The organism is Paraburkholderia phenazinium, from assembly GCF_900141745.1.
Classification (GTDB): domain Bacteria; phylum Pseudomonadota; class Gammaproteobacteria; order Burkholderiales; family Burkholderiaceae; genus Paraburkholderia; species Paraburkholderia phenazinium_B.
This window is the reverse complement of the sequence record NZ_FSRM01000002.1, coordinates 3,614,477-3,672,147: the sequence shown is the minus strand read 5'-3', so window position 1 is coordinate 3,672,147 and position 57,671 is coordinate 3,614,477. Positions and strand designations below refer to the sequence as shown.

The 57,671-nt window shown below is 61.5% G+C and carries 50 protein-coding genes and 2 pseudogenes (1 of these 52 cut by a window edge); 37 read left to right on the top strand and 15 right to left on the bottom strand.

Annotated elements, in window-relative coordinates; all coding sequences use genetic code 11:
• Positions 1 to 706, bottom strand: partial view of a patatin-like phospholipase family protein gene (locus tag BUS06_RS36330; protein ID WP_083611753.1) — the 5' portion only. 1,631 nt of this gene lie to the left of the window's left edge; the window shows 706 of its 2,337 coding nt (coding positions 1–706); it begins with the start codon at positions 704 to 706; its stop codon lies beyond the left edge, outside the window.
• A gap of 462 nt (positions 707 to 1,168) precedes the next feature.
• Here BUS06_RS36330 and BUS06_RS36325 point away from each other — a divergent pair, with 462 nt between their 5' ends.
• From BUS06_RS36325 to BUS06_RS36300, 6 genes are all read left to right on the top strand, one after another.
• Positions 1,169 to 2,113 carry a LysR substrate-binding domain-containing protein gene (locus tag BUS06_RS36325; protein ID WP_074269060.1) on the top strand — a complete coding sequence of 315 codons (945 nt, stop codon included), beginning with the start codon at positions 1,169 to 1,171 and terminating at the stop codon, positions 2,111 to 2,113.
• Between the two features lie 192 nt (positions 2,114 to 2,305).
• On the top strand, positions 2,306 to 2,848 hold the full coding sequence (locus BUS06_RS36320; protein ID WP_074269059.1) for a sigma-70 family RNA polymerase sigma factor: 543 nt from the start codon (positions 2,306 to 2,308) through the stop codon (positions 2,846 to 2,848).
• Positions 2,848 to 3,675, top strand: a complete 828-nt coding sequence (locus BUS06_RS36315; RefSeq protein WP_074269058.1) for an anti-sigma factor family protein — start codon at positions 2,848 to 2,850, stop codon at positions 3,673 to 3,675. Before BUS06_RS36320 ends, BUS06_RS36315 begins: the two co-directional genes overlap by 1 nt.
• A 133-nt stretch (positions 3,676 to 3,808) precedes the next feature.
• Positions 3,809 to 4,753 carry a metallophosphoesterase family protein gene (locus BUS06_RS36310; protein ID WP_074269057.1) on the top strand — a complete coding sequence of 315 codons (945 nt, stop codon included), beginning with the start codon at positions 3,809 to 3,811 and terminating at the stop codon, positions 4,751 to 4,753.
• 35 nt (positions 4,754 to 4,788) lie between these two features.
• The gene (locus tag BUS06_RS36305) at positions 4,789 to 5,133 is read left to right on the top strand and encodes a cupredoxin domain-containing protein (protein ID WP_074269056.1); all 345 of its coding nucleotides are present in this window, start codon (positions 4,789 to 4,791) and stop codon (positions 5,131 to 5,133) included.
• 249 nt (positions 5,134 to 5,382) lie between these two features.
• A complete protein-coding gene (locus tag BUS06_RS36300) occupies positions 5,383 to 6,285 on the top strand; it encodes a LysR family transcriptional regulator (protein ID WP_074269055.1) in 903 nt (300 codons plus the stop codon).
• A 9-nt stretch (positions 6,286 to 6,294) separates the two neighbouring features.
• Here the strand turns inward: BUS06_RS36300 and BUS06_RS36295 are convergent, their stop codons facing one another.
• Genes BUS06_RS36295 through BUS06_RS36285 form a run of 3 tightly spaced genes read right to left on the bottom strand, consistent with a single transcriptional unit; the run spans position 6,295 to position 9,525 of the window.
• Positions 6,295 to 7,170, bottom strand: coding sequence for an MBL fold metallo-hydrolase (locus BUS06_RS36295; RefSeq protein WP_074269054.1), 876 nt, complete (start codon positions 7,168 to 7,170; stop codon positions 6,295 to 6,297).
• Positions 7,163 to 8,485, bottom strand: coding sequence for an MFS transporter (locus BUS06_RS36290; protein WP_074269053.1), 1,323 nt, complete (start codon positions 8,483 to 8,485; stop codon positions 7,163 to 7,165). Before BUS06_RS36290 ends, BUS06_RS36295 begins: the two co-directional genes overlap by 8 nt.
• A 14-nt stretch (positions 8,486 to 8,499) precedes the next feature.
• Positions 8,500 to 9,525, bottom strand: coding sequence for a succinylglutamate desuccinylase/aspartoacylase family protein (locus BUS06_RS36285; RefSeq protein ID WP_074269052.1), 1,026 nt, complete (start codon positions 9,523 to 9,525; stop codon positions 8,500 to 8,502).
• Positions 9,526 to 9,849: 324 nt separating this feature from the next.
• Between BUS06_RS36285 and BUS06_RS36280 the strand changes: the two genes are divergently transcribed.
• From BUS06_RS36280 to BUS06_RS36250, 7 genes are all read left to right on the top strand, one after another.
• On the top strand, positions 9,850 to 10,737 hold the full coding sequence (locus BUS06_RS36280; protein ID WP_429286185.1) for a nitrilase family protein: 888 nt from the start codon (positions 9,850 to 9,852) through the stop codon (positions 10,735 to 10,737).
• 79 nt (positions 10,738 to 10,816) lie between these two features.
• A complete protein-coding gene (locus BUS06_RS36275) occupies positions 10,817 to 11,986 on the top strand; it encodes a substrate-binding protein (RefSeq protein WP_074269050.1) in 1,170 nt (389 codons plus the stop codon).
• A 29-nt stretch (positions 11,987 to 12,015) separates the two neighbouring features.
• Positions 12,016 to 12,849, top strand: a complete 834-nt coding sequence (locus BUS06_RS36270) for a branched-chain amino acid ABC transporter permease (protein WP_074269049.1) — start codon at positions 12,016 to 12,018, stop codon at positions 12,847 to 12,849.
• A complete protein-coding gene (locus tag BUS06_RS36265; RefSeq protein WP_074269048.1) occupies positions 12,842 to 14,704 on the top strand; it encodes an ABC transporter permease subunit in 1,863 nt (620 codons plus the stop codon). The genes BUS06_RS36270 and BUS06_RS36265 overlap by 8 nt, the downstream gene beginning before the upstream one ends.
• Positions 14,701 to 15,408, top strand: a complete 708-nt coding sequence (locus BUS06_RS36260) for a branched-chain amino acid ABC transporter ATP-binding protein (protein ID WP_074269047.1) — start codon at positions 14,701 to 14,703, stop codon at positions 15,406 to 15,408. Before BUS06_RS36265 ends, BUS06_RS36260 begins: the two co-directional genes overlap by 4 nt.
• Positions 15,409 to 15,491: 83 nt before the next feature.
• On the top strand, positions 15,492 to 16,667 hold the full coding sequence (locus BUS06_RS36255) for a transporter substrate-binding domain-containing protein (protein WP_074269046.1): 1,176 nt from the start codon (positions 15,492 to 15,494) through the stop codon (positions 16,665 to 16,667).
• Positions 16,664 to 17,284, top strand: a complete 621-nt coding sequence (locus BUS06_RS36250) for an ANTAR domain-containing response regulator (protein ID WP_074269045.1) — start codon at positions 16,664 to 16,666, stop codon at positions 17,282 to 17,284. Before BUS06_RS36255 ends, BUS06_RS36250 begins: the two co-directional genes overlap by 4 nt.
• Before the next feature lie 33 nt (positions 17,285 to 17,317).
• Here BUS06_RS36250 and BUS06_RS36245 read toward each other — a convergent pair whose 3' ends face one another.
• The 3 genes from BUS06_RS36245 to BUS06_RS36235 form a co-directional block, all read right to left on the bottom strand.
• Positions 17,318 to 18,877: a PqiB family protein gene (locus BUS06_RS36245; protein ID WP_074269044.1), complete on the bottom strand. Its 1,560-nt coding sequence runs from the start codon at positions 18,875 to 18,877 to the stop codon at positions 17,318 to 17,320.
• Positions 18,877 to 19,071, bottom strand: a complete 195-nt coding sequence (locus BUS06_RS36240; RefSeq protein WP_074269043.1) for a hypothetical protein — start codon at positions 19,069 to 19,071, stop codon at positions 18,877 to 18,879. Before BUS06_RS36240 ends, BUS06_RS36245 begins: the two co-directional genes overlap by 1 nt.
• Positions 19,072 to 19,200: 129 nt before the next feature.
• The gene (locus BUS06_RS36235; RefSeq protein ID WP_074269042.1) at positions 19,201 to 19,863 is read right to left on the bottom strand and encodes a DUF3313 domain-containing protein; all 663 of its coding nucleotides are present in this window, start codon (positions 19,861 to 19,863) and stop codon (positions 19,201 to 19,203) included.
• 290 nt (positions 19,864 to 20,153) lie between these two features.
• Between BUS06_RS36235 and BUS06_RS36230 the strand changes: the two genes are divergently transcribed.
• From BUS06_RS36230 to BUS06_RS36220, 3 genes are all read left to right on the top strand, one after another.
• Positions 20,154 to 20,750: a TetR/AcrR family transcriptional regulator gene (locus BUS06_RS36230; protein ID WP_074269041.1), complete on the top strand. Its 597-nt coding sequence runs from the start codon at positions 20,154 to 20,156 to the stop codon at positions 20,748 to 20,750.
• Positions 20,751 to 20,849: 99 nt separating this feature from the next.
• Positions 20,850 to 21,884 carry a M14 family zinc carboxypeptidase gene (locus BUS06_RS36225; RefSeq protein WP_074269040.1) on the top strand — a complete coding sequence of 345 codons (1,035 nt, stop codon included), beginning with the start codon at positions 20,850 to 20,852 and terminating at the stop codon, positions 21,882 to 21,884.
• On the top strand, positions 21,881 to 22,657 hold the full coding sequence (locus BUS06_RS36220; protein ID WP_074269039.1) for an alpha/beta fold hydrolase: 777 nt from the start codon (positions 21,881 to 21,883) through the stop codon (positions 22,655 to 22,657). The genes BUS06_RS36225 and BUS06_RS36220 overlap by 4 nt, the downstream gene beginning before the upstream one ends.
• A gap of 75 nt (positions 22,658 to 22,732) precedes the next feature.
• On the opposite strand, the gene BUS06_RS36215 is transcribed toward BUS06_RS36220, so the two are convergent.
• The gene (locus BUS06_RS36215) at positions 22,733 to 23,782 is read right to left on the bottom strand and encodes an NADP-dependent oxidoreductase (protein WP_074269038.1); all 1,050 of its coding nucleotides are present in this window, start codon (positions 23,780 to 23,782) and stop codon (positions 22,733 to 22,735) included.
• 260 nt (positions 23,783 to 24,042) lie between these two features.
• On the opposite strand from BUS06_RS36215, the gene BUS06_RS36210 reads away from it, so the two are divergent.
• From BUS06_RS36210 to BUS06_RS36190, 5 genes are all read left to right on the top strand, one after another.
• Positions 24,043 to 25,035, top strand: coding sequence for an alpha/beta fold hydrolase (locus tag BUS06_RS36210; protein ID WP_143787712.1), 993 nt, complete (start codon positions 24,043 to 24,045; stop codon positions 25,033 to 25,035).
• Positions 25,036 to 25,310: 275 nt separating this feature from the next.
• Positions 25,311 to 25,856 (top strand): DUF3455 domain-containing protein, encoded by a 546-nt coding sequence (locus BUS06_RS36205; RefSeq protein WP_083611751.1) that lies wholly within the window; start codon positions 25,311 to 25,313, stop codon positions 25,854 to 25,856.
• 146 nt (positions 25,857 to 26,002) lie between these two features.
• Positions 26,003 to 30,838 carry an NAD-glutamate dehydrogenase gene (locus tag BUS06_RS36200; protein ID WP_074269037.1) on the top strand — a complete coding sequence of 1,612 codons (4,836 nt, stop codon included), beginning with the start codon at positions 26,003 to 26,005 and terminating at the stop codon, positions 30,836 to 30,838.
• A gap of 116 nt (positions 30,839 to 30,954) precedes the next feature.
• The gene (gene selD, locus BUS06_RS36195; RefSeq protein WP_074269036.1) at positions 30,955 to 32,019 is read left to right on the top strand and encodes a selenide, water dikinase SelD; all 1,065 of its coding nucleotides are present in this window, start codon (positions 30,955 to 30,957) and stop codon (positions 32,017 to 32,019) included.
• A gap of 7 nt (positions 32,020 to 32,026) precedes the next feature.
• On the top strand, positions 32,027 to 32,941 hold the full coding sequence (locus BUS06_RS36190) for a cation diffusion facilitator family transporter (protein WP_074269035.1): 915 nt from the start codon (positions 32,027 to 32,029) through the stop codon (positions 32,939 to 32,941).
• Positions 32,942 to 33,039: 98 nt separating this feature from the next.
• Here the strand turns inward: BUS06_RS36190 and BUS06_RS36185 are convergent, their stop codons facing one another.
• Both BUS06_RS36185 and BUS06_RS36180 read right to left on the bottom strand, forming a co-directional pair.
• Positions 33,040 to 34,020: an aldo/keto reductase gene (locus BUS06_RS36185; RefSeq protein WP_074269034.1), complete on the bottom strand. Its 981-nt coding sequence runs from the start codon at positions 34,018 to 34,020 to the stop codon at positions 33,040 to 33,042.
• A 428-nt stretch (positions 34,021 to 34,448) separates the two neighbouring features.
• Positions 34,449 to 35,453 (bottom strand): LysR family transcriptional regulator, encoded by a 1,005-nt coding sequence (locus tag BUS06_RS36180; RefSeq protein WP_074269033.1) that lies wholly within the window; start codon positions 35,451 to 35,453, stop codon positions 34,449 to 34,451.
• A gap of 194 nt (positions 35,454 to 35,647) precedes the next feature.
• On the opposite strand from BUS06_RS36180, the gene BUS06_RS36175 reads away from it, so the two are divergent.
• The 9 genes and pseudogenes from BUS06_RS36175 to BUS06_RS36135 all read left to right on the top strand — a co-directional run bounded on the left by BUS06_RS36175 (position 35,648) and on the right by BUS06_RS36135 (position 48,377).
• Entirely contained in the window at positions 35,648 to 36,523 is an 876-nt protein-coding gene (locus BUS06_RS36175; RefSeq protein WP_074269512.1) for an alpha/beta hydrolase, read from the top strand.
• Between the two features lie 34 nt (positions 36,524 to 36,557).
• Positions 36,558 to 37,778 (top strand): efflux RND transporter periplasmic adaptor subunit, encoded by a 1,221-nt coding sequence (locus BUS06_RS36170; protein WP_074269032.1) that lies wholly within the window; start codon positions 36,558 to 36,560, stop codon positions 37,776 to 37,778.
• 64 nt (positions 37,779 to 37,842) lie between these two features.
• Positions 37,843 to 41,028 carry an efflux RND transporter permease subunit gene (locus BUS06_RS36165; protein ID WP_074269031.1) on the top strand — a complete coding sequence of 1,062 codons (3,186 nt, stop codon included), beginning with the start codon at positions 37,843 to 37,845 and terminating at the stop codon, positions 41,026 to 41,028.
• A gap of 14 nt (positions 41,029 to 41,042) precedes the next feature.
• Positions 41,043 to 42,647: an efflux transporter outer membrane subunit gene (locus BUS06_RS36160; RefSeq protein ID WP_074269030.1), complete on the top strand. Its 1,605-nt coding sequence runs from the start codon at positions 41,043 to 41,045 to the stop codon at positions 42,645 to 42,647.
• Between the two features lie 472 nt (positions 42,648 to 43,119).
• Positions 43,120 to 43,836 (top strand): annotated as a pseudogene (locus BUS06_RS36155) (MetQ/NlpA family ABC transporter substrate-binding protein); the annotation flags it as partial.
• Positions 43,837 to 43,889: 53 nt separating this feature from the next.
• The gene (locus BUS06_RS36150; RefSeq protein WP_074269028.1) at positions 43,890 to 45,101 is read left to right on the top strand and encodes a methionine ABC transporter ATP-binding protein; all 1,212 of its coding nucleotides are present in this window, start codon (positions 43,890 to 43,892) and stop codon (positions 45,099 to 45,101) included.
• Positions 45,094 to 45,750, top strand: coding sequence for a methionine ABC transporter permease (locus BUS06_RS36145; protein WP_074269027.1), 657 nt, complete (start codon positions 45,094 to 45,096; stop codon positions 45,748 to 45,750). Before BUS06_RS36150 ends, BUS06_RS36145 begins: the two co-directional genes overlap by 8 nt.
• 34 nt (positions 45,751 to 45,784) lie before the next feature.
• A complete protein-coding gene (locus BUS06_RS36140) occupies positions 45,785 to 46,987 on the top strand; it encodes an acyl-CoA dehydrogenase family protein (protein WP_074269026.1) in 1,203 nt (400 codons plus the stop codon).
• Between the two features lie 61 nt (positions 46,988 to 47,048).
• Positions 47,049 to 48,377, top strand: coding sequence for an Nramp family divalent metal transporter (locus BUS06_RS36135; protein WP_074269025.1), 1,329 nt, complete (start codon positions 47,049 to 47,051; stop codon positions 48,375 to 48,377).
• Positions 48,378 to 48,612: 235 nt separating this feature from the next.
• Here the strand turns inward: BUS06_RS36135 and flhC are convergent, their stop codons facing one another.
• From flhC to BUS06_RS36115, 4 genes are all read right to left on the bottom strand, one after another.
• Positions 48,613 to 49,203: a flagellar transcriptional regulator FlhC gene (gene flhC, locus BUS06_RS36130; protein ID WP_074269024.1), complete on the bottom strand. Its 591-nt coding sequence runs from the start codon at positions 49,201 to 49,203 to the stop codon at positions 48,613 to 48,615.
• 14 nt (positions 49,204 to 49,217) lie between these two features.
• Complete coding sequence (flhD, locus tag BUS06_RS36125) at positions 49,218 to 49,538, bottom strand: flagellar transcriptional regulator FlhD (protein ID WP_074269023.1); 321 nt, start codon at positions 49,536 to 49,538, stop codon at positions 49,218 to 49,220.
• A gap of 744 nt (positions 49,539 to 50,282) precedes the next feature.
• A complete protein-coding gene (locus tag BUS06_RS36120; RefSeq protein WP_074269022.1) occupies positions 50,283 to 50,810 on the bottom strand; it encodes a GNAT family N-acetyltransferase in 528 nt (175 codons plus the stop codon).
• Positions 50,811 to 50,881: 71 nt separating this feature from the next.
• Entirely contained in the window at positions 50,882 to 51,775 is an 894-nt protein-coding gene (locus BUS06_RS36115) for a helix-turn-helix domain-containing protein (RefSeq protein WP_074269021.1), read from the bottom strand.
• A gap of 167 nt (positions 51,776 to 51,942) precedes the next feature.
• Here BUS06_RS36115 and BUS06_RS36110 point away from each other — a divergent pair.
• The 7 genes and pseudogenes from BUS06_RS36110 (at position 51,943) to solA (ending at position 56,223) form a co-directional block, all read left to right on the top strand.
• Positions 51,943 to 52,124: pseudogene (locus BUS06_RS36110) on the top strand (type II toxin-antitoxin system HicA family toxin).
• 56 nt (positions 52,125 to 52,180) lie between these two features.
• Entirely contained in the window at positions 52,181 to 52,582 is a 402-nt protein-coding gene (locus BUS06_RS36105; RefSeq protein WP_074269019.1) for a type II toxin-antitoxin system HicB family antitoxin, read from the top strand.
• 203 nt (positions 52,583 to 52,785) lie between these two features.
• Entirely contained in the window at positions 52,786 to 53,154 is a 369-nt protein-coding gene (locus tag BUS06_RS36100; RefSeq protein ID WP_074269018.1) for a nuclear transport factor 2 family protein, read from the top strand.
• Between the two features lie 63 nt (positions 53,155 to 53,217).
• A complete protein-coding gene (locus tag BUS06_RS36095; protein WP_143787711.1) occupies positions 53,218 to 53,499 on the top strand; it encodes a hypothetical protein in 282 nt (93 codons plus the stop codon).
• A gap of 154 nt (positions 53,500 to 53,653) precedes the next feature.
• Complete coding sequence (locus BUS06_RS36090) at positions 53,654 to 53,965, top strand: hypothetical protein (RefSeq protein ID WP_167379460.1); 312 nt, start codon at positions 53,654 to 53,656, stop codon at positions 53,963 to 53,965.
• Between the two features lie 126 nt (positions 53,966 to 54,091).
• The gene (locus tag BUS06_RS36085; RefSeq protein WP_074269016.1) at positions 54,092 to 54,961 is read left to right on the top strand and encodes a cytochrome c oxidase assembly protein; all 870 of its coding nucleotides are present in this window, start codon (positions 54,092 to 54,094) and stop codon (positions 54,959 to 54,961) included.
• 89 nt (positions 54,962 to 55,050) lie between these two features.
• Positions 55,051 to 56,223, top strand: a complete 1,173-nt coding sequence (gene solA / locus BUS06_RS36080; protein ID WP_254369060.1) for an N-methyl-L-tryptophan oxidase — start codon at positions 55,051 to 55,053, stop codon at positions 56,221 to 56,223.
• On the opposite strand, the gene BUS06_RS36075 is transcribed toward solA, so the two are convergent.
• Positions 56,206 to 57,660, bottom strand: a complete 1,455-nt coding sequence (locus tag BUS06_RS36075; RefSeq protein ID WP_074269015.1) for a phospholipase D-like domain-containing protein — start codon at positions 57,658 to 57,660, stop codon at positions 56,206 to 56,208. The two genes, solA and BUS06_RS36075, sit on opposite strands and share 18 nt — an antisense overlap.
• Positions 57,661 to 57,671 lie beyond the last annotated feature (11 nt).

Sequence of the window (57,671 nt, the reverse complement as noted above, 5' to 3'; positions counted from 1 at the left end):
CCGTCGGCGCGAACAGGCCCGGCAGGGCGATGCTGGCGCGGATGGCTTGCGGCAGCGAGCCCTTCTCGAGCACGACCTTCTCGCCTGTTTGCAGATCCGTGGCGATGGCGCGGAACGGAATCGGCAACTGGTTGAATGAGTTATTGGCCGACACCGCCGAGGTCCAGTCCTGCAGCAACGCCTGCAAACGATTGCCTTGCACGAGGCCGGGCGCCAGCCTGAAGCCGTTAGCGTTGAAGCCTAAAGCGGGGCTGCCTGCGTAGAGCTCCTCGTCTTCGCGTTGCGACTGGGGCAGGTCGGCGCGCTCGACCACATCGAAAGCGATGTCGGCCAGGTTCACCTGGCCGAGGCGGTTTTGCATTTCCTGCGCGGTCATCCCGCTCGCGTACAGGCCGCCGACCACCGAGCCCATGCTGGTGGCGGCGATACAGTCGACCGGAATGCGATTCTCTTCCAGTACCTTTAGCACCCCCAGGTGGGCGTAGCCGCGCGCGCCGCCGCCGGACAGCACAAGGCCGACGGCGGGGCGGCCGGTTGGGCCGCCGTCAGGCGTGCAGGCGGTGTCCGCCGCGCGGGCGGACTTCACGAAGGAGGTAAGGGCGAGCGCCAGCAGTGTGGCGGCGCAAAGCAGTCGGGTGGGGGCATGGCAGAGCCTTGTATATGCCTTCGTTAGTGGTTTTTTTGGGCTCGCCAACGCTGGGATCATGCGCTTCACAACTGTAGGAAAAACCGAGAGATTACATGGTTTTACAGTCGAGTACTGAGGTTCCTGCGGGGGGGCGGCGCGCCGGGCGCGCGTTTTTCGTTGTTTCCGCCGTCGAAGCGCTGAATCCAGGGAGCAGCGATTGTCTCCGCTTACTGCGCGGCGGACATCGCCAGTTCGCCTGAATAGCGGGAAGTGAAGAAGAATAGTTGGCTATACGAAGCAGTATTTGAAGCCATAAATTTGTTTGACATTGTTTTAACGATTGTTGTCTTGCAATGCTTTTTAACATTGGTCATTATTCTGACCATAACTAACGCTGTTGACGTTTTAGCTTACCCGGTCTCCTTGCGGCTTGCACGGCGAAAAGTTGCCGGTGCGAACCATTTAGGTAGGAATACAGATTAAATAGAACGATCGTACGATGAAGCTTGTAGCAGGGCAACAACTCGGGGATGGTGAAATATGGAAAGGCTCGATGACCTCCTCCTGTTTGCTGAGGTGGTTCAGAAAGCAGGGTTCGCGGCCGCTGCGCGCAGTCTCGGCATGCAGCGTTCCAAGGTGAGCCGCCGCGTGGCAGAACTGGAGCAACGCATGGGTGTGCGTCTGCTCCAGCGCAATACGCGTTGCATATCTCTGACCACCGCCGGCGAACAGATCTATGGTCACGCGCGCAAGCTTGCCGATGAGGCGCGGGCAGCCTTTAGCGTCGCTGCGGAAATGAATGGCGAACCGCGCGGCGTACTGCGCATCACTGCTCCGGCCACGTTTTCGGCAGCGGCCTTGATGCCGGTGATCGCCGAATTTTGCCGCCTGTACCCACAAGTCGACCTGCTGATCGACACGCGCAACTGGGTGCCCGATCTGGTAGCAGAAGGTTTCGACCTCGGGTTTTGTGCGCAGACTGGGCCGCTTGCCGACTCGAGCCTGGTAGCCCGGACCATTGGCGACGTTCCAATGATCATGGCCATCAGCCCGGCCCTGCTAGAGCAGTCCGGGCAACTATCGCATCCCGACCAGTTAGCCGGATTCAGACTGTTCGCGCGTGCAGCACAGGCTGGCGTGAAAACGCTCCGGTTCCTTCATCCGAAGCATGGCGGGCACGCCATCGAATACACGCCGCACGTGATGACGGGAAGCGTCGCGGTCTTGCAGGCTGGAGTCGTCGCAGGGATTGGGGCGGCCTGTATGCCGCGCCATTTGTGTGAAGATGCGCTGCGTGCGAACCGGCTGGTCGACGCGTTCAAGGTTCAGGCCGGGTGGCAACCGGAACCCGCAACCATGTATGCGATGCTGCCTGCGCGCCGTGGCGCGACCGTATCGACACGTCTGTTTCTGGAGTTTGCCCTTCCCAAACTCGCACTGGCTTTGCGCAACGAACTGGATTCCGTGACCCAAGTCGTGGCGTAACCGGTACACCGCTCCCCCACCGCGCCACCTGGTTTTGCCCCTCTCAAGGCAGCTACAATGCCCTCTGAAATCAGTCGTCCGCTTGCCATGCCGCAGTAAAACGGGTCTGGCCGACTCTCCGGGAATAAAAGCGACGTACCGGCAGTCTGCTAGTTATCGGTTACGGATAGGGGTTACCGCAGGGATTTCACAATGGCCGATCCAATCATCGCCAAGCGGTTCGAGGCGCTGCTATTGCCTCATATGAATTCGGCCTTCAACGTTGCGCGTTGGCTGACCCGTAACGATCAGGACGCCCAGGACGTGGTCCAGGAGGCGTATCTGCGGGCTTTCCGCTATTTCGGCGGATTCCGCGGCGATGACGCGCGTGCCTGGTTATTGAGCATCGTACGTAACACCTTTTACACGTGGCACCAGCAGAACCGGGATCATGCAGCGGACACCACGGAATTCGAGGAAGAGATGCACAGCCTCGAAGAAAGCAGCGGGGCCGGACGGGACGACAGTCCCGAAGCGGCGCTGATTCGCAGCCAGAGCCAGAAGCGGGTGCACCAGGCGCTGCGCAGCTTGCGTCTGGAATTCCGGGAGGTAGTCGTGCTGCGGGAGCTTGAGGAATTGTCATACAAGGAAATCGCCGCCATCGTGGGTATCCCGATGGGAACCGTGATGTCTCGCCTCGGGCGCGGCCGACAGCAGCTTGCGGCGCTGCTCGCACCGACAGATCAGGAGGCGTGATGGATCACGAACAGGCGTTTGAATTACTGCCGGGCTATATCGACGAGGAACTGAGTTTGTCCGAGGCGCTCGAGTTCGAGCGTCATCTGGCCAGTTGCGAGTTGTGCACGCAGGCCTATGAGCAGCAGCGTCAGGTCAGCGCGCGGCTACGGGAATCGGACATGCGAATGGACGCACCACCGGAACTGGTGCGCCGCATCCAGGCTTCGCTGCCGGTGCGCCGCTCCGTATGGCAACGGCTGGGCGAACGCTTCGGCGGGCGTGGTGTTTTCGGCGGTGCATTCGGCGTTGCGGGAGGCGGCAATGGTGGCGTCAGGACGCTTGGCTGGGCGCCGCTCGGTGCGATGGTGGTGAGTCTGGTCGCATTGACGTGGAGTGCCGGGCTGTACTACACCATGCCGTCCGGCGATACGCGTCTGACCGAAGAACTGGTGGACAGCCATGTCCGCTCGCTGCAGTTCGATCATCTTTATGATGTGATCTCGACCGATCGGCACACCGTCAAACCGTGGTTCGACGGCAAGATCGACTTTGCGCCACCGGTGGTGGACCTCGCGCAGCAGGGGTATCCGCTGGTGGGCGGCCGGCTCGATTATCTGAACGGACGCTCGGTCGCTGTGATGGTCTATCGCTACAAGTTGCACCCGATCAATCTGTATGTCTGGCCGGGTAACGATGCGGGCGCGACACCGCATATCTACGAGCGGCAGGGCTATCACCTCGCGCACTGGAGTGCCGCGGGAATGAACTACTGGGCCGTTACCGATGCGGGCGACGCCGAACTCAACGGTTTCATTACCGATCTGCGCGCACATTCCGCTTCCTGACGAGGCCGCTAAAAAAATAGTGGCGAGTCGTGGAATAAGACGTACCCCGCTGCAGTCTCCTCATTGAATCCAGTCAGGACGACCGTCGGATGATCCGGCGGTTCGTCTCCTGAACTTTAATCGTGAGGTGACCATGTCATTAGATCTTCCATCCGATCCGTCGCGCCGTGGCGCGTTGAAGTGCCTGGCCTTCGGGGGCGTGGGTACGCTGTTTGTACTGGCTGGCGGTATCCTGACGCCCGTTGAGCTCGCGCTTGCCGCCAGTACCAAGGATTCCTCAGCGGTTTCCGGCGTGCCGCTATTCCTGCAGATCAGCGACACGCATATCGGCTTCAACAAGGAAGCCAATCCGGACGTAGCGGGCACGCTCAAGCAGACCATCGAGTTCGTCAATGCCATGCCGGTCAAGCCGGCGCTGACGATCCACACGGGCGACATCACGCATCTTTCGAAGCCGGAGCAGTTCGACCTCGCGGCCCAGTTGATGTCAGGTCTGAATATCACCGAGTTGCATACGGTGCCCGGCGAGCATGACGTGACGGACGGACCGGGCACCGAATACTTCAAGCGCTTTGGCCAGGCCTCCGACAACAAAGGCTATTACAGCTTTGACCATAACGGCGTGCATTTCATCGCTCTCGTCAACGTGATGCACTTCAAGCCGAACGGTCTCGGAGGACTCGGGGACGACCAGCTTGCCTGGCTCGAAAACGACCTGAAGGGGCGTTCTTCCAGCACGCCGATCGTCGTGTTCGCGCATATGCCGCTGTGGACGATCTATGAGCCGTGGGGCTGGGGAACCGGCGATGCCGGGCAGGCCATGAGTTATCTGAAGCGATTCGGCTCGGTCACAGTGCTGAATGGTCATATCCACCAGATCGTGTCGAAGGTGGAGGGGAACATTACTTTCCATACCGCGCGCTCGACAGCTTACCCGCAACCTACCGCGGGTGAGGGGCCCGGACCCATGCCTTTGACCGTGGCGAGTGATCAGCTTCCGCACATGCTGGGCGTGACGAGCATCAAGATCACGCATCATCCGCTCAAGGCTAGCCTCGACGACGCCACGCTTGTCTAAACCCATCGACCGATACTGATATCAAGGACGAAATCATGATAAGGAATACTATTCAAGTATCACTGGCTGTGTTGCTCGGGGCGATCCTGCTACTGGCTGTGTCCGCCGGATTTTCTGCCACTCAAGCGGAGGAGTCGAATGCCGTGGTGATCAAGAACTTCATGTTCTCGCCGATGGCGCTCACCATCAAGACCGGCACGACGGTAACCTGGAAAAATCTCGACGGCGAACCGCACACCGTGGTCAACGATGCCGGGCTGTTCCGCTCCGCCGCGCTCGATCAGAACGACACCTACCAGTTCAAGTTCGATAAGCCCGGGGTGTATCAGATCTTTTGCGGCATACACCCCAACATGAAGGCGACCATTACTGTTCAGTAAGCACGGGCCAGCGGTGCTGTGACGCGCCGCGGCTCGGCTTCAAACCTTCCACATCGGATATTTCCTTAGAATCCCTCTTTACCCTTCAGCACTGGTCAAAAAGCGTCGATAACACAGAGATGCGGCGGAACCGGGAGCGATGGTGAAAACATCGCGCGGTCCGCCGCGGTTTCGATCGCCAACGTCGTTGCGGTAAGGGATGCTGGCGCTCAAGCCAATAGTCCAGCCGGGCAAAGCAGGGAAAGCACAGTGGAATTACGACACCTGAAGTACTTTATGGCGGTCGCTGAAAACCAGAGTTTCCGTATGGCCGCCGAGCGTATTAACATCACGCAGCCGGCGATTACCCGTCAGATTCACGACCTGGAGGAACTGCTGGGCGCGCGACTGTTCGACCGGACGCCGCAGGGTGTCAGGCTCACGGCGGCGGGCGAGCTATTTTTACCCGAAGTTCGCAAGTCGCTCGGCATCCTCGAATCGGCGGCGCGTGCAGTCAAACTCGTTGCTTCGGGATTGCGAGGCACTTTGCGGCTTGGGGTCGTCGAGAATGCGAGCTGGGACGGTTTCGTGCCGGACGCGTTTAATCGCTTTCAGCGCGAAGCACCGGAGGTGAGCCTCCATGTAGCACCGCTCAATACGCCGGAGCAGGTAGACGAGATCCTCGCCGGTACGCTCGACGGCGGCTTCATCTACTCCTATGGGGAGCTTCCTCGTGAACTGCGGCTGGTGCAGCTCGCCGTCAATGACGTGGTGGCCGCGGTTCCCCGAAGCTGGAATCTTCCGGATAACCAGGCAATCTCGGCACGAGACCTGAACGGTCGACCGATGATCTGCTTTCCCCGACAAACCTATCCCTCGTATTACGACAGACTGCTCGGTGCCTGCGACGATCTTGATCTAACGTTGAACGTGGTGCAGGAAGTACCGACCGAAGCCGCGATTCTTTCGCTGGTGTCAGCAGGCATCGGCGCGGCAATTGTCAATTCAGCGAATCTGGGGCGTCCGCCGGCGCGCACGCAGTTTCTGCGCTTCACCGATCTATCAATCCGGATGCCACTGGCGTTCGCCTATATCGACACGAACCCGAACGCTGCATTGCAGCGCCTGCTACGCGTGTTTGACGCGACTCTGCAGGCTGGCGAAAGCGATTAGGTCCGTTGACTATAAAAAACGCCATGTAAAGCCGCTGCCGGCGTGCGTCACCTCACCTGCCGATGTGCCGGAAAAATGCGGGGTGAACACCGTAGCGCCCGTGTCGGCTGCCCGCTCCAACACCCACTCGCGCGATGCGTTCGCGCGTGACTTGTCGGCGCAGAACATCGAACTCCAGGCGGGTCGGTAGACCTGGATTGCGTGATGCCATACGTCGCCGCTAAAGAGCGCGTGCGCACCTGCCGATTCAAGCTCGATCGACATATGTCCCGCGCTGTGCCCTGGAGTCGAACAAAAGCGGATGCCGGGCAGATATTCTCCACCCTCCGGGCCAATCTCCTCTGCGAGTCCCGCCTCGATTACCGGCAATACGCTGTCATCGAAAACCATCCGCCGGCTTGCGCCAGCTGCCGTGTCGAAGTGTTGGCGCTCTGCGCTCGAGAACACGTAGCGCGCGTTCGGAAAGGTCGGTACCCAGCGGCCATCATTGAGCCGAGTGTTCCAGCCGACGTGGTCCACATGCAGGTGGGTAAGAAGTACGAAATCGACTTCATCGGGTGTGACGCCAGCGCGCGCCAGCCGCTCGAGGTAAGGCGTATTCAGTTGATGAAAGAGGGCGCTAAACGGACGGTTTTTGTGATTGCCGCTGGCGGTGTCGATCAGAATGACTTTGCCGCCTAACCGAACTACCCATGTATTGACGCTCAGAATGAAGTGTTCCGCCGTAGCGTCAATGTGCCCGTCTTTGAGCCACGTACCATGCTCCTCGATCACCGCAGGGTCGAAATCGGCGAATAGCGTTTGGGCCTTGAAAGGAAAGCTTTGCTCGAGGACGCGGGTAATCGTCGCATCGCCAACGCGGTAGATCTTCGATGGTTCATCCATGCCGTGCCTCCGTGCGGGATTCAATAGGGTTGCAGAGCATCGCAAACGCACCGGCGAGCGCGATGACGACAATCGTCAGCATTCCCGCCTGCATGCCGCCAGTCAATGTTTTAACGTAACCGATGATGATCGGGCTGGCGAAGCCGCCAAGCGCGCCGCAGATGTTGATGAAGGCAATGCCTCCCGCCGCCGCTGCGCTGCCCAGGTAGCCCGCTGGCAGTGCCCAAAGTACCGTATATGAAGCCCAAAGCATGGCAGTGGAGAGTGTGATGGCAGGTAACGCTATTCCGAGTTGATGCGGATACAAACCCGCGACGGCAAGGGCGACGGCTCCCACGATGCTGGCAATGGCGCTATGGCGGCGGCGCTCGTTACGACGATCGGAACTGCGGCACAGCCATCCCATCGCCGCAATCGCGGCGACGTAGGGAATGGACGACCACAGGCCGATCTCCGTCGTGCTGGCAACACCGGCGGTCTTCAGAATGGTCGGTAACCAGAAGCTCACCGTATAGATTCCGGCGATCACGCAAAAGTTGCTGAACGCGAGTGCGAGTACCTTGGGATCGGCTACAACGCTTCGCAGCGAGAGATGCCGTGCTTCGCTCGCCGCACGCCTGATGCGTTGCGCAGCGAGATCGGCGTCGAGCAGTGCTTTCTCCTGATCGGACAACCAGCGTGCCTGCTGCGGGCGATCATCGAGAAAGAAAAACGCCACCACACCCAGTATGCAACAAGGCAGACCTTCGACGATGAACATCCATTGCCAGCCTGCGAGGCCACCGGCACCTGCCAGCGACGTCATGGCCCAACTCGACAAGGGGCCGCCAATCACACCGCCAATCGGACCGGCCCACATCACGACGGCCATCGCACGTGCGGTACGCGTTGGCGCGTACCAGTACGTCAGATACAGCACCATCCCAGGCGCGAAACCGGCCTCGAAGACACCAAGCAGGAAGCGTAGCGCGTAAAACGCGTGGACGTCGCGCACCAACAGCATCGACGCGGAGGTCAGCCCCCACAGCACCATGATGCGCGATAACGTCTTGCGTGCGCCGATCTTCGGCAGAAGCAGATTGCTCGGAATTTCGAATAGCACGTAGCCGATGAAGAAGATGCCCGCAGCGACCCCGTAAGCGGCATCGGAAAACGCGAGCTGATTCTGCATCTGCAACTTCGCAAAGCCGATATTGATGCGATCGAGATATGCGAGCATGTAGCACAGCGTCAGAAACGGCAGCAGACGCCATGTGATCTTGCGATAGAGTGCATCGCGCCCGTCGGCGATAGTGGCTACAGGGATTGCGGACATGGCCGTCTCCGTGGTCAATGCGTGTGGCCGCCGGAAACGTCGTCGCTTGCTACGAGCGCGACGCAGTCGCCAGGTTCGACGCTCGCAAACGAACGGACAATGACGACTAGTCCCGCGGTGTCGAACCTCAGTTCGACGGGGGCCGCCCACGGTGCGTGCGGATCGAAGATGCGCCCGGCCAGGTCGCCGGCCTTTACCTGGTCGCCGAGCTTGAATGCCGGTTCGAAAATGCCGCGCGTGTCCGCAAAAACGTAATGCTTTTTGCCGTCGACGCGCAGCCAACGGGTGTCGTAACGCGGCGGGGGCAGCGAGTTGTCCGGGCAGATGCCGAGCGTCGCCAGCACGCGCTGCACACCCTCTTCGACGATCGCAAGGCCGGACGGATTCAACGTAGCATAACCACCGAATTCGCCGCACAGAAACAGCTTGCCGTGCCGCTCGATGGCAGCTCCATAGGTGCGGTCCTCGCCGAGCAGATCCATCACCATTGCATGGGGAGCAGCAAACGCCTCGACGATGCGCCGGTATTCGCGACGGCGCTCGGCATCGGCAGGCGGGGCCACCAGTAGCGTCGGTAAGTGATCGAACGAGGCTCCGCCTGCATGAATGTCGAACACGAAGTCGGCGCGCGGAAACAGTTCGGTATCCACATAATGAGCGATCATCTCCGTGACGGAGCCGTCGCGACGGCCCGGGAAAATGCGGTTCATGTTGGCGCCATCGATTGGCGAGGTCCGTCGTCCAGCGAGAAACGCTGGGAAATTCAAGCCCGGTACGATGATAAGACGGCCGTTGATCTGCATCGAAGGCAGACGCTGCAACAGTTTCATCAGCGCAATAGGGCCTTCGTATTCGTCGCCGTGATTACCGCCAGTGAGCAACGCAGTGGGCCCGTTGCCGTGCTTGAGGACGGCGATCGGGATGGGGATGTGTCCATAGCCGGATCGGTCCACGGAATGGGGCACGTCTAGCGTGCCCGTCTGAAAGCCCTCTTGCTCAAAATCGATGTCCGTTGAAATGCGGGAACGGTTGTTTGCCATCATTCGTCTCCTGAATGTTTGCATGCCGCGCAGGTCCGGCTGCGGCGGCGATGTGCGTACTATCGGAAATCGAGAGGCTTTATGCCAATGCCGATGACTGGCTGGCGCGATGCCTTGGCGGCATCGGTCCCGGGTATTCGAAAAATCATCAAAACCCTTGACACCGTGAATTTGACTTCTTAAATTCGCTACCACTGAGCCGTCGTGTTGTCCGGCGGCTCCACGGCAACGTTGCCGTGCTACACATGAAAGGCTATGCAGCCCCCGAACTTGCGTCCAACGCTGGTTCGGGGGCTTTTTGCTTTGGGAGACCGATTCGTGACATTGCAGCAAACCCCCGCAGAACGTGGCTTGGACGGCTTCGTTATTGCATGCATTCAGATGGAGCCGCATGTCGGCGCCAAGCGCGATAACGTGGCGCGTTCGATTCGTCATATCGAATCCGCAGCTAGGAGTGGCGCATCGCTGGTGGTGTTGCCCGAACTGGCAAATAGCGGTTATGTCTTTGCCGATCGGGACGAGGCGTTTTCGCTAGCCGAGGAGTTGCCGAACGGAGAGACGGCCCAGATCTTTACGGAAGCGGCGCAACGACTCGGCATTCACATCGTTGCCGGAATTGCCGAACGGGCAGGTGAGCGTCTGTACAACTCGGCCATCTTCACCGGGCCGTCCGGGCCGATTGGCGTTTACCGGAAACTACATCTCTGGGGCGACGAAAAGCGCTTTTTCGAACCGGGCGACCTCGGCGTTCCCGTCTTCGATACCCCGTTGGGGAGAATCGCGATTGCGATCTGCTACGACGGCTGGTTTCCCGAGACATACCGGCTCGCGGCCACGCAAGGCGCGGACCTTGTCTGCGTACCGACGAACTGGGTGCCGATGCCTGCACAACCAGACGACCGCCCCGCCATGGCGACGACGCTCGCCATGGCGGCGGCGCATAGCAACGGTCTCGCGATTGCCTGCGCAAACCGGATTGGGACCGAACGTGGTCAGCCTTTCATCGGCCAGAGCCTGATTGTCGGAGGCGATGGGTGGCCTTTGGCGGGGCCGGCCAGCAGCGACCAGGAAGAACTGCTCTACGCCGCAATTGATCTGAAGCGCACGCGAGCCCAGCGCACGCTTAGCGCCTCCAATCACGTCCTGCGCGATCGTCGGGCCGACGTCTATGACCCGATGCTTGGCACAGGCTGGCCATCCTCAAGCGCGTGAGACATCGGACAGTGCATACCTGCTCCTTCCAAACCAGCAATACCACTACCACTACGACCACCTCTACGAAGGAAACGCCATGAGTCAGTTCAAGAAGCAGTTTCTGGTTGGCATCATCGCGGCAACCGCCGCAGCGGGCGCATGCACGACCGTGCTGGCCGCCGACCCCATCAAGATCGGGGTTGCGGTCGGACTGTCCGGCGCAAATAGCGTGGTAGCGCCCGCGGTCGTGCAGTCCTCGCAACTTGCGGTCGAGCAGATTAACGCCGCTGGCGGTATCCTGGGTCGCCAGGTGCAACTGGAGATTACCGATGACGCGTCTGGCGCAGTCGGCGCACAGAAGGCCTACGACACGCTGGTTTTCCAGAACAATGTTGACGCAATCATCTCAATGGAAACGAGTGCGGCGCGCAATGCGGCGTTACCTATCGTAGCGCGCGGCAAGAAGCCGTTCATCTATACCTCGTTCTATGAAGGCCGCTCGTGCAGCCCGTGGATGTACGTCAATGGTTGGGTGCCGGAACAGCAGGTGGCGCCGGTCGTCGACTACTTCGTAAAGAACAAGGGCGCCAAAACGTTTTACCTGGTCGGTAACGATTATGCGTTCGGCCGGGGAATGCTGGAGTTCACTAAAAAGTACATCGAGCAGCACGGTGGCAAGGTGGTCGGCGAAGAGTATCTGCCGATCGACGGCACGGACTGGACGCCGATACTCTCGAAGATCCGCTCCGCGCATCCCGATGCGCTAATCAGCGCGACGGCCGGCGGCGCGCCGAACGTCTCGCTGGCGAAGCAGATAAAGGGGGCGGGGCTGACGTTGCCGTACGGTAATCTCGCCATCGACGAAGGGACCGCGAAAAGCATGGGCGATGCCGCTACGGGCACTTACATGTCGGCGTCCTATCTGACGAGTATCGACAACGCGGGCAACAAGGCGTTTCTCACTGCCATGGACAAGCGTTTCGGCAAAGACCTCAAGACTCCAAACGAATTGTCCGAACCTCAATACGAGGCCTTCTTCCTTTACAAGGCCGCAGTCGAGAAGGCCGGTTCGACCGATTCCTCAAAGGTCATCAAGGCACTGGATCGGGTTTCGTTCGACGGACCCCGCGGCCCTGTGACGATGGACAAGAGCCGTCATACACCGCTTGCCATGCGCCTGGGACAGATTCAGGCCGACGGTTCCGTAAAAATCCTGCAATCCTTTCCTGATGTAGATCCGGGTGCACAGTGTCCCAACATCAAGTGAACGCCGGGCGGATGTGACTGGAGACAACAATGGTCCTCGCATTGGATATTTTGACGACTGCCGCCGTGCTGTTCATCGTCACGGCGGGCTTAATGGTGATTTTCGGCGTGATGAAGATCGTCAACTTTGCCCACGGGGCATTGCTGACGATGGGTGCGTACTCGAGCTTCGTCGTTACGCAGTTGAAGCTCAACCCTTGGCTCAGCGTGCCGTTGGCGATCGTGGTGGGTACCGCTGTCGGGATGCTGGTGGAGCAGGTGATCGTGCGCCCGCTCTACAAACGCCCGCTTGACGCAATCCTCGCTACATGGGGCCTCGGAATCGTGATTGGGCAACTGATCGTGATGGCCTTTGGCCGGGAGGTCCAGTTTGTGGAAACGCCCTTGAAGGGGGCGATTTCGATTGCCGGCACCGACTATTCCGCCTATCGTCTCCTGCTGATTCCGGTCGCTCTGGTCCTGTGCGCGCTGATGACAGGCCTGCTTGCCGGCACGCGCTTTGGCGTCAAGACCCGCGCAGTCATCATGAACGAGGATCTGGCACGAGGGCTGGGTATTCACTCGGGTCGCATCCGCTTTATCACGTTTAGTCTCGGCGCTGCTTTGGGCTCGCTGGCCGGCACGCTGATTACGCCGCTGTCGAGCGTCGATCCCGACATGGGACTTGTCTGGCTGGTAAGCGCCTTCATGCTGGTCATGGTGTCAGGGTACTCGATGCTTAGCCTGCTGATTACGTGCCTGGTATTCGGAGCGTGTCAGGTGCTTGTCAGTACGTTTGTCAGTCCTGTGCTGGGCGGCCTGACCATTGCCGTGCTGGCCGCGCTTACGCTGCGCATTCGTCCGAAGGGGTTCTCCCATGGTTAAGCTCGATGCGGCGGCCAATCACCCGGACAATAGCGCCGCGTCGACCGGGACGCTTGCGGCTAAACGGCGCCGTCCTCGTGGGCGCGGCATCGTTCTGTGCGGTGCGTGTGCTCTTCTATTGCTGGCTGTAGGTCCGTTCGTGTTCGGCACGTATTTGCTGAACATCCTGATTCAGGCATTCTTCTTTTCGATAGCCGCCATCACGGTGGATATCCTCTGGGGCTACACGGGTTATCTAACGTTCGGACAGGCTGCTTTTTTCGGTCTCGGCGCATACGCGGCTGGGCTGGTCTTTACTCATGGTGGTTTCTCGATTGGTTATGTCGTACTGGCGTTGGGGGCGGCTATCGTCGTGGCTGCGGCCGTCGCGCTCGTGCTGGGCTGGCTTTCGTTCTATCGCGGTGCTTCGCCGTTTTTCGCTACCGTGATGTCGCTGGTCTTGCCGATCGTACTCAGCCAGTTGCTGCTGTCAGGTGGCGAGTGGACGGGATCGAGTTCTGGGCTCACCGGCTACGAGACTTTCGATCTCTCGTTGCCGGCCTGGTACTGGATCGCCGGAGCGGCCTTGCTGAGCGTCGCAACGCTGACCTGGATATTCGTGCGCAGCGACGGCGGCCGCGTGCTGGCAGCGATCCGTGATAACGAGTCGCGCTGCTCGTACCTCGGGATCAATACGTCGCTGCTCAAGATCGCTCTGCTGGTGGTGGCCGCGATTATCGCCAGTCTTGCAGGCTTTGGTTATGGATCCTTTAGCGGGGTTGTCGCACCGGAGTTGACCGGATTTGTGCTGGGTACCCAGATGATCATCTGGGTCGCGCTTGGCGGCAGGGGAACGCTGTGGGGGCCGGTTATCGGTGCTCTCTTGATCAACGTCGGCACAGCGTATCTGAGCAGCAGCATGCCGTTTGCGTGGCAACTTATTCTCGGAGCCGCGTTTGTGGCGGTGATCGTACTGTTGCCGCAAGGGCTGGTGCCAGCGCTTCTGAAACCGTTGCTTAGGCTTGCTTACAACGTTGCTGAACCGGAGATCGTCGAGCGCGCTGTTAAAGCGGAAAGGCAGCAGACCCTGTCCGAACCCATGCTGCAATTGAACGGAGTTGCCAAACACTTTGGCAGCCTCAAGGTGCTGCAGGGCATTGACCTTGAGGCTAACGCGGGTGAACTGGTCGGCCTCATCGGTCCTAATGGAGCCGGCAAGACGACGCTGATGCGTTGTATGAGCGACGGTGCCGAACGCTCTGCAGGGACAGTCGTGCTGTGCGGCAACGATATCCGGCAACTGGCGCCGGAACGGTGCGTGCATTTCGGATTGGGACGCAAGTTCCAGAACGCAAATGTGTTCGAGAGCCTGACGGTGGCGGAATGTTTGAGGATCGCGAGTGCGATCGTCGAACGGCCTTCGCTCATCCGGCGCTCGGCGACCCTCGCTTTACCGCCGTATGCGATCGAGGTTGTCCGTACCACTGGACTCGACCGGAAGTTGAGCGCGTTCGCAAAGGATCTGTCGCACGGCGAACAGCAGGCGCTGGAGTTGGCAATGGTGCTCGCGTTGGAACCACGGATCGTGCTGCTCGACGAGCCCACTGCCGGGTTGACCAAGACAGAGCGCACGCAGATCGGCGACGTGCTGGCCGCATTGGCTCACCGGTATCAGCTTTGCTGTCTGCTGGTGGAGCACGACCTGGACTTCGTTGCAGAGGTTGCCACTCGCATCGTCGTCCTGCATCAAGGGCGCATTGTGATGCAAGGCTCCTTCGACGAGGTGGTCAATTCGGAACTGGTCAAGACAATCTATGCCGGGACGGCGCAGGGTACGGGACCGGTCAGCGATAGTATGCACGGGGAGGCGTCATGAGCCAGAACGCGCTGGAACTCCGGGACGTGACGAGTGGATACCGGAGCTCAGTGGTACTTCGCAATCTATCGATGACCGTCGCCAATGGCGAAGCTCTCGCGCTGCTCGGCAAGAACGGCATGGGCAAGACCACGCTGCTCAAGACGATCATGGGCTATCTGCCGAAGAAGACGGGCGCAATCAGCGTACGCGGGCAAGACATCACCCGCATGGCGCCCCATCGGATTGCACGCGCAGGCATCGCCTACGCGCCGCAGGAACACGCCTTGTTTCAGGATCTCAGCATTCGTGACAACCTGCGCATCGGGCTTGAGAAGGCATCGGTGTTCGAGGAGCGATTTGCGCAGATTGAACCGGTTTTCCCGGTGTTCACGAGCCGGCTGAAGCAGTTCGCGGGCACGCTTTCCGGCGGCGAACAGAAAATGTTGCTGGTTGCTCGCGCGCTCATGATGCGCCCGTCGATCATTCTTCTCGATGAAATCACAGAAGGGCTGCAGCCGACTGTGATCGACCGCCTGGCCGACGCGTTGCTATGGGAACGCAGGCAGCACGGCACGACGCTGCTGCTGATCGAGCAGAACGTGCCTTTCGCGTTGAAAGTCGCCGACCGCTATGCGGTGCTGAAGCAAGGCGAAATCATCGACGACGGAAACGCGAAGGATGAGACCGCGGCGGCATCGATCTTCGAACACCTGCGCGTCTGACACGGCACATTTTCTGAGGCATCATGAGTGCTATGGAAGCAAACCGCTGCTCGACCGGCTAAAGTAATACAAGGAGGAACCGAATGCCGACGAACTCGCGACACCCAGACGCCTCGCCATCGGCCGACGCTGGTTGGCGCATCGGCGTGCTGTATTCCCGCACGGGCGTTACCGCTGCGACGGAATCGGAACATTTCTTCGGTACCGCATTGGCGATCGAAGAGGTCAACGCCGCAGGCGGCGTCGACGGGCGCCTGCTGGACCCTATCGTGTACGACCCAAAGAGCGATCCGGATGAATATCGCCGCCTGGCCACCCGGATGCTGCAGGAGGACGACGTCACGGTGATTTTCGGCTGTTCGACGTCGTCGAGCCGAAAGGCGGTGCTGCCGGTAATCGAGCGCAACAATGCGCTGCTGTGGTATTGCTCCATCTACGAAGGCTTCGAGTATTCGCCGAATGTGATCTATACCGGCGCCGTGCCGAACCAGAACAGCATGCAGCTGGCCGCCTATCTGCTGCGCAATCACGGCCGCCGCTTCTTCCTGGTGGGCACCGACTACGTCTATCCCCGCGAGTCGAACCGGATCATGCGGGACATGGTCGAGCAGCACGGCGGTGAAATCGTTGAGGAAATCTATCTACCTAGCGACGCAGATCCGGCGGCGCTGAAAGAGGTCGTGCAACAGATCAAGGCGGTCGGACCCGACGTGGTGTTCTCCACCGTGATCGGCCGCGGTGCGCGGAATTTTTATCAGTTGTACCGCGAGCACGGTATCGATCCGGCGCAGATTCCGATCGCCAGCCTGACAATGGCGGAAGGCGAAACGCGGATGATCGGCCCTGAACTGTGCGGCAGTCACATCATCTCCGCGAGCTATGTCAACACGCTCAACTATGCAGGCAACAGGCGTTTCCTGAATTTGTGGCATGCGCGTTTCGGAGATCAACCGGCCAGCTTGTGGTCGGAGATGGCCTACAACCAGGTTCATCTCTTTGCGCTGGCGTTGGCTCGCACCCGAAGCCTCGACACTGCAAGACTGGTGGAAGCGATTCACGAGGTCGAATTCGATTCGCCTGAGGGTGTGCTGAAAATCGATCCGGAGAACAACCACGCCATCCTGACTCCGCGCATTGCGGTGTGCCGGCCGGACGGCTCGTTCGACATCGTCTGGGAAGGGCGCGGCCCGATCAAGCCCGATCCCTATCTGACGTCGTACGGCTTTGCCGAATTCTGGCTCGACGGAGAACGGGCATGAGCACGGGGGCTCGTCGGCTATTTGACGATTTGCGCACGTTGCGCGTCCTCGTGATTCACCCGCCCGGCGACGATCGCAGCGTTCTCGAGGAGCAATTGCGGCGGATCGGTTGCCCTGTTCGCGTGCTATGGCCGTTTCCGTCTCAACTTCCTGCGGATGTCGACGCGATATTTTTTCTCGTCGGCCCTGAGACGCGAAGCGCAGGAAACTGGTGCGCGGCCGATACCGAGGCGACGCTAATCGCGTTGTCCGACTACGAGAATCCCACCGCGCTCAAGATGCTGCTGGATACGCAGGCACATGGCGTGATCACCAAACCGTACCGCTCCACCGGTATTCTCAGTACGCTGGTGCTTGCGCGCGCATCGTCCGGCTACCAACAGCGGTTGCACAACAAGATCAGCAAGCTTGAAGAGGCGATCAAGGCGCGACGCCATATCGAACGCGCGATTCGCATTCTGATGGAGGCGCACCGGTTAAGCGAAAGCGAGGCGTACGAGCATATGCGTTCGCGGGCGACGGGACTCAGGGTGACGGTAGGGGAGATCGCCACGATGGTGATCGATGCGCATGAGGCGATGGAGAAGCTTGGGCTGGGGAAGGGAACGGCGTTTTGAGCTGGCGTCGTTCGCCATTCAAGCCCCACCTACTCAATGTCCGTCGGACTTCCCCCAGACGATCGCTTCCGGATGACGCTCCAGATAATCGGAGAGGGCATTGAGCGAGACAAGCGTGCGGCGCAATTCGGTCAACGCCTCGTGAACGTCGGACTGCATTGGAGAGTCCTGCTGCAGCGTGGCATTGGCCGCATTGAACGACTGCGTGGCTGCCGTGAGCGTGGTGCGAGCCTGCGGGATCAGTTCCGTGTTGACCTGCTGAAACAGGGTATTCGCGTTCACGAGCGCCTTGTTCAGATTGTTGCCAAGCTGATCGAAGGGCACGCGATCCAGCTTGCTCACTATGCTGGCGAGCTGGTCCTGAAGCTCGTCGAGAGTACTGGGTACGGTGGGGAGTTCGACCGGGCTGCGCCGGGTGTCGATGCTGGCAGCCGATACATGCGGGAAAAAGTCTAACGCCACATAGCGCTGGCCGGTCAGGACGCTCCCCATGCGCAATTGTCCACGCAGACCTCGGGCAACCATTTGACGCAGCAGCGCCCTGCCGGCTTCGCTATCGCCCTTTCCGATCGCTTCCCGGTAGCGTTGGCCGAGCCGGTAGGGGTACAGATTGAGTGCTACCACCATGTCGAAGCTACCACGCGACCGGTTGAAGTCGACGTCGATCGCGCTCACCCGGCCCAGCTCGACGCCGTGAAAGTCGACCGGTGCGCCGACCGACAGCCCGCGCACCGATTGCGTGAACCGCAGACTCACGGCTGCGGCCGGTCCGTCGTCGGCCCGATGTATCGCGTCCTCGCGGTTGGCAGCAAGATCAAATGCGGTGCCATCAGCAGATTGCGGCTGGGCAACCTGTGATCGGGGCAAATCGAAAACGACGCCTCCTGAGAGGATCGTCGCCACCGACTGGGTGTCGAGTTTCAAACCGTTGGAATCGAGGCGCAAGTCGATTCCGCTCGCATGCCACCATTGCGTGGCGGCAGTAACGTATCGATCGTATGGCGCTTTCACGAAGACATCGATGTCGACCTGGGCGCCGTCTCCAGCTAGAGCGTAGCCGATCACCTGTCCAACCTGTACGTGCCGGAAATAGACTGGCGCGCCCACATTGAGCGATCCAAGTGATTCGGTGTGCAGAACGAATCTCCGGCCGTCCTGACCGCTAGTCAGTAAAGGGGGTGTTTCCAGACCGGTGAATTCTTTGCATCGTGTTGAAGAACTGCCAACATCGGCGGCGATATAAGGACCCGAGATAACCGTCGCCAGCCCGGAAATACCGCCTGTTTCTATCCGCGGACGGACGACCCAAAAGCGAGTGCCGCAAGTTGCGAACCGACGGGCTGGGGCATCAAGCTGCACGGCTGCGAGCACATGTGTGCGGTCGTTTGAGAGTTGCAGTCCCGTCAGTTTGCCTATTTCGACATCCCTGTAACGCACACGGGTTTTGCCAACCTCGAGCCCTTCGGCGGTGAGGAAGCTGACGTCGACCTCGGGACCCTGTTGCATGAGCCGAGGAACAAGGAGCGCCAGACAAAGCAAAGCAGCAGCAAGCGGGACGAGCCACACGGCCGACGGTAACGGACGACTTCGCATCAGAAGCCAACAACCAGCGTGATATAGACGAGTGACGCGAAGATCCCGGCCAACGTGCCTAACACGTCTCTGGAAGCTACGCCGCGCGTGAAATGAACCGGAATGCCTACCACCAGGTACGCGATCGAGAACACGATCGCGACCATCAAGGGCGGAGGTGCTAGTGACACAACAGCATTGGCAAATGCGCGCATGCACGGACCTCGTAAAGGAGCGGTGCAACCGGGTTTCGACTACGGCGAGTTCCGATGACCCGTATTTCCGGCGGGGGGCGCGCGTCGAGAGCCCGCCGCACCACGCTCGCTTTTGCGACTTTCGAGCCGTTAATTGAGTTGCGCCACCAGCGCATCAGCACCCTTGTCGAGACCGGTTTTTGCCGCACCGAGCGAACCGAAGGCTGCCGGCAGATTCATGGCGTTTGGATACTGCTTCGAAACGTATGCTTTCAGCAGATGACCGCTTTCGCTGTCATAGACTTCAACTGCGTAGGAAACCGAACCACTGAATGCGCCTTGACCACCGCGGACTGCCTGCACTCCGTTATAGAGATTGCCTGCAAGGTCGAAATGCATGGCCTGTCCGACGAGCAATGTCGTCTTTTCGGCACCGGTCAGCGTCAGCTTGACCCGCAGGGTGTGAGGGCTGGCCTGATTCGCGGCCTCGAATCGCCTGGTCAGTTTCTCCGCGAATGTCTTTGCCATGTAGTCGGCGAGCGCTGTCTTGTCGGCGTCTTTCATGTCGCCAAACTGGTTATCGCTGCCTTGATACACGATGACAGGATCGAGCATCACTTGCGTGTAGCGCGACCAGGTCACCGGGGATGTGTACCGGTAGGGAATCTTGACCGAGTCGTCATCCCGGTTGCGCTGCAACTGTGACGAAGAGGCGATGCCGTTGTAGGCGACCGGCTGCACGCTGGCGCATGCCGCGAGAGTCAGCGCCGCTGTGACAGTGAAAAGAAGCGGGACGAATTTGTGCTTGAACATGCTGTGTTCCTGAAAAGGCAGGGTGGACGCCGACTGGCGTTTGGTTGGGGCGAGAGCCGATGTGGCCGCAGAGTACCATCGCCTTTATTAAATGTAAACCGTCTATCCGGTTTGTTTGGGGTGTAACTGAGAGCGTACAATTCCACCGCTCGCACGAGCGCCTGCTGGGCGGGGCCCCGCGGGACGGCTCACTGAGATTGAGTTACTGCACCGGATTACTTGCCAGACCTGTTCGTGACGCGGCGGCCTTAGGGGCATGCCGAATCGTCGCGACGCCATCAGATTTGAAAATGGACAACCAGACCCGTTCGGAGATTTCCCGCAAGAAAGCGATTGAAGCCGCGCTGACCATTCTTAGCCGTGATGGCGTGGGCGGACTGACATTCGATTCGTTGTCACGCGAAAGTGGTATCAGCAAAGGTGGATTGCTGCATCAGTTTCGTACGAAGCAGGGGGTGCTCAGCGCATTGCTGGAGCATCAGCGGCTTCAGTTCGAGCAGATTGCGCGAGACTATATGGCGAGCGAGGGCGCGGCCAAGGCCGAACCGACGCTGGCGGCGCAGATTGCGATTTACCGGGCGGCGGTGAAGCAGCCGCATTCGGTGGCACGGGCGGTTCTGGCGGCGCTTATCGAGAGTCCGAATTTGCTTGAAGAGAGCAAGACGAGCGATGAAGTGAAAATGAAGACGCTGCATGCGGAGGCGAGTGATCCGGATTTGGCGTTGTTGCGGTATTTTGCTGCTAGCGGGATCGCATTTCATTCGTTGTTGGGGCTTTCGCCATTGAGTGATTCCACCAGAGATGGGTTGTTTGAGAGGTTGCTGGACGAGGATCGGTGGAAGGGTTTGCCGGCGGTGCCTAAGGGGAGGAAGAAGGGCGGCAGGTGAATCCCGCGCTAAGCCGTCCTTCAGCTATATTGCTAAAACGAAGAAAGAAACAAAGCGCATGCCATCTCCAATAACCTTGCAAACCACACCGGCGTCGCCATGCAGGCTCTCAGTTTCCTACCCGACAGCTTCGCGGAATACGAGGATCTCAAGACGATCCTCGACGCCGGTAGCGCAAGCTTCGACATCCGCACGGTTTGCGAGGCGCGCGTCCACGGCAGAACCTTCCCCGTCCTGACCGCAAGCATCGGCTCAAGCGATCCGCAAGCCCCGGCCATCGGATTCTTCGGCGGCATCCACGGATTAGAGCGCATCGGTACGCAACTCGTACTCGACTACATGCGCTCGCTGCTCTCACGTCTCGAATGGGACGAACTGCTGGTGCGGCAGTTGCAATCGGTTCGTCTGATCTTTATGCCCATCTGCAATCCGGGCGGTATGTGGGCAGCCACGCGCGCCAATCCGAATGGCGTCGACCTGATGCGCAACGCGCCGCAAGATGCCGATGAACGCGTGCCGCTGCTCGCGGGTGGCCAGCGTCTCGGTGCCTGGTTGCCGTGGTATCGCGGACGTCGCGGGGCACCCATGGAAGTCGAAGCCGCCGCGCTGCTCAAGCTGGTCGACAGCGAACTGACCTCGCGTCCGCTTAGCTTCGCGCTCGATTGTCACTCGGGTTACGGCTGGCGCGACAGCATCTGGTTTCCGTATGCGCGTACCCGCAAACTGATGCCGCATCTGCCGGAAATGTACGCGCTCAAGACGATGTTCGAGCGTGCCCATCCGCATCACGGCTACGCGTTCGAGCCGCAGAGCCATCAATATCTGCTGCACGGCGATCTATGGGACTACGCCTACGACCGCGCGCCGTCGGAGAGCGTATTTCTGCCAATGACGCTCGAACTCGGCTCATGGCTGTGGATCAAGAAGAATCCGCGTCAACTGTTTTCGCGGCAAGGCATGTTCAATCCGGTGAAAGCGCATCGCACCGCGCGTGTGCTCCGGCGTCACGCGAACCTGCTGGACTTCCTGACCCGCGCCGCCTTTGCGTGGCATCGCTGGCTGCCGCAGGGCAACGGGCGTCAGCAGCTTCTGCACAATGCGATTCAGCATTGGTATCGGACGGCGGGTGAATGAGTACGTGGATCCTGCTGCGTGGGCTCACGCGTGAGACGCGTCACTGGGGCCGCTTTCCGGCCATCCTGCGTGACGCCGTCAAGACCGACAGCTTGCTGCAGCTCGATCTGCCGGGCAACGGCGCACTCATCGATCTGCACGCGCCGGCCCAAGTGCCCTCGATGATTGAGTTCGTGCGGCAGGCGGTATCGCAAAGCAGCGTACCCGGTCCGTACCGCGTGCTGGCGATGTCGCTGGGCGGGATGGTGGCGACGGCATGGGCGCAGCACTATCCTGAGGAGATCGACCGGCTCGTGCTGGTCAACACGAGCATGCGGCCTTTTAGCAGCATGACCGAGCGTCTGCGCCCCCAGGCGTGGCCTCGTTTGCTGCGCGTCGCGGCCGGATGGCGCGACGCCCGTGAGGCCGAGGCGATTATCCATCGGCTGACATGCAACGATTCGCAGGCGCTGGCGGACGATCTTGCCGCGTGGGCCGCGATCCGCGAGAGCGCGCCGGTGAGCCGGGGCAACGCGCTGCGCCAGTTATGGGCAGCGGCCCGCTTCAGCGCCGGCGATACGGTGCCGCGCTGCGCGACCCTGATCCTGTCGTCGGCGCAGGACCGGCTGGTGAATCCGGTGTGTTCGGCGAAGCTGGCGGCGGCGTGGGGTGCGGCGCATATGCAGCATCCGTGGGCGGGCCACGATCTGCCGCACGACGATCCGGTGTGGACCAGCGAGACGGTCGGCGCCTGGTTGCCGGAGATTGTGGACGCAACGGGGAAAAGATTCTGAAGACGGCAGTCGGCATGGCGAAGATGAAAGCGCCATGCCGCTTGTTTGCCGCGCTGCGGCCTCTACGCGCTAGCGTTACCGGTCAGCTACGTTCAATACCAGCTTGCCGAAATTTTCCCCTGAGAAGAGCTTCAGCAGCGCTTCGGGGAACGCGGCGACACCGCCTGTCACGACGTCCTCCTTCGACTGCATGCGGCCGTCAGCCAGGTAGCCCGCCAGTTCGGCGATGGCCTCCGGATAGCGGGATGCATAGTCGAACACGACGATCCCCTCCATACGCGCCCGGTTAACCAGTAGCGACAGGTAGTTCTTCGGTCCGGCGGCGGGCGTGCTGCCCGGATTGTTGTACTGGCTGATGGCGCCGCAGATGATAATGCGCGCACCGCGTGCCAGCCGTGCCAGCACGGTGTCGAGAATGTCGCCGCCCACGTTGTCGAAATAGACGTGCACGCCGTCCGGGCAATGCTGCTTCAGCCCGTCGCGCACGGAGGACGGAGACGCCTTGTAGTCGATGCACGCATCGAAGCCGAGTTCGCGCACGACCCATTCGCATTTGGCCGCGCCACCGGCGATGCCCACCACCCGGCAGCCCTTGATTTTCGCGAGCTGGCCGACCGTTTGCCCGACTGCGCCGGCCGCGCCGGAGACGACGACGGTTTGGCCCGCCTTCGGCTCGCCGACATCGAGCAGTCCGAAATATGCAGTCATCCCGGGCATGCCGAGCACGTTCAACCACTGCGTGGGGGAACCGAGCCGCGGATCGATTTTGAAAAGGCCGAAGCGTTGCGCGTGCGCGCCGTCGATGCGCGCGAATTCCTGCACGCCGAGCACCGCGCTCACCTGGTCGCCGGCTGCGTACGCCGGATGTTTCGATGCGACGACAGTGCCGATACCGCCGGCACGCATCACTTCGCCGATGCCGACCGGCGCGATGTAGCTCTTGCCCTCGTTCATCCAGCCGCGCATCGCCGGATCGAGCGACAGCGCGAGTGTTTTGACAAGCAGCTCGCCGTCGGCCAGTTCGCTGTCAGCGGGCACGGCCTCTTCGGTGAGGCTCCAGTTCTCCGCTGTCGGCAGACCGGCCGGTCGCGAGGCGAGACGGATCTGGTGGTTGACGGTGCTCATATTGATTCCTTGTGATTGCCGGATGCCGGCTATTTTCCAGCCGCGCTCGCGTGGGGAAAGGTGCGATTTGGCCACCGGCTGGGTGATTTCTGGACGGCTCGGGTAAATCCCCGGTTCACAGCCGGGAGGTCCGTTGCTAAGGTCGGGAGCCAATTTTCAATCATACGCATCATACCGGGGTGGACAGGTGACCGGGGTCTTGCAGCCGGCGACGTGCTATCTTCACCTGGCCGCAAAGCGGCTTCAATGAGGTCTACCCGATGATCGAGGGTCTGCAGCAGCGATTCGCCCATGTCAACGGTATCAGGATGCACTACGTCGAAAAGGGCGAGGGTCCGCTGGTGCTGCTCTGTCACGGCTGGCCGGAGTCGTGGTACTCGTGGCGCTGGCAGATCGACGCGCTCGCTTCCGCCGGCTACCGCGTGGTGGCGCCGGATCAGCGCGGCTACGGGCAGACCGAGGCGCCCGAAGCGGTCGAAGCGTACGACATCCTGCATCTGGCCGGCGATCTCGTCGGTCTCGTCAACGCGCTCGGCGACGAGCCGGCCGTGCTGATCGGGCACGGCTGGGGCGCGGCCGTTGCCGCCCATGCGGCGTTGCTGCGGCCCGACCGGTTCCACACGCTCGGGCTGCTGAGCGTGCCGTATATGCCGCGGCGAGCCAGGCGTCCGGCGTTGCACTTCCAGCAGATCACGCAGGAGCGCCACTTCTATCAGGAGTACTTTCAACAGCCGGGGCGAATCGAGCGGGAACTCGAGGAAGACATTGGCCGCGCGTTGCTCGGCATTCTCTATACGGCATCCGGAGATGGCGTCAGGGCGGCGCCGTCGGTCAATTTCGCGTCCTTCGACAAGACCACGCGGCTAGTCGACAATCTGACGCTGCCCGATGATCTGCCGTCGTGGCTGCCCGAAACGGCGCTGAAATTCTTCGTGGCGGAATTCGAGCGCAGCGGTTTTCGCGGGCCGATCAACTGGTATCGCAACATCGACCGGAACTGGGAACTGACCGGGTTTCTCGACGGCGCGCGGATCTCGCAGCCTACGTTGTTCATCGCAGGGGAGCTTGATGGCGTGCTGAAGATGGCTGCGAAAGATTTCGAACAACTGGAACTCAACGTCCCCCGTCTTCGGAAGAAGCTCGTAATCCCGGGCGCAGGCCACTGGATCCAGCAGGAACGGCCGGCGCAGGTGAGTGAGGCGATACTGGAATTTCTCGCGGCAGAGCGGGCAGGGCAATCCCACGCGGACTGATGGACCTGCCCGCAGGACTGAGCGGCTTCGAGCTTGGGCCCGCAACCCGCACGGCACAACCCGAGCGATGGGCGCAGTTCGAGGCGACGGCGTGCCTGGACTCAACGATCTTCCTTGTACTTGACCTGTATTTGCCGCTCCGTGCGTCCGGTAAGCCAGTATGCTTTTGTCGACATATCAGGCGTGCTCGCGCTTTGGGCGGCCATGCTAATCTGTCTGAGGAATAGCTTCGCCCAGCCTGACCGGGCTTACTGGGCTCACAAGGAGATCACTGCATGTTTTCACGAATCGCCTCGCGCCGTTCCCTGGCGCGTGTCTTTACAACCGCTTCGCTGGCGCTCGCCTGCAACGCCGCCTGCCTGAGCGCAGCGTTCGCCCAGGCCACCATTCCTGCTTCCCTGACCCCAGGCGAAGCGACCCATGTCGTCGCAGCACTCAAGGCGAGCGGCACGCAGATCTACACGTGCAAGCGCGACGCCAGCAACAATCTGTCCTGGGCGTTCAAGGCGCCGAGCGCCGAGCTGTACGACGCATCGGGCACACTGATCGTCACGCATAGCGCGGGCCCCTCATGGGCTGCAGCGGACGGCAGCAGGATCACCGGCGCGGTACTCCAGCAAGCGCCGAATACCGATCAGGCCGGCAGCATCCCTCTTCTGCTGCTGCGGGCGACTAATGCCGGTGGTCCTGGCCTGCTTTCTACGGTGCGCTACGTGCAACGTCTCGACACGCATGGCGGTGTCGCGCCAAGCGGACCCTGCACGCAGGAAGGACAGGAAGGGCGCAGTCCATATATAGCCGAATACGTGTTTCTCGGCTGAGACCTCGCAATCGGTTTGCCACCTGGGGCGACACCTTAGTAAGCGTTCATCTGAAAGTCGATGTGCGGATGCACATTGACTTTCAACTATCTGGCGCATAATTCGTATCACGATGCAGTCGATTGCCGCCCGCTGTGGAGGAGATCATGCAAGCGAAGAACGAAGAATCCGTTGCGCACCTGCTGAACGACGTCATCGAATTCGCACGCGGGCGATTGCCCGAACCGACATTCGCAATCGTCGAACCCTTTCTGCGGCACTACTACGATTTCGTCGACGCCGACGATCTGCAAAGTCGCGCAATCGCCGACCTCTACGGCGCGGCACTCGCGCATTGGCAAACCGCCCAGCGCTTCGTTCCCGGCAGCGAACGATTGCGCGTCTATAACCCGATTCTCGAACAGCACGGCTGGCATTCCGATCACACCGTCATCGAGATCGTCAATGACGACATGCCGTTCCTTGTCGATTCGGTGTCGATGGCGGTCAACCGGCTCGGGCTTGCCTTGCATTCGGTCGTGCACCCGGTGTTCCGCATCTGGCGCGGCGCCGACGGCAGTATCGTGCGCGTCGGCCAGGGTGCGGAAGATGCGGCCGACACGCAGTCGCAACTCGCGTCCTTCATCCACTTCGAAGTAGATCGTTGCGGCGACGCCGCCAAGCTCGACTCGCTCAGGGACGATATTGCCAAGGTCTTGGGCGACGTGCGTGCGGCAGTGGAAGACTGGCCGAAGATCGTTGCAATTGCGCGCGGCACCATCAAAGACATGAAGTTGCGCGACACCGGCGTCGAAGGCGCGGAAGCGCGTGCCTTCCTTCAGTGGATGGTGGACGACCACTTCACGTTTCTCGGGCAGCGCGACTACGAACTGGTTTCGCATGACGTGGGCTTTGGCCTGCGTCCACTGCCGGATTCGGGCCTTGGCATTCTGCGCGATGCGCTGCGGCCGGTGGGCGCCGCCGATGTCACGCCGTTGCCGGCCGCCGCCGCACAGATCATCACGGGTCCCTCGCCGATCTTTTTGACCAAAGCGAATTCGCGCGCCACTGTGCATCGGCCCGGATACCTCGATTACGTGGGTATCAAGCTGACCGGCGCGGATGGCAAGATCATCGGCGAGCGCCGTTTTATCGGGCTGTATACGTCGACGGCGTATATCGTATCGGCGTCCGAAATACCTATCGTGCGCCGTAAATGCGCCAATATCGTGCGCCGCGCCGGCTTTTTGCCGAAGGGGCATCTGGCGAAGTCGCTGGTGACGGTGCTGGAGACCTATCCGCGCGACGAACTGTTTCAGGCCGAAGAAGACCAGCTCTACGACATCGCGCTTGGCGTGCTGCGTTTGCAGGAGCATCAGCGCACCCGCCTGTTCGTACGGCGCGACCGGTTCGATCGCTTCGTGTCGTGCCTCGTCTTCGTGCCGCGCGACAAGTACAACACCGACTTGCGGCGCCGCATTGCCAACCTGCTTATGGAGGCGTTCAACGGCGCCAGCGTCGAGTTCACCCCCTTGCTTTCGGAGTCGACTCTCGCGCGGATTCACTTCGTCGTGCATGCCGAGCCTGGCGCGATGCCGGATGTGGACACCCGCGAGCTCGAAGCTCGGCTCGTGCAGGTGACGCGCCGCTGGCAGGACGATCTGGCCGATGCGCTGATCGATGCGTTTGGCGAAGAACAGGGCAACCGTCTGCTGCAGCACTACGCCGATTCGTTTCCGGCTGGCTACCGCGACGACTATCCGGCCCGCACGGCGGTGCGCGATATCGAACTGATCGAGCGGCTTCAGGGCAGCGAGCGCATTGCCATGAACCTGTATCGGCCGATCGAATCCGGCCCGCGTGCGTTTCGTTTCAAGGTGTACCGGGCGGGGCATCCGATCGCCTTGTCACGCAGTCTGCCGATGCTCGAGCATCTCGGCGTTCGAGTCGATGAAGAGCGTCCCTATCTGATTGAAGCGCTGAACGCGACGCCCGCATGGGTCCATGACTTCGGCCTCGAACTCGCGGACGACGCCGAATTCGATATCGAGCGTGTGAAAAACCTCTTTGAGGATGCGTTCCAGCAGGTCTGGACCGGTGAGATCGAAAGCGACGACTTCAACCGGCTCGTGCTGCGTGCACAACTGGCGGCGCGCGAAGTGACGATCTTGCGTGCCTATGCGAAGTATCTGCGGCAGGTCGGTTCGACCTTCAGCGATGCCTACATCGAGCGCGCACTGACCGGCAATCCCACGATTGCCCGCAAGCTCGTCGAACTGTTCGTGGCGCGCTTCGACCCGTCGCTGGGCGATACGCGCGAGCAGCGTGTGGAATTGCTGCTCAAGTGGATCGATAGCGCGCTCGACCAGGTGCCGAATCTCGACGAGGACCGCATCCTGCGGCAGTTTCTCGGCGTGATCAAGGCCACCCAGCGCACGAATTACTACCGGCACGACGGGGAGGGGCGCCCCAAGCCATATCTATCGTTCAAGTTCAATCCGGCGTATGTGCCGGGCTTGCCTGAGCCCAAGCCGATGTTCGAGATCTGGGTGTACGCGCCACGCGTCGAAGGCGTGCACCTGAGAGGAGGGCGAGCCGCGCGCGGTGGCCTGCGCTGGTCCGACCGGCGTGAGGATTTCCGCACGGAAGTCCTCGGCCTGATGAAAGCGCAAATGGTGAAGAACGTGGTGATCGTGCCGGTGGGCTCGAAGGGTGGCTTCGTCGTGAAGAACCCGCCGCCGCCCGGCGACCGCGAAGCGTGGATGCGCGAAGGCATCGCCTGCTACCAGACCTTCCTGCGCGGCCTGCTGGATCTGACCGATAACCTGGCCGGCGCCGATATCGTGCCGCCGCCCGATGTGGTGCGGCACGATGGCGACGACCCGTATCTGGTGGTGGCCGCGGACAAGGGCACCGCCACGTTCTCCGACTATGCGAACGCAATTTCTCAGGAGTACGGATTCTGGCTCGACGACGCGTTTGCTTCGGGCGGCTCGGTCGGCTACGACCACAAGAAGATGGCAATCACCGCGCGCGGCGCCTGGGAATCGGTGAAGCGGCATTTCCGTGAGATGGGCGTCGACACCCAGACCATGGACTTTACGGTGGTGGGCATCGGCGATATGTCAGGCGATGTGTTCGGCAACGGCATGCTGCTGTCGCCGCATATCAAGCTCGTGGCCGCGTTCGACCATCGCCATATCTTTCTCGACCCGAACCCCGATCCGGGCGCCAGTCTGGCCGAGCGTGGGCGCCTCTTTATCCTCGAGCGCTCAAGCTGGGCCGACTACGATCCGACGCTGATCTCGGCCGGCGGTGGCGTATTTCCGCGTACGGCCAAGACCGTTCCGGTATCGGCTGCGATGCAGGCCATACTTGGCATCAATGCCGCCGCGCTGCCGCCGAACGAACTGATCCGCGCGATTCTGCAGGCGCCGGTGGATCTGCTCTATAACGGCGGCGTCGGCACCTACGTGAAGGCGAGCCGCGAGACCCATGCGCAGGTCGGCGACCGCACCAACGACGCGTTGCGCGTGAACGGCGCGGATCTGCGCTGCAAGGTGGTGGCGGAGGGCGGTAACCTGGGACTCACGCACCTCGGGCGGATCGAGTTCGCATTGCGTGGTGGCCGCATCAACACCGACGCAATCGACAATTCGGCCGGCGTGGATTGTTCGGATCACGAAGTCAACATCAAGATTCTGCTCGGCCTCGTCGTGAAAGATGGCGAGATGACCGAAAAGCAGCGTAACGCGCAGCTTGCCGACATGACCGATGAAGTCGGGCTTCTGGTCCTGCAGGACAACTACTATCAGACTCAGGCACTGTCGATCGCGGGCCGCTACAGTATCGAACTGTTCGACGCCGAAACACGTTTCATGCGCTGGCTCGAACGGGCGGGGCGTTTGAATCGCGTGATCGAATTCTTGCCGACCGACGAGGAAATCGCCGAGCGCCAGGCGGCCAAGCAAGGCCTGACCTCACCGGAGCGCGCGGTCCTGCTTGCCTACAGCAAGATGTGGCTGTACGACGCGCTGCTTGAATCCGATATGCCGGAAGATCCGTTGGTCAGCAGCATGCTGATCGACTATTTTCCGAAACCGTTGCGCCACCGCTTCAGGGAGCCGATACAGCGCCATCCGCTAAGGCGCGAGATTCTCGCCACGTATCTGACCAACGCGCTTGTCAACCGCGTGGGCTGTGAATTCGTGCACCGGCTTATGGAAGAGACTGACGCGCAGCCGGGCGAGATCGTGCGGGCCTGCATCATGGCGCGCGACGTCTTCGATCTGGACGACGTGTGGCACAGCATCGATGCGCTCGATAACCGCGTGGCCGACGATGTCCAGGCGCGCATGTTCGTCGAGGTAGCGCGACTCGTGGAGCGAACCGCGCTGTGGTTCTTGCGGCAACTGCAATCGGGCGCCGTCGTCGACGTGACCGATCTGCTGGCGCGTTGCCGCGATGCCGCGCAGCGGCTCGCGTCGCAATGGCCTGCATTGCTGCCCGCCGCCGATCTGGAAGCGCTGATGGAACGGCAGCGGATTCTGGTGGACGCCGGCGTCGACAGCGAACTGGCGGTGCGGGTTGCGAGCGGCGAAATCTCCGCGGCCTTGCTCGATATCGCCGAGGTGGCGGCCACCTGCGGCAAGAATCTTGAACTCGTGGCAGGCGTGTATTTCGCGCTCGGCACGCAGCTCAACTATGGCTGGATCGCCGAACGCGCCAACGCGCTGCCTGCGCCGACGCATTGGGACATGCTGGCGCGCGCCGCTGCGCTCGCCGAACTGGCTCGCCTCAAGCGCGCCCTGACGACGAGCGCGCTGGCGGGCGCCACGGAATCGTCGACGCCGGACGAACTGGTCGAACGATGGCAAGCCCAACGTGCGGCGCCGCTCGAGCGTTATGCGCGACTGGTTGCCGACCTGCGCGCATCGGGCGGTTCGAGCCTCTCGGTGCTGCTTGTGATCGTGCGGGAAATGGCGCTGTTGGAGCGGACCTGAAGGTGGCCGGCAACGGCGAGGTAAAGCGGCGGCGAGGGGCTCGTAGAGGGGAGTTGGACGCATGACACCCTGATTGCCCATAATAGCGACTCTTGCCATTCCGCCTTGAACCCGCCATGACCGATCACGTAGCATCGAATCCCGCTGTGCCGCGCCTCACGAGCCTTTCGCATGGCGGCGGCTGCGGCTGCAAGATTGCGCCGGGCGTGCTGGCCGATCTGCTCAAGCGCAGTGTGCCGCTACCGGCGTTTCCCGACCTGCTGGTCGGCACCGAGACCGCCGACGATGCCGCTGTGTACCGCCTGAACGATGAGCAGGCGATTATCGCCACCACCGATTTCTTCATGCCGATTGTCGACGATCCGTACGATTTCGGCCGCATTGCGGCGACCAATGCGCTCTCCGACGTATATGCAATGGGCGGCAAGCCGATTCTCGCGCTCGCGCTGGTCGGCATGCCAATCAACGTGTTACCACACGACGTGATCGCGGCGGTGCTGCGCGGCGGCGAAGATGTCTGCACGCAGGCAGGCATTCCGGTGGCTGGGGGTCATTCGATCGATTCCGTCGAGCCGATCTACGGTCTCGCCGCGCTGGGCGTGATCCATCCGCAGCGCGTCAAGCGCAACGCGGGGGCTCGCGCCGGCGACGTGCTGGTGCTGGGCAAGCCGCTCGGCGTGGGTGTGTTGTCCGCGGCACTGAAAAAGAACCAGCTCGACGACGCAGGCTACCGCGAGATGATTGCGAACACCACCAAGCTGAACCGCCCCGGGACCGATCTCGCTGCATTGCCGGGCGTGCATGCACTGACCGACGTCACGGGCTTCGGCCTGCTTGGACATACGCTAGAACTGGCGCGCGGGGCGGGGCTGAGCGCCCATCTGCGCTATGCAGACCTGCCGTGGCTCACCGGTGTCGAAGCGTTCGCGGATGCGGGCGTGATTACCGGCGCGTCGGGGCGTAACTGGGCTTCGTATGGCGAGAGCGTCGGTTTAAGCGCGGGACTGCCGGAGCGCGCTCGCGCGTTGCTCACCGATCCGCAAACCTCAGGTGGTCTGCTGGTCTCCTGCACGCCGGAAAGCGTCGATGACGTGCTGGCGATTTTCCGCGCCGACGGCTTCGATCGTGCGGTAGTGATTGGTGAGATGCGCGACGGCACGCCGCGCGTCGAGGTGGCGTGATCGAACGATGAAAGAAGAATCGCCGAAAGCCATTTTTTACGCCCTCGCCGCAAACATCGGGATTGCCGTTTTCAAGTTCGCCGCTGCGATCTTCACGCAGTCCGGCTCCATGTTCGCCGAGGCCATTCACTCGAGCGCCGACTGCGGCAATCAGCTTCTGCTGCTGTTCGGTCTGCGCGAGGCGCGCAAGCCGCCCAGTCCGTTGCATCCGATGGGCGCCGGGCGCGAAATCAATTTTTACTCGCTGCTGGTCGCCTTGCTGCTGTTCTTTGTCGGCGGCGCGTTTTCCGTCTACGAGGGCGTGCACCGGCTGTTTGAGCGCGAACCGTTGTCGCACGCTTACCTGGCGCTGGCTGTACTGGGTGTCTCGGTCGTACTCGAATCGTTGTCGCTTGCGGGCGCGGTCAGGGAGATCCGCAAGACGCATCCCGACAAATCCATGTGGCGCTGGTTTCGCGAAACGCGCGAATCGGATCTGCTGGTCGTAGCCGGCGAGGATATCGCGGCGCTAATGGGACTTGCGATTGCATTCGTGGCCGTTCTGCTGACGATGATCACCGGCAATCCGGCCTTCGACGCATTTGGCTCAATCGGCGTTGGTGTATTGCTGATGGTGATCGCGTGGCTCGTAGCGCGCGAAGTGAAATCGATGATTGTCGGCGAGTCGGCAAGCCCGGAAGTGCGGCGTGCCATCGAAGCTCATCTGCGGGCGCGGCCCGAGATTCGCGGCATCATCAATCTGATTACCCTCCAATGGGGCCGCGAAGTCGTAGTCGCGGTGCAGGCCGAGATGATCGCGTATCCGAGCGGCCGCGCGATGGTCGACGCGATCAATGTGATCGAAGCCGATCTGCAGGAAACGTTTCCGCAGGTGCGCTGGGTGTTTTTCGAGCCGGACGTGCCGCGCGATCAACGGGGCTGATCGTCAGTTATCCTGCCGGACACGATCAGCCCCGTCCATGCTAAACGCGAAGCGAGCACGCACGCGGCACGGCGCCGCGTGCAATGCGGTGCCGTGGCTTACTTGAAACCGGTCACTTCGTGCGGCACGTACAGCTCTTCGAGCTGCTCGATCTCTTCCGCGCTTAGTTTGAGCGAAAGCGCCGCAACCGCATCGTCAAGATGATGCGCTTTGGTTGCGCCCACAATCGGCGCACTGATCACGCTCTTTTGCAGAACCCATGCCAATGCAACCTGCGCGCGAGGCACGCCTCGAGCTGCCGCGATCTCCCCAACCCGTTCGACGATGCGGCGGTCCGCGTCTTCCGTCTTCGCATACAGCGTACGGCCGAATTCGTCGGTCTCCGAGCGCGCGCTGCTGGTGTTCCAGTCACGCGTGAGACGTCCACGGGCAAGCGGGCTCCACGGAATCACGCCGATTCCTTCGCTGGCGCAGAGCGGCAGCATCTCGCGCTCTTCCTCGCGATACAGCAGGTTCACGTAATTCTGCATCGTCACGAAGCGGGTCCAGCCGTGTTTTTCTGCAACGTGCAGTGCCTTCGAGAACTGCCACGCATACATCGACGACGCACCGATATAGCGTGCCTTACCCGCCTTCACGACGTCGTGCAGCGCTTCCATAGTTTCTTCGATTGGCGTGGTGTAGTCCCAACGGTGGATCTGATACAGGTCCACATAGTCCGTGCCGAGACGCCGCAGGCTCGCATCGATTTCAGCCATGATCGCCTTGCGCGACAGGCCCATGCCGTTTGCGCCGGCATGCATGCGGCCGTGAACCTTGGTGGCGAGCACGATCTCGTCGCGCTTGGCCATGTCCTTCAGCGCGCGGCCGACAATCTCTTCGCTGGTGCCGTCGGAATAGACGTTGGCCGTATCGAAGAAGTTGATGCCGTGGTCCAGCGCCTGCTTGATGAACGGGCGCGAATCGCTCTCGCCGAGTGTCCACTCATGGTTGCCCCGGTCCGATACACCGTAGCTCATGCAACCGAGGCAAAGTCGAGAGACATCGAGGCCTGTACGGCCCAGTTTCACATACTCCATGTCACGCTCCTGTGTGTAATGCCGATGTGTTGTACGGACTTTCAAATGCAACAAGCGGCGCGACCGCATACATGATGCGGTCGCTTGCCTCTTTTAAGCATATTTGAAAATCGCCAACACTGCAGTGCCACAGGCACGCAAGAGCTAAACGCGGGTGAACGCGGGCGACCGGCCCTCAGTGCTGCGTCGAGCGGAACGGCGTCCAGACTGGCGTATCGCTGTCCCAATGGTCGAGTTCGGATGGATTCATGATTCACTCCTGTCGATTCGTTTGCGGCGCGCGGGGGCGCCGCGACAGGGTGAACTGTAGGCTTTCGCGACGCGCGGATAAACGGCGGATCGGCGAAATGAATTGTTGTGAATTCAGAACAATGGCGGCAATCGCAGTGTAGAGGCCGTGATTGCCGTCATCTGTATTGCGGGGCGGATCAGGCGACCCACTCCGTGATTACCGGTGTATCGAGCGTAGGCGCGGACTCGCGCTCCTCGATGGTGCGCTTCGAGCAAGGCGTGTCGAGACTGCCGCGGCCGCTCAACAACGGGCAGCGGTCGAATAGCTCCGCAATCCAGTCGACAAACACGCGCACTTTCGGCGACAGATGCCGGCTGTGCGGATAGACCGCGGAAATCGGCATGGGCATCGGCTTGATCTCGGGCAGCACCTCCACCAGTTGGCCCGACTGCAGATGCGGCAGCACCATGAAAAGCGCCGGCTGAATCAGCCCAAAGCCTTCGAGACCACAGGTGACGTAGGCATCCGCGTCGTTGACCGACACCGTGCCCTTCATTTTTACTTCGACTTCCTTGCCGTCGACCTTGAAGGCCCAGTCGATTACGCGGCCAGTGCGGCTCGAAAAATAATTCACCGCGCTATGCGACTCGAGATCGTCGAGCGTAAGCGGTGTGCCGTACTTCTGCAGATATTCCGGCGCGGCGCACGTCACGCCTTCGAAGATGCCGATCCGGCGCGCAACCAGCGACGAATCCTGCAGCGCGCCGACCCGCACCACGCAATCCACCCCTTCTTGCAGCAGATCGACCGGGCGGTCGGTCAGGCCGAGTTGCAGGTCGATATCCGGGTAGCGAGTGTGGAATTCACACAGGGAAGGGATCACCAGCAGCCGGCCGATCGAGCCCGGCATGTCGATGCGCAGCTTGCCGTGCGGCTTCTTGTTGCCGCTCTGGAAACTGGTTTCGGTTTCTTCGACGTCCGCGAGAATCCGCACGCAGCGTTCGTAGTACGCCGCGCCGTCCGGCGTGAGCGACAGGCGCCGCGTCGTGCGGTGCATGAGCCGTGTGCCGAGAAACGATTCCAGATTCTGGATGATGGTGGTGACCGAAGCGCGCGGCAGGTCGAGCGTCTCCGCGGCACGCGTGAAACTGTTGGTGTCGACGACACGGGTGAACACTTGCATGGCCTGGAGACGGTCCATGGCTAACCTCCAAGAAGGGGCTGGCGGCGCGCAGCGCCAATCGAATAGGCACGGATTAGCCCGGTTTCGCCGGGCGCCGAATTCGATTGTTTGGGCGTACCGAATTGTGTTGCCGGATTATAGGCATTTATTTAGAAGTCTGCCGAACCCACAATTCGCACCATTCCAGTTCTATGCGTATTGCGCCGTTCGACATGAATGCATTCAAACCGCCGTACTCCTCGCCGTACACCTTTGTACCGCTTGACCTTGCTCAGGCGGACGATGTCGGTTCGGCACATGCGGCGCTCGACGTGACGGACGTGACGATTGAGGGGCACGCGCAGGACATCAAGCTGCGGCTGTACCGCCTGACGGGCAAAACCGCACTGCCAGTACTGCTTTATTTTCACGGCGGCGGCTTTGTGCGCGGCTCGCTGGACGATGCGGACTTCCCCGCACGCTATTTCGCAGAGCACCTGCCGGCGCTGGTCGTCTCGGTCGGCTACTCGCTTGCGCCGCAATTTCCGTTTCCCACGGCGCCGGAAGACGCACACCGCGCCGCGCTGTGGGTGCAGACCCGCGCACGGGCGTTCGGCGGCAACACCAAACATATCGGCGTCGCGGGACATGACTCGGGCGGCCAGATTGCCAATTGCCTCGCCTTTATCTCGCGCGACCGTGGCGACGTGCGGATTTCGGCGCAGGCGCTGTTCGGCCCGATGCTCGATCCGAGTCTCACGCGCCTTGGCGACGAACAGCGGCTTGGCTCCGATATTACCGCCAAGGAATGCGCAGCGTGCTATCGCGCGTATCTGCCGCAAGCCTCGCAGCGTATGCATCCGTATGCCGCGCCCCTCGAGTCGTCGCGGCTTGCAGGCTTGCCCGCCACGCTGATCGCGACTGCGCAGAACGATGTGCTGCACGTCGAGGCCGAGAAATATGCCAGCAGCCTGATCGATGCAGGCGTGGCGACCCAGGTGGTCCGCTATCCGAGCGTCTCGCATGCCGCGCTCGCCGACCATCCGGAAGCGCTGCAGGAGGCTGTGCGCTTTTTCCAGTGCCGCCTCGCAGCGCGCACCCAACGATAAACGTATTTCAATCAACAAACGCCGGGAGCCTTTCATGTCTATCTTTTCTCCTTCGCGCCACCGTCTGGCGCTAGCGGTTCTGACCGTTGTGATCATTGCCGGGCTCGGCACATTCGGCGCGATTCGCGTCGATGCGAGTTCGCCCGCCCACGCCGCGCCGACCATCGTGCCGGAAGTGGACGTGGCAGCCGTGATCCAGAAAACCATCACCGACTGGCAAAGCTATTCGGGGCGCCTCGAAGCAGTCGAGAAGGTCGCAGTACGTCCGCAGGTGTCGGGCACGATCGTTTCGGTGAACTTCAAGGATGGCGCGCTGGTGAAGAAGGGCGACACGCTGTTCGTGATCGATCCGCGCCCGTATCAGGCCGAAGTAGACCGCACCGCCGCGCAACTGGCGGCGGCGCAGGCGCAGGCGGGTTATACGCAAAGCGACTGGGAGCGCGCACAGCGCCTGATCGGCGATAACGCCATTGCCAAGCGCGACTACGACGAGAAGCAGAACGCCGCGCGCGGCGCGAGCGCCAACGTCAAGGCAGCGCAGGCAGCGCTCGAAACCGCGCAGATTAACCTTGGCTACACCAAGGTTATTGCGCCGGTGTCGGGCCGCGTGTCGCGTGCGGAGATCACCGTGGGCAACGTCGTCTCGGCCGGCGCAGGTTCGCCGCCGCTGACGACGCTGGTGTCGGTATCGCCGATCTACGCGTCGTTCGATGCGGACGAGCAGACGTATCTGGAGTACATCGGCCGCGAGAAGGACGGCACCAAAGTACCGGTGCAACTGGGCCTCGCTGACGAATCGGGCTACTCGCGCAACGGTGTGATCGATTCGGTCGACAACCAGCTCGACACCTCGTCCGGCACGATCCGCGTACGCGCGCGCTTCGACAATCAGGACGGCACACTGATTCCGGGTCTGTACGCCCGCATCAAGGTGAGCGGCAGCGCGCCGCACGCGGCGCTGTTGATTGACGACGCTGCAGTGGGCACCGATCAGGACAAGAAGTTCGTGTTCGTCGTCGACAAGAGCGATCAGGTCGTGTACCGCGAGGTGCAGCTTGGCGCGATGCAAGGCGGCCTGCGCGTCGTCAAGTCGGGTCTGCAAAACGGTGACCGGATCGTCGTCAACGGAACGCAACGTGTGCGGCCGGGCGAAACGGTACGCGCCCATGCTGTGCCGATGAACGGCGACGAAGATGCGGACAGCGCGTCGGTAGCACAAACGCAGGGTCATGCGAAAGCGCAGGGCAATTCGTGAGCTTGGTGCTTAACGATTGCTGCTTGCGCGCCGCATTCCAGCGCTTTAATTTCAAGAGCCTCTCATGAACATATCCAAATTCTTCATCGACCGGCCGATCTTCGCGGGCGTTCTATCGGTCCTGATCCTGCTGGCGGGCGTGATTTCGCTCTTCAAGCTGCCGATCTCCGAGTACCCGGAAGTCGTGCCTCCTTCGGTGGTGGTGCACGCGCAGTATCCGGGCGCCAACCCGAAGGTGATTGCCGAAACGGTGGCGTCGCCGCTCGAAGAGCAGATCAACGGCGTGGAAAACATGCTGTATATGCAGTCGCAAGCGAATAGCGACGGCAATCTGACGCTGACGGTCACCTTCAAGCTCGGTACCAATCCGGACCTCGCGACGCAGCTCGTGCAGAACCGCGTCAACCAGGCGCTGCCGCGTCTGCCGGACGACGTGCAGCGTCTGGGCGTGACGACGATCAAGAGCTCGCCGACGCTGACGATGGTGGTCCACCTGATCTCGCCGAACAACCAGTACGACATGACGTATCTGCGCAACTACGCAGTGCTGAACGTCAAGGACCGGCTGGAGCGTATTCAGGGCGTGGGCGAAGTGCAGCTGTGGGGCTCGGGTGACTACGCCATGCGCGTGTGGCTCGATCCGCAGAAAGTGGCGCAGCGCGGCCTGACCGCAACTGATGTGGTTAACGCGATCCGCGAGCAGAACATTCAGGTGGCTGCCGGTCAGATTGGTTCTTCACCATCGTTGCCGGGCACACAGTTGCAGTTGTCGGTGAATGCGCGTGGCCGCTTGCAGACCACGGGCGAGTTCGGCGACATCATCGTCAAGACCGGCCCGGATGGCGCGGTGACCTATCTGCGCGACATTGCCCGTATCGAGCTGGCTGCGTCGGAATACGGCCTGCGTTCGCTGCTCGACAACAAGTCGGCGGTGGCGCTCGCCATTAACCAGGCGCCGGGCGCGAACTCGCTCCAGATATCGGACCAGGTGCGCGCGGAAATGAAGGAACTGAAGGAAGACATGCCTGCAGGCGTGGATTACCAGATCGTCTATGACCCGACGCAGTTCGTGCGCTCCAGTATCGAGGCCGTGATTCACACGCTGCTCGAAGCGATTGCGCTGGTCGTGATCGTGGTGATCGTGTTCCTGCAGACGTGGCGTGCGTCGATCATTCCGCTGATTGCGGTGCCGGTGTCGATTGTGGGGACGTTCTCTCTGCTGCTGGCGTTCGGCTTCTCGATCAACGCGTTGTCGCTGTTCGGCATGGTGCTCGCGATCGGGATTGTGGTGGACGATGCCATCGTGGTGGTGGAGAACGTCGAGCGCAATATCGAGGCCGGGCTGAGTGCGCGCGATGCGACGTACAAGGCCATGCAGGAAGTGAGCGGGCCGATTATCGCAATCGCGCTGACGCTCGTGGCCGTGTTCGTACCGCTCGCGTTCATGACGGGTCTCACGGGTCAGTTCTACAAGCAGTTCGCGGTGACCATCGCGATCTCGACGGTGATCTCGGCGTTCAATTCGCTGACGTTGTCGCCGGCACTGTCCGCCATGCTGCTGCGCGGCCATGGCGCGAAGGAAGACTGGCTTACGCGGGGGATGAACCTGGTGTTCGGCCGCTTCTTCAAGGGCTTCAACAAGGTGTTTCATCGCGGCTCGACCGGGTATGGCAAGGGCGTGCAGGGCGTATTGCGACGTAAGGGCGGCATGCTCGCCGTCTACGCGATCCTGCTCGGCGCCACGGTGCTGATCACGCGTATCGTGCCGGGCGGCTTCGTGCCGGCGCAGGACAAGGAATACCTGATCGCGTTTGCGCAGTTGCCGAACGGCGCCTCGCTCGACCGCACCGAAAAGGTGATCCGCGATATGAGCGCGATTGCGCTGAAGCAGCCGGGTGTCGAAAGCGCGGTGGAGTTTCCGGGCTTGTCGGTGAATGGCTTCACCAATAGCTCGAGCGCGGGCATCGTGTTCGTCACGCTCAAGCCGTTCAAGGAGCGCGGCGACAAGGCGCTCTCCGCCGGCGCCATTGCAGGCGCGTTGAACCAGCAGTACGGCGCGATCAAGGATTCGTTCGTGGCCGTGTTCCCACCGCCGCCGGTGCTGGGCCTCGGTACGCTGGGCGGTTTCAAGATGCAGCTCGAGGATCACGGTGCGCTGGGTTACGCGGAGTTGAACAAGGCAACGGAAGCCTTCATCAAGAAGGCGGCTACTACGCCTGAACTGGGCCCGACTTTCTCGAGCTATCAGATCAACGTGCCGCAGCTGAACGTGGACCTGGACCGCGTCAAGGCCAAGCAGCTCGGTGTGCCGGTGACGGACGTGTTCGACACGATGCAGATCTATCTGGGCTCGCTGTATGTGAACGACTTCAACCGCTTTGGCCGCGTGTACCAGGTGCGGGTGCAAGCGGATGCGCCGTTCCGTCAGCATGCCGACGATATCGGCCAACTGAAGACGCGTAATGCCGCGGGCGAAATGGTGCCGCTGTCGTCGCTGGTGACGGTGACGCCGACGTTCGGTCCGGAAATGGTGGTGCGCTACAACGGCTATACGGCTGCCGACATCAACGGTGGACCCGCTCCGGGTTATTCGTCGGGCCAGGCGCAAGCCGCGGCTGAACGGGTGGCTGCAGAAACCTTGCCGCGTGGCGTGAAACTCGAATGGACTGACCTGACGTATCAGCAGATCATCGCCGGCAATGCGGGCATGTGGGTGTTCCCGATCAGCGTGCTGCTGGTGTTCCTGGTGCTGGCCGCCCTGTATGAAAGCCTGACGTTGCCGCTCGCGGTGATCCTGATTGTGCCGATGAGTCTGTTGTCGGCATTGACCGGGGTCTGGCTCACGCACGGCGACAACAACATCTTCACGCAGATCGGCTTGATGGTGCTGGTGGGGCTGGCCTCGAAGAACGCGATCCTGATCGTCGAGTTTGCTCGCGAACTCGAACACGACGGGCATACACCGCTGTCCGCGGCGATCGAAGCGAGCCGTATGCGGCTGCGCCCGATCCTGATGACGTCGATCGCTTTCATCATGGGCGTGGTGCCGCTGGTGCTGTCGAGCGGCGCCGGTTCGGAGATGCGCCATGCGATGGGTATCGCGGTGTTCTTCGGCATGCTGGGCGTGACACTGTTCGGTCTGATGCTGACGCCGGTGTTCTATGTGGTGTTGCGTACGCTTGCAGGCGGCAAGGTTCACGTCGCGCAAAAAGACTCGCCGCATTACGCGTTGCCGGTCACGGACGCTTGAAGAGGAAAACAATAATGAAGCAATATCAATCTTTGAGCGGTTGGGGCCGCGCTGCAGCGAGCGGTCTGCTGCTGGCGCTGCTAGCCGCCTGCTCGGTCGAGCCGACCTATAAGCGTCCCGACGTCGACACGTCGGCGGCGTTCAAGGAAGCGGCGACTATCGCGCCGCAGGATGCGGGCACGTGGAAGCCGGCTCAGCCGGCTGACGACGCGCATCGCGGCGAATGGTGGCAGATTTTTGGCGACCCCAAGTTGAATGATCTGGAAGAGCAGGCCGCAGCGGCCAACCAGGATCTGAAGGCAGCGGCGGCACGCGTGCAGCAGTCGCGGGCGTCGTTGCAGGCGGCGCGTTCCGACTGGTTCCCTAAGTTCGATGCGGGCTTTGGGCCGACCCGCGAAACCGCGTCAGCGGCTTCGCAGTTCCTGCCGCAGAGCAATGGCTCGGAGACCACGACGCTGTGGCGCGCGCAAGGCACCGCGTCGTACGAGGCGGATCTGTTCGGCCGGGTTGGTTCGAATGTGAACGCGACTCAGGCAGATGCGCAGCAGAGCGAAGCATTGTTCCGTTCGGTGCAGCTTGCATTGCAGGCTGATGTCGCGCAGAACTACTTCCAGTTGCGTGAGCTCGATACGGATCAGGATCTGTACCGTCAGACGGTAGCGTTGCGTGAGAACACGCTCAAGCTGATCCAGCGGCGTTTCAACGAAGGCGACATCAGCGAACTGGATCTGGCGCAGGCGCGTAACGAACTGGCGAGCGCACGTGCGGATTCGGTGGGCATCGCCCGGCAACGTGCCGCGTCCGAGCATAGCCTCGCCATTCTGCTTGGTAAGGCGCCGGCGAACTTCTCGTTCCCGGAAACGCCGCTTGTGCCGGTGGCTGCACGCGTGCCGCCGGGGCTGCCTTCTGCGTTGCTCGAACGTCGTCCTGACGTGGCGGCGGCTGAGCGTGCGATGGCTGCGGCCAATGCGCGAGTCGGGCTGGCGAAATCGGCGTTTTTCCCGAAGCTCGATATCACAGGTGCGGCTGGGTTCGAATCGGCCACGTTGGGCGATCTGTTCATGTGGTCGAGCCGCACGTTCCTGCTCGGGCCGTTGGCGGGTACTGCCTTGACGGTGCCGCTGTTCGACGGCGGCCGTCGCAAGGCGAACCTCGCTCAGGCGCGCGGCAAGTATGACGAAGACGTGGCGCAGTATCGTCAGCAGGTGCTGGAGGCGTTCAAGGAAGTCGAAGACAACCTCTCCGATCTGCGCCTGCTCGACGATCAGATTCAGGCGCAAAACGATGCGGTCAACGCATCGCAGCGGGCTTCGCATCTGTCGCAGACGCAGTATCAGGAAGGACAGGTGAGCTACCTGGATGTGATCGACAGCGAACGGCAGGTTCTGCAGACGCAGTTGCAGGCGACCCATCTGGAAGGCACGCAGGCGGTGTCGACGGTGAACCTGATTCGTGCGCTGGGTGGCGGTTGGGGTTCGGATGTTGCGGCTTCCGGTGTGCCGGTGGCGGCTGCGCCGGGTGGTGCAGGTACGGCAGATGCGAGTTCCACTGCTCCTGCTGCTGCCCCCGCCGTGGTTGCCGGTGTGAAGGATGCGCCACAACAGCTGGCAAAGCAGTAATGGCCTAGCCTTGGTGGTTGGTAACACGAGTACTAGTGCATCGAGGGGCTGAGCAGCGCGCTCAGCCCCTTTTGTATATCGCCTGGCGCGATTTCCTTTCCAAAATCGCTTCGTAGACCGCCGTCTGCGTGGCGTCTATCATGATTCGCACCTCATCTGGAGAGAGGCGATGACCTGTCAACCGTTCCGTTGTCCGCGCTGATCCATCTGCGCGTCACGCCTTTCGAGCCGCGTCAGCGGCTCTGATCCTGCTATCCGCTTACCTGCAGCATGCATTGATGCACGCTGCAGCGTTCGCTTGCGCCAGGCAAACACTTCATTGAACGGGTCCGTCATGAGCTTTTCTGTTTACAACTTGCGCCGGCTGTTGCTTGCGCCGCGCGCGTCGTTTGTGCGCTTGAGCGGCGTTGTCATGATGGCGTTGACGTTTGCGGTTGCCGCGTCGAGCGCCCAAGCCGCCGATACGCCGACGCTAACAATCGGCATCGCCACAACGCCCCAAATCGGGGCTTTGCAGGAGGCGGCGCGTGAAGCCAAGGCGCAAGGGCTCGATGTGAAGATCATTGAGTTCACCGACTGGAATACGCCGAACGCGGCGCTCGCCAACAAGGATATCGACGTCAACTACTTCCAGCACATTCCGTTTCTGGAGAATGCGAAGAAGCAGGGCGGCTATAACTTCGTGGCGATTGCCCCCGGCACGATCATGAAGATCGGCCTGTATTCGAAGAAGGTCAAAAGCTTCGGTCAGCTGAAGGACGGCGCCACCGTCGCGATTGCCAACGATCCGGTGAACGGTGGCCGTGGACTGCTGTTGCTGCAGCGTGCTGGACTTATCAAACTGAAGCCGGGCGTCGACTATCGCGCAACGACGCTCGACATTGTCGACAACCCCAAGCATCTGAAGATCGTCCAGCTCGAAGCGTCGCAACTGGCGCGCTCGCTTGACGACGTGGATCTGGCCGAAGGTTATCCAAGCTTCATCAAGCTCGCCGGCACCGCAGACCCGAATAGCGCCTTGCTGTTCGATGGCGTCGAAAACAAGATCTTCGCGATTCAGTTTGTCGTGCGTCCGGAAAGCGCAAACGATCCGCGTATTCTCAAGTTCATTTCGATCTATCAGCACTCGCCGCAAGTGCGCGCTGAGCTCGACAAGGCGTTCGGCAATCTCTACGCGGTTGCGTGGTAGTCGTGCCGGCCTGCGCCCGCTCGTGATTTAAAGCTTTAGCAAGGACGGATACGATGCCTTCTCTGTTCGACACGCCCGGTTTTATCGCGGCCGCGCCGGCCTGGTCCGCACGTCCCGCATCGTCCGAGGCGCAGGGCCCGGCGGTGGTATTCGACCGGATCGGCAAGGTGTTCGGCAACTCGCCCGGCACGGTCCCGGCGCTCGCCGATGTGCAATTGCAGGTGGCGCGCGGCGAGGTGTTCGGCATCATCGGTCGCAGCGGCGCGGGAAAGTCGACGTTGCTGCGGCTCGTCAACGGTCTGGAAAAACCCACGTCCGGGACGGTTAGCGTAAATGGCGTCAGCGTGGGCGAACTGGATGAGCGCGGCCTCGTGGCCTTGCGGCGCCGCACGGGCATGGTGTTCCAGCATTTCAACCTGCTCTCGGCCAAGACGGTGCGTGAGAACATCGGCTTGCCGCTGAAGATCGCGGGTGCCTCGAAGGCGGCGATCGAGCGTAAGGTCGATGCGTTGCTCGAACTGGTCGGACTCTCCGAAAAGCGCAATGCGTATCCTGCGAGTCTGTCGGGAGGGCAAAAGCAGCGCGTGGGGATTGCTCGCGCGCTGGTACACGACCCCGATATTCTGCTGTGCGACGAGGCAACCTCGGCGCTCGATCCCGAAACGACTCAGGCGATTCTGGCGCTGCTGCGCGATATCAACCGGCGCCTTGGGCTGACGATCATCCTCATCACACATGAGATGGAGGTGATCCGCGAGGTTTGCGATACGGTGGCCGTGATCGAGCGCGGCGAGGTGGTGGAGACGGGGCCGGTGTGGCAAGTATTCGGCTCGCCGCAGCACGACGCAACCCGCGCGCTGTTGCGCACGCTGGTGCACGATCTGCCTGCCGATCTCGCCGCGCGTGTGAAGCCTTTACATGAGGTGACGGCGGGCGAAGCGCGGGTCCTGCTCGACGTGCGCTTTACCGGCGCGGACGAACGCGAACCAGATCTCGGCGCGCTCGCTCACGCTTTGAGTGTGGACGGTGGCCGCGTGAGCTTCGTGCACGGCGGCATCGACCGGATTCAAGGGCATGCCCAAGGACGCCTTGTGGTGACCGCGCAGATTCCTGCTGCGGTAGCGGTCCCAGAGTTGGGCGATGGCGCACATGGTGCATACGGCGATCGCGGTGCCGACACGCCCGCTGTCCGCGCGCAGATTGCCGCTCTTGTGGACCGTGCACGGCAGCATGCCAATCACGTGGAGGTGCTCGGTTATGTCTGATATATGGCTCTCCGAACTGGCCGGAGCGATTCGCGACACGCTCGTGATGGTCGGCGTGTCCGCCGTGATTGCGCTGTTGGTCGGCATCCCGCTGGCGCTCGTGCTGGTGACCACCACGCGCGGTGGCATCTTCGAACGGCGCTCGGTCAACACGACGCTCGGCGCGCTCGTCAACGCATTCCGCTCGACGCCGTTCATCATCCTGCTGGTCGCCTTGCTGCCGCTCACGCGTCTACTCGTTGGTACTACGATTGGAGTGTGGGCAGCCATCGTGCCGCTCAGCATCGCCGCGATTCCTTTTTTTGCGCGCGTCGCGGAAGTGAGCCTGCGCGAGGTCGATCGCGGTCTGATCGAAGCGGCGCAGGCGATGGGCGCGCAGCGCCGTCATATCATCTGGCATGTGCTGCTGCCGGAAGCACTGCCTGGCATTCTCGGCGGTTTCACGATCACGATAGTCGCGATGATCGGCTCGTCGGCGATGGCCGGTGCGGTCGGCGCCGGCGGTCTTGGCGATCTCGCGATTCGCTACGGCTATCAGCGCTTCGATACCACGGTGATGGTGACGGTCATCATTCTGCTGATTGTTATTGTCACGGCCGTGCAGTTCGTCGGCGACCGCTTTGTGCGTCGGCTCGGTCATCGCGCATAATGCACAGGTATCCGACACTTGGTTTGGAGTTTGCATGAACGAGTTGGACCATCCCGCGGCGCGTGACCCGCAGGCGTCATCGGTGCCACATGGTCTGTCGAGCCTGCTGGAAGCGTTGCGCGCGAGCGCAGCGGAGCGTGACCGCCAGGGCGGTCACGCGGCGCAGGAGAAACAGTGGATTGCCGAGGCAGGTCTGCTGACGATAGCCGTGCCGCGCGAATTCGGCGGCACTGGCGCGGCGTGGCCCAAAGTCTACGAAACGATCCGTTCGATTGCGCGCGTCGATAGCGCGCTCGCGCATCTGCTGGGTTTTCAGTGCCTGCAGGTGGTGAGCGTCGATGTGTGGGGCAATCCGGCGCAACGGGCGCGCTATCTGCGTGGCACCGTCGAGAGCCGCTGGTGGTGGGGCAATGCCGTCAATCCGCTCGATACGCGACTGGTTGCAAGTGCAACCGCCGACGGCGGTTTCCGCCTCAACGGACAGAAGGGCTTCTGCTCCGGTACGCGCGGCTCGCAGATGATGACCGTATCGGCGCACGACCCGCAGACCGGCAAGCCGATTTTCGCAGTCATACCGACGACGCGCGATGGCATCACCGTCAACGAAGATTGGGACCCGATCGGTCAGCGGCAGACCGATAGCGGCAGCGTGTCGTTTGCGAACGTGAAGGTCGAGGCGGAAGAAGTGCTGCACCGCTCGGAAACACCGCCTACACCGCACGCCACGCTACGCACGCTGGTGTCGCAACTGGTGTTGACGAACCTGTTCGTCGGCATTGCGCAGGGCGCGCTCGAGGAAGCGCGTCAATACGTGAACAAAAATGGACGGCCCTGGATTACCTCCGGCGTCGACAAGGCCACGGACGATCCCTACCTGATCGCACGATTCGGCGAGATGCGTTTGCAGACAGTCAGTGCCGAGGCGTTGGCGGAACGCGCCGCGCGGGCCCTCGACGACGCCTGGAACAAGGGCGCCGAACTCAACGCCGAAGAGCGCGGCCGGGTTGCGTTGGCCACGTCCGAAGCGAAGATTCTCGCGCACCGGGCCGCCCTTGAGGTGAGCCAGAACCTGTTCGATGCGTGCGGTGCGCGCGCCACACATGCGCCGCTCGCGCTCGACCGCTTCTGGCGCAATGCTCGCGTCCATACGCTGCACGATCCGCTCGACTACCGGGTGCGCGACGTTGGCCGTTACGCGCTCAGCGGCACATTGCCGGACGTTTCTTTGTACACTTGAGGTCGACTGCGGCGCCCGTTGGCGGGTGCCGTTGCTACGTCAATCTCAAGAGGTCGCCGGCTTGCCATTTAATTTACCGACTACGGCCACTGCGCCGTTCTGTCCGTCCGAAGTCCAGGGAACCGTCGCCGTCGCGCAGGGTGCGCCGCTCTGGAAGCGGATCATGCAGTTCGCCGGCCCCGGCCTGCTGATTTCGATCGGCTACATGGACCCCGGCAACTGGGCCACCGATATCGAAGCCGGCTCGCGTTACGGTTACAGCTTATTGTTCGTGGTGGTGCTGTCCAGTCTCGCGGCAATGGCGCTGCAGTGCCTCAGCATGCGGCTTGGCATCGCCACCGGCCAGGACCTCGCGCAACTGTCGCGTAGCCGCTACTCGCCGGCCATCGCCCGGGTCCAATGGCTGCTGGCCGAGGTGTCGATCATCGCTTGCGATCTTGCCGAAGTGCTCGGCGGCGCGCTCGCGTTTCATCTGCTGTTCAAGTGCTCCCTGACCACCGGCGTGATTTTGACCGCGTTCGATACGCTGATCGTGCTCGGTCTGAAGGGAAAAAATTTCCGCGACCTCGAGGCCATCATTCTTGGGCTGATCGCCACGATCGGCATTGGTTATATCGTGCAACTGGTGCTCGTGCATCCGCATTGGCCCTCGGTGATGGCAGGGCTCGTGCCTTCGTGGCACGCCATCGGCACGCGAGAACCGCTCTATCTCTCCATCGGCATCCTCGGGGCGACCGTGATGCCGCACAATCTGTATCTGCATTCGTCCATCGTGCAAACGCGCGCCGTAAAGCGCGATTCGCGCAGTATCGCCTCGGCCATCGGTCTGTCGCGCCTCGATACGATCGTCTCGCTGGCGATCGCGCTGCTGATCAACGCTGCAATCCTGATTCTCGCGGCCGCCGCTTTCAATGCGACCGGGCACAACCAGGTCACGGAAATCGAAGATGCTTACCGGCTGCTTGCGCCGATCGTCGGCACGGGTTTCGCGGCTGTGCTGTTCGCCATCACGCTGCTCGCGTCCGGGCAAAGCTCGACGTTTACCGGCACCGTCGCCGGGCAGGTGATCATGGAAGGCTTTCTCAAGCTGAAGATCCCGTGCTGGCAGCGCCGCTTCATTACCCGCGCGCTGGCGCTGATCCCAGCCCTGATCGGCGTGCAGACGCTCGGCAACGGCGCGGTCGGCACGCTGCTGGTCGCAAGTCAGGTGGTATTGAGCCTGCAGTTGCCGTTCGCGCTCTATCCGTTGATCCGTATGACTAACGACCGTTCGCTGATGGGCGAGTTTGCCAATCGTCTGCCGACCCGGCTGCTCGCGTGGGCGCTGTTCGTCGTGATTACGGCCGCGAACCTGTGGCTGGTGGTGCAAACGGTGGGATGGATCAGCTGAGCGCGCACGTTTCCGCGCGATCGGGAGATCGTGTGACGCGTAACAAAGCAGATGAGATGCGGCGAAAAACCAGATGAGATGCGCTACCAGAGGTTGTAACGGCCTCTGGTCGACACAATGATGCCGGATGCGAAGGCGAGGCTCGAATCTGCTGGATATGCAGCAGGATGAACCGTCAGCCGGATAGCCGGCACAAAAAATCGGTACAAAACAAACCGACCGGAAATCAGTCGGGTCAGGCAGCTTCCGCGATCTGCGTAGCTTCCATTGCTTCCAACGCTTCTTGCGCTTCCAGTTTGGCTGCAGCAGCGGCTTTCTTGGTCTTGCCGGCGCGCGACGGCGGCTGGCAGGCGCCACATACTACGTTGTGCTGCAGATCGTGCTTGTGCGCGACAAACTTGCCCGTGCAACGGCAGCACGGTGTGAGTTGCAGGATCTTGGCGTCGAAGAAACGCACCAGCGTCCACGCACGCGTCAGGTCCAGCACCGGTTCCGTTTCACTGTGTTTGCAGTGTTCCAGATACAGGCGGTAACCCTTGGTCAGCGCATCCAGATGCGAGCAACGCGCTTCGTTCTTCAGGAACAGGTACGTGTTGTAGAACAGCGAAGCATGAATGTTCGCGAGCCACGTCATATACCAGTCCGCCGAGAACGGCAGCATTCCCTTGGGTGGCGAAACACCCTTCACCTCACGGTAGAGGCGAATCATGCGGTCGCGCGACAGCGTCAATTCGCTCTCGAGCACTTGCATGCGTGCACCGAGTTCGATCAGCGCGATTGCGCGGAATACTTCTTGTGCATCTTCCGTCAGGCTTCGCTTGAGCATCGCAGTCACTCCGGTTAAGCGAATTGCTCTGCTGGCTGGCCGGCCAGCAAGATAGCCGCATGAGTCGGCGATACCTCTGCGTGCTTTGTCGTTTGCGTCAACGCCGACAACATCGAGTGGTCGTTGAAGCGGAAGAAGCACAAAAGCTGGTCGGAAGAGGCCAGTTTGACGATTTGCGCGAGCGACAGCCCGGCAAGCAAATCGGCCAGTTCCGACGACAGGCCCAATCGGAACATCCCGATGGGTTTGTCCTCGCGCAACATACGTTGTGCGAGCATGATGTAAGACAAATTGATTTCGCGGATCGATTCCCGCGTCTCGCTGCTACGGTCCATTTTTGTGTTTCCGAAGCCCCGAATTGCTATGTCGGCTTTTTTGCGCCGTTATGCTTTTTGTACCCTCGCCGGACACTGGTGACCTCCGGCGACATTTACGACTTGAAACGTGTCCTGACTGTTTGATACAAGGTGTTACAACTCGTAACACCTTGGAAGCAATTGTATGAAGTGCATTTCAGGAAATCAATACCTTCTCAAAAAAATATCTCACAAAAATACAACAATTTTCGGTAACTCTTTCACGGAGCCGTAATATAGGCTGCAGCGAGGGTTCTGGAGCATGTACAGACCGTGTCTGAGCCGCCACAGGCCTTGCAGAATGGGGCTTGTCGGAATGGTCTGAGGAAATCCGTTTGAATCTCGGTAATAACGCTAATAGGCGCTTCAAACGGAAAGCTAAAAGAAAGAAAGCGACGAAATGCAGTAATAACTACTTGCCGGAACGAAGTTTGGGGGACAAAAGCGGATGTAACACGTTGCGGGAGACCCAGTTACAAACTCGGCGGCAAATGTAACGGGTGGGTGGGGAGAGTTACCGGTTCCGTCCGAACGTTCGGTCAGAGGTATGGGCAACGAGATTCTGCTGGATCCGGATGGGCGCCACCGGGCGCTGTAAGAACCGGGCGGCTGACGAAGCCGCGATCGGCCCGACAGCCTCGGAATCTGCCTGACACCAGGCCGGGATTGGTTAAATCGATAAGACAAATCGACGTTACAACTTCCCGCGGGTTGCCCGTGGCCTCAGATGAGGCGCGCCATCAGGTCGGCGTCGTGAAATACCCCGTCGATGCGGAGCGCGTCGACTTCCCGGCCGCAACAGCGAAATCCGAGCGATTCATATAGATGGCGCGCCGCTTCGTTCTGTTTTGTAACAACTAGCTGGATTTGCCGCAGACCCTCGATGCGTTCGCCGCGCGCGAGCAGGTCGCCCAGCAACGCACGGCCGGCGCCGCGGCCGGCGGCTTCAGGCGCGACATACATACCGACCACCACCGCCTTGTGCCGCTCCTTGACCCGCGGCTCGCGTCTGAGCCCGACCGTGCCGATCAACTCGAGCTCCGGCGTGGCGAACGCGCCGAGTATGAAATTGCCGTCGGCTGCCTGAGTGCCTTGCAGGATTGCCTCGTATTGCCCCGGGCCTTTCTCGAGCGCCTCCTGATGGCTCGTACCGAACGCCTCCGGGTGCGCCTGCAAACCGCGCAGGCGTAACTGGAAGAAAGCGTTGAGATCGGCGAGGTTGAGTTGCCGGATCAGCGGGGCGTGCTCCATGCGTGTTTCTCCGTGGGGGGCTCGAGTGGGCTTCGCATGGTAACGGTGCGACTGCCCACAGGGGGCGGGCTTCAGGGATTGCTAGCGGTGTCGTTCGACGCCGCTGTGGCCGGACCTTCTGCCTGATCTTCTGCGTATGCGCGCAAGGCCGCGGCGGTCTGCGGATCGGCCGGAAAGAATGCCTCGATCGCGAGTTCGGAGAGCGTGACATCCACCGGCGTCCCGAACACGGTCGTGGTGCTGAAAAACGACAGCACGCCCAGCGGCGTGCGCAGACGCAGCGGCACGGCGATCTGATTGAGGGTGGCGTTGCTGTCCGCTTCCGGGCTTTCCGCGCCCGGCGGGGTGGGATAGCCGGCAAGTTCGTCGCGCAGGGCCACGAGCGTTTCGTCGCCACTGACGTCGATCTGCCGTTGCAACCGCGCCAGCACATGTGCGCGCCAGGCGTGCCAGTTAACAATAGAGGAGGCGATCCCGTCCGGATGCAGGCTGAGGCGCAGCGCGTTGACGGGCGGCGCCAGCAGGGCTTCGCTCGCTGCGCCGAGCAGTGGGGCGAGCGCGCGGTTGGCGGTGACGATGGTCCAATGCCGGTCGATTGCGAGCGCCGGATAGGGTTCGTGTCCCTTCAGCACCAGTTCCACTGCCTCACGCGCGGCCGTCAGTTGCGGGTCGGTCAAGGGACGCTCGCGAAACAGGGGCGCATACCCGGCCGCCACCAGCAGCATGTTACGGGCGCGCAGTGGGACGTCGAGACGCTCGGCGAGGTGCATCACCATTTCGCGGCTCGGCAGGGCGCGGCCCGATTCGACGAAGCTCAGATGACGGGTCGAGATGTCGGCTTCCGCTGCGAGCAGCAACTGGCTCATGCGGCGCCGCTGCCGCCAGTCGCGCAGCAGTTCGCCGACGGTGCGGCTGGCCGACGATGGTCCCGACGGGCCGGCTTGGGGGAGGGAGAGAGTGCTCATGGGGGAATCATAGCCAGGGCGCGGCGGGATTCCATTACCTGGGAGGTAAGTGAATTGGGGGGAAGCAGTCAGACAACTCCGGCGCCTCCCGAACACACAACTACACACTTTCCTTTACCCGGCGCCGAGTCGTGTGTAAAATTACACACGAGACATGCGGAGGCCAGATGAATTCATCAAAGCTAATCCGGATGCTCGAGAAGATGGCTGGAAACTGGTGCGAATTACCGGCAGTCATCACCACTTCAAACACCCTGAAAGGAAGGGCCTTGTGACGGTTCCGCACCCTAAGAAGGATCTGCCGATCGGGACGGCGAAGAGCATCCTGAAGACCGCTGGTCTTGTTTGACCGGCGGTTTTTGCCGGCTCAGGATGTCGGAGAACATTGACTGCAAAGGAACGGAAATGGAATTTCCCATCGCTGTCCATAAGGACGATGGGAGCGTCTACGGCGTGACTGTTCCGGATATTCCGGGCGTCCACTCCTGGGGCGACACCATCGATGACGCAATCAGAAACGCAAAAGAGGCCATTGTGGGTCACGTTTCGACGCTAATAGAGCTCGGTGAAGAGGTCGGTTTCACGTGCTCGACCGTGGAAGAACTGGCCGCACAGCCTGAATACTGTGGGGCAATCTGGGCGCTGGTCAGCGTCGATCTGTCGAAGCTCGACTCGAAGCCAGAGAGGATCAACATCAGCCTGCCGCGCTTTGTTTTGCATAAGATCGACGCCTACGTCGAGGCGCGTCACGAAACCCGCAGCGGATTCCTCGCGCGCGCAGCGCTGGAAGCGTTGGCTCACCAATGATGGCGCGGATCGCTTGGTTCGCGCGCTGCTGGAATAGCGTTAAGTGACGGTCCGCTTTGGCGGGCCGTCTTTCGTTAGCGAGCAACGTTACCTCCCAGGTAATCGACTCCCCGCACCCGCTCACCGATCCTTCAGTCCGAGCCCGCCCCAAACGCACTGTTTGCCAGGCGTCGTGCTCAGCCAAGCTACTGAAGGAGTCTGTGATGAACGCACATACCGATCTGATCGACCGCTATTTCGCGGCGTGGAATGAAACAGACGCAGTCAACCGCCGCGAACTGATCGCCGCGACGTGGAGCACGGATGCCGCGTATCTGGATCCGCTACTCGCCGGCAACGGTCATGACGGAATCGACGCGATGATTCGCGCGGTCCACGAGCGCTTTCCGCGCCATACCTTCCGCCGCACCACGGATGTCGACGGCTTCGCCGACCGTCTGCGTTTTTCGTGGGAGCTGACCACGCCCGATGGCACGCCGATCGTGAAGGGCTCGGATTTTGGCGTGGTCGATCCGGCCGGACGGTTGCAGGCCGTGACGGGTTTTCTCGACGCGACGCCGGGCGCGGCCTGAGCTTAATCAAAAACAGCTGAGGCCGACTCAGGCCTACGCCTTCCCACTTTCAAGGAGATGATCATGCGCGAGCAAAGTGCCGCGGGATTTGCGGTGACACTCGCGTTCGAACGGGTGCTCGGCACCCTCGACGCAGTCAGCACCGCCATTGCCGGCTTCGCGCTGTTGGCCGGCGCGCGGGCGTTCACCTTCACCGCATTGCTGGCATGGCGCGAGCCCGTGTTAGGCGGCGCGGGTCTGGTGTTGCTGGGACTGGTAGGCTGGCTGCGCTGGTTTAGCCGCCAAAGAACAGCGGCCGGCCTGAAAGGCGCGACGCCCTGCTCGGGGTCGCCGGCTTCACGATAAAATGACTGACCGTTTGCCCACCGCACGCGACTGGCTTCTGTGGACGAGCGTTCGCGCGGATCAGCCTGCCTCGTCGCCACCCGGCGCAGGTGTGCCTGATCGGGCGGCGAAACGATCATAAATAGAGGGGGAGTACATGATACGGGGTTGTGTAGTGATGTTAGCCGCCGTCACACTCGCCGTGCTCGGCGGTTGCGGCAACAAGGAAGGCGACGAGTTCGTCGGTAAGTGGCAGAGCACCAAGGGCCGCGAAAGCGTCGAGATCAGCCGTAACGACGATGGCTTTGTCATCGCCAACACCAGTGGTGGCAGTGTCAGGCCCGGGGTGGCATCTGCCGTCTACCGGGACGGCGTGCTGGAGGTCGAATCGACTGGCCGCATTGAAAGCATCCCCTACGACAAGCAGCACGACACGATCATCTTGCCGACCATGGCCGGCTCGGCGACATTCAGCCGGGTCAAGTGAGGTTTTGCGGCGCATAGTGCCTATCAGACCGTGCCCGCACGGCATCCGGGTAGCACCTGCTAACATGTAACCCGCCGCCTCGGACGCCAGGTCCGGACGCACCCTGCCGTCACCGTCGAATCCGCCATGTCGCTCATTAGTCTGCTTGATCCGTGGGAGCCGTCGTTTGTGCTCGTCGCCGTGTTCGTTGCCGTCGCGGTGCTGTATGCGCGCGGTTCGCGCCACATCCGCGTCAGCTTTGCCCGGCGGGGGGCGTTCTGGATCGGGCTCGTGCTGTTCTATATTGCGCTGCACACACGCCTCGACTACTACGCCGAGCACCAGTTCTTCGTGCACCGGCTCCAGCATCTCGTGCTGCATCACCTGGCTCCTCTGATCCTGATGGCTTCGTATCCGGGCAGTGTGCTGCGCGCCGGTTTGCCGCTGCGCTGGCGCAGCGCGCTGCGGCGTTGGCAGCGTCTGAAGCCCGTGCGGATCGTTGCTGCCGTGTTGTTCAATCCGGCCTTTATCTCTATCGCTTTCGTCGTTTCCGTGGTGTTCTGGCTGATTCCGTCCGTCCAGTTCGTCGCGATGCTCGACTGGCGCATCTACACGTTCATGAACTGGTCGGTCGCGGTGAGCGGCCTGCTGTACTGGTGGATGCTGCTCGATCACCGGCCGAGTCCGCCGAGCCGCACGCGCCCGGGCCTGCGGGTGCTGTCTCCGGTGATCACCATGACGCCGCAGATCCTCGTGGGCGCCATCATCACCTTTTCCTCGCATGACCTTTATCCGGTGTTCACGCTGTGCGGCCGCGCGTTCACGTCCGTTCCGCCCGCGCTCGATCAGAGCCTCGGCGGCCTGATCATGTGGGTGCCCGCCGGGGTGCTCGAAGCGATCGGCGCGATGATGGCGCTGCGTCACGTGATGCGTCTGTCCACCTTGCCGTCGCGCGTGCCGCCGAAGGCGAGGCGGGGCGGGGCAAGAGCGAAGCCGGCACTGCAGGCAGGAAGCTGATCAGCCGGGTTACCGTGCGCAATCAATGCTTGCGGCTGGCCTTCACGCCAGGCTGATCCCGTACCTTTTGAACCGAACAAGGACATGCCGTGCTCGAAGAACGATGCGATGTCGTGGTGGTGGGACTCGGCGCCATGGGCGCAGCCACGCTTTACCAGCTGGCCAAGGCTGGCGCGAAAGCGGTGGGCATAGACCGATATGCCCCGCCGCATGACCAGGGATCGAGTCACGGAGACACGCGTATTACCCGGCTGGCCGTTGGCGAAGGCGCCGCGTACGTGCCGTTGGTGCGCAGGTCGCAGCAGATCTGGCGCGAACTGGAAGCACGCGACGGTGACGCGCTCTTCGAGCAATGCGGGGTGCTCGTCATGACCTCGGGCGCGACGCACACATCGCACCACGGCGCGGCTGATTTCACGCTGAGCACGATCGAGCTGGCACGGACCTATGGCATCGCTCATGAGGTTCTCACGGCCGAACAGCTCCGCGCACGCTTCCCGCAATTTGCGCCGCTTCGCGACGACACGATCGCGTACTACGAACCGGAAGGGGGCTTTGTGCGACCCGAACGGTGCATCGCCGCGCAACTGAAGGCGGCGCGCGAGCTCGGGGCCGACGTGATCGCCGGTGTGACGGTTTCCGCTGTGGAGTCGATGGGCAACGTGGTCCGGGTGAGGGCGGGCGATCGGACAGTGGTGGCGGATAAGGTCGTTGTCTGCGCCGGCATGTGGTCCGCCGAGCTGTTGGGCGAGCCGTTCAAAAGCTTGCTGAAGGTTTGCAGGCAACAGCTATTCTGGTTCAAGCTTGAAGAGCCTATGATTTTTCCTGAGGTTTCCCCGAGCTTCATTCTCTCGCACGGTCCTTTGGACACCGACTTTTGCTACGGCTTTCCACCCATTCCCGGTGAAGGCAGCATGAAGATCGCGACCGAGCAATACATGGCGCTGAGCGAGCCCGATTCGCTGGATCGCACGGTGTCCGACGCCGATGTGGCGGCCATGTTCCGCACGCATGTTGCGGGCAAGATCGCCGGCGTGACCGCGGAACGGGTCAAGGCGCGTGTCTGTACCTACACCGTGACGCCTGACTATGGTTTCATCATTGACGAGCATCCTGCGCTCAAGAATGTCACCGCGGTGTCGGCCTGTTCGGGTCATGGCTTCAAGCATTCGGCGGCAATCGGCGAGGCGGTCGCGCAACGCTGTCTGAGCGGAAAGAGTCAGATCGACCTTTCGGCGTTTTCTTTAAGCCGTTTTTCCTGAGGAAAGCGCAAGGACGTTGTCTGGTCCGTGCGTTTTTCCATAGGCTTGCGGCTTCAGACTGCAGGCGATACTACCGTCCCAATCGTCATTGCCGTCTCGCCAGCGGCGATCGTTTCGGTGTGCGATGCTTTGGTAAAGCTGAACGGCTGAGCGATCGTCCAGATGGCTTGTATCCTGGCCCAGGTGTTCGAGGAAGAGCTGGCAGCGCAGGGCTTTTACCGCGTTGGAGTCCCAGACGCTCGCGTTCATTTCGCTATGGCCGTACAGCGAATTCGCATGAAGGTTGCACGATCCTATGGTGGCCCATGCATCGTCTATCAGCATGAGCTTTGCATGGACGTAAACGTAACGCCGGCCATCGGTTTGCGTGGGCCCTGCGAGTGCGGCGAGCGTGAAATTTTCATGGCGGCCGAGTGCTTCGATCTGCTCGAAAAACGCCGCGCGTTCAGGATTTTGTCGCCACTGCGCGACATACGGTTCGGGCTCTCCCGGCACCAGAAGAACCACGAATACCCCTCGTTTCAAGGCATTTTCAAGCGCACCGGCAATGGCGGGCACCGGAAGCGCCTGATTTTCCAGGTAGATCGAACGACGCGCGGCGGCGATGGCCAACAGATATTGTTCGGTGATGGACCGCTCGCCGTTGGCGATGGGATAGGCTTCTCCAACGCCCGGGGCTGCGTGCGCGTTGCGATAACATCCAGCGTGCACATTGCGTTGAATCTGCACGGTGCTCGGGCCTTGCGCCTTCGATAAACGTGTCGGGAACGCGAGATCCGAGTGTTCGTCAGGTCCATACACGCCAAGCGCACTATTGCGCTCGCTGGTTTCGTTCCAGCGCTGAACGAAGTTGTGATGCACATCGCTCGCGCATGGACCGGTTATCTCGGCGTAGACGTCGTGGCGTTGTTCACCCCCTGCGTGCCCAGGTTCGACGAGCGCGAAAGTCGGGTTGATGCCGCCGACAAACACGGTTTCCGAGGACTCCCCTGCATCGATCAGCCAGCATTTCTGATGGTGACAATAGGTGGCGGGCGCGCGATCCCAGCGAGCGTTCAAACGCGAGCCCCGCTCCGCCAGCCAGTCGAAGTCGGACTGGGTGCCTTCAAACGTCTGTCCGTATCCATTGCTCGCGGGGTTGGGGCGCCAGAAAATCACGCGGACGTCGACACCCCGCTGGGCAGCACCATCGAGCACATCGAACAGCGTGCCCCGTCCGTCGGGCATCTGAAAAAGCCTTGATACGAAGGTAACGGTGAGCCAGACACGGTGCTGGGCGCTTTCTACCGCTTCGCAGATGCGGCGAAATGCAGGACCGCTATCTATAAGCGGACGAACCCGGTTGCCGGGCCGTCGCGGATAGGAACCCTGCGTGATGAATGGGACGGACATCTGGCCGGGATCGTTATTTGTGGTCGGCTCGGAGTGGTGATCCATTGAAGGGTTCC

Coding starts and splice junctions, on each gene's coding strand:
- BUS06_RS36230 (WP_074269041.1), top strand. CDS start 20,154: ATGGACAACCAGACCCGTTCGGAGATTTCCCGCAAGAAAGCGATTGAA.
- BUS06_RS36285 (WP_074269052.1), bottom strand. CDS start 9,525: ATGGCAAACAACCGTTCCCGCATTTCAACGGACATCGATTTTGAGCAA.
- BUS06_RS36170 (WP_074269032.1), top strand. CDS start 36,558: ATGTCTATCTTTTCTCCTTCGCGCCACCGTCTGGCGCTAGCGGTTCTG.
- BUS06_RS36325 (WP_074269060.1), top strand. CDS start 1,169: ATGGAAAGGCTCGATGACCTCCTCCTGTTTGCTGAGGTGGTTCAGAAA.
- BUS06_RS36260 (WP_074269047.1), top strand. CDS start 14,701: ATGAGCCAGAACGCGCTGGAACTCCGGGACGTGACGAGTGGATACCGG.
- selD (WP_074269036.1), top strand. CDS start 30,955: ATGACCGATCACGTAGCATCGAATCCCGCTGTGCCGCGCCTCACGAGC.
- BUS06_RS36290 (WP_074269053.1), bottom strand. CDS start 8,485: ATGTCCGCAATCCCTGTAGCCACTATCGCCGACGGGCGCGATGCACTC.
- BUS06_RS36240 (WP_074269043.1), bottom strand. CDS start 19,071: ATGCGCGCATTTGCCAATGCTGTTGTGTCACTAGCACCTCCGCCCTTG.
- BUS06_RS36245 (WP_074269044.1), bottom strand. CDS start 18,877: ATGCGAAGTCGTCCGTTACCGTCGGCCGTGTGGCTCGTCCCGCTTGCT.
- BUS06_RS36250 (WP_074269045.1), top strand. CDS start 16,664: ATGAGCACGGGGGCTCGTCGGCTATTTGACGATTTGCGCACGTTGCGC.
- BUS06_RS36205 (WP_083611751.1), top strand. CDS start 25,311: ATGTTTTCACGAATCGCCTCGCGCCGTTCCCTGGCGCGTGTCTTTACA.
- BUS06_RS36150 (WP_074269028.1), top strand. CDS start 43,890: ATGCCTTCTCTGTTCGACACGCCCGGTTTTATCGCGGCCGCGCCGGCC.
- BUS06_RS36255 (WP_074269046.1), top strand. CDS start 15,492: ATGCCGACGAACTCGCGACACCCAGACGCCTCGCCATCGGCCGACGCT.
- BUS06_RS36095 (WP_143787711.1), top strand. CDS start 53,218: ATGCGCGAGCAAAGTGCCGCGGGATTTGCGGTGACACTCGCGTTCGAA.
- BUS06_RS36295 (WP_074269054.1), bottom strand. CDS start 7,170: ATGGATGAACCATCGAAGATCTACCGCGTTGGCGATGCGACGATTACC.
- BUS06_RS36200 (WP_074269037.1), top strand. CDS start 26,003: ATGCAAGCGAAGAACGAAGAATCCGTTGCGCACCTGCTGAACGACGTC.
- BUS06_RS36115 (WP_074269021.1), bottom strand. CDS start 51,775: ATGAGCACTCTCTCCCTCCCCCAAGCCGGCCCGTCGGGACCATCGTCG.
- BUS06_RS36185 (WP_074269034.1), bottom strand. CDS start 34,020: ATGGAGTATGTGAAACTGGGCCGTACAGGCCTCGATGTCTCTCGACTT.
- BUS06_RS36315 (WP_074269058.1), top strand. CDS start 2,848: ATGGATCACGAACAGGCGTTTGAATTACTGCCGGGCTATATCGACGAG.
- BUS06_RS36215 (WP_074269038.1), bottom strand. CDS start 23,782: ATGAGCACCGTCAACCACCAGATCCGTCTCGCCTCGCGACCGGCCGGT.
- BUS06_RS36310 (WP_074269057.1), top strand. CDS start 3,809: ATGTCATTAGATCTTCCATCCGATCCGTCGCGCCGTGGCGCGTTGAAG.
- flhC (WP_074269024.1), bottom strand. CDS start 49,203: ATGCTCAAGCGAAGCCTGACGGAAGATGCACAAGAAGTATTCCGCGCA.
- BUS06_RS36265 (WP_074269048.1), top strand. CDS start 12,842: ATGGTTAAGCTCGATGCGGCGGCCAATCACCCGGACAATAGCGCCGCG.
- BUS06_RS36225 (WP_074269040.1), top strand. CDS start 20,850: ATGCAGGCTCTCAGTTTCCTACCCGACAGCTTCGCGGAATACGAGGAT.
- BUS06_RS36235 (WP_074269042.1), bottom strand. CDS start 19,863: ATGTTCAAGCACAAATTCGTCCCGCTTCTTTTCACTGTCACAGCGGCG.
- BUS06_RS36145 (WP_074269027.1), top strand. CDS start 45,094: ATGTCTGATATATGGCTCTCCGAACTGGCCGGAGCGATTCGCGACACG.
- flhD (WP_074269023.1), bottom strand. CDS start 49,538: ATGGACCGTAGCAGCGAGACGCGGGAATCGATCCGCGAAATCAATTTG.
- BUS06_RS36305 (WP_074269056.1), top strand. CDS start 4,789: ATGATAAGGAATACTATTCAAGTATCACTGGCTGTGTTGCTCGGGGCG.
- BUS06_RS36160 (WP_074269030.1), top strand. CDS start 41,043: ATGAAGCAATATCAATCTTTGAGCGGTTGGGGCCGCGCTGCAGCGAGC.
- BUS06_RS36270 (WP_074269049.1), top strand. CDS start 12,016: ATGGTCCTCGCATTGGATATTTTGACGACTGCCGCCGTGCTGTTCATC.
- BUS06_RS36180 (WP_074269033.1), bottom strand. CDS start 35,453: ATGGACCGTCTCCAGGCCATGCAAGTGTTCACCCGTGTCGTCGACACC.
- BUS06_RS36210 (WP_143787712.1), top strand. CDS start 24,043: ATGATCGAGGGTCTGCAGCAGCGATTCGCCCATGTCAACGGTATCAGG.
- BUS06_RS36140 (WP_074269026.1), top strand. CDS start 45,785: ATGAACGAGTTGGACCATCCCGCGGCGCGTGACCCGCAGGCGTCATCG.
- BUS06_RS36120 (WP_074269022.1), bottom strand. CDS start 50,810: ATGGAGCACGCCCCGCTGATCCGGCAACTCAACCTCGCCGATCTCAAC.
- BUS06_RS36075 (WP_074269015.1), bottom strand. CDS start 57,660: ATGGATCACCACTCCGAGCCGACCACAAATAACGATCCCGGCCAGATG.
- BUS06_RS36165 (WP_074269031.1), top strand. CDS start 37,843: ATGAACATATCCAAATTCTTCATCGACCGGCCGATCTTCGCGGGCGTT.
- BUS06_RS36220 (WP_074269039.1), top strand. CDS start 21,881: ATGAGTACGTGGATCCTGCTGCGTGGGCTCACGCGTGAGACGCGTCAC.
- BUS06_RS36190 (WP_074269035.1), top strand. CDS start 32,027: ATGAAAGAAGAATCGCCGAAAGCCATTTTTTACGCCCTCGCCGCAAAC.
- BUS06_RS36100 (WP_074269018.1), top strand. CDS start 52,786: ATGAACGCACATACCGATCTGATCGACCGCTATTTCGCGGCGTGGAAT.
- BUS06_RS36275 (WP_074269050.1), top strand. CDS start 10,817: ATGAGTCAGTTCAAGAAGCAGTTTCTGGTTGGCATCATCGCGGCAACC.
- BUS06_RS36320 (WP_074269059.1), top strand. CDS start 2,306: ATGGCCGATCCAATCATCGCCAAGCGGTTCGAGGCGCTGCTATTGCCT.
- BUS06_RS36105 (WP_074269019.1), top strand. CDS start 52,181: ATGGAATTTCCCATCGCTGTCCATAAGGACGATGGGAGCGTCTACGGC.
- BUS06_RS36085 (WP_074269016.1), top strand. CDS start 54,092: ATGTCGCTCATTAGTCTGCTTGATCCGTGGGAGCCGTCGTTTGTGCTC.
- BUS06_RS36175 (WP_074269512.1), top strand. CDS start 35,648: ATGAATGCATTCAAACCGCCGTACTCCTCGCCGTACACCTTTGTACCG.